Raw genomic sequence first — 57,671 nt, forward strand, 5'->3', positions numbered from 1 at the left:
GTAATATCCCAATTAGTTGCAGGTATGTAAAATTGCGATAAAGTGCTCCCGCCACCTGTCCGGCTCATTCTTACCGAACTATATAGAATAGTATGATCTTCATTTGACAGGTCGCTGGCAGAGCGAATTGTTGAATAGTTCCAATAGCTCGTTCCCGTTTGCGTGCCGGTATACGGTGTAGTGAATCCGAATACAGGCAGCGAAGTTGGCTTTCCGCTCGACTTTCCGTTTGCCTGATATGTGTAATTGGTGACTATATTATTAGCAGCGTTTATTCCGCCAAAATCTGTAACCTGCTTTACCCTAACACCTCCACCCCGTACGGTGAGGTTTGAAGGAACATCCAGGTAATCATTCGGCTCGTATAATATGCTTGTATACCCCCCGTCTCCATAGATTATTTTATTAAGAGCGCCAACTGTGACATTAACAGGATCGACGATCTTATCATTTGCGCTTAAAGTATAAGTATAGTCTAACCCCACCGATGTTGAGGCTTTAATTACGTAACGTTGGTAAGACGTATTGACTGGATTTACAAACAGAGAGGGAACCGGATCGGTAAACCCATTAGCACTATAGTATCCCCAGAAATCTGTATGGAAAGATGAAGAATCTCCCAGCGCTATTGTGGAATTCCCCAAAAATGGGTCCGGGGCACTAACGCCATTGTATTCAAAGGTATATTTTAAAGAGGAATTACATCCCTCCGCCTTGAAGCTCGTCAGGAAACTTCTGGAATAGCTGCTGGAGCTTTCAGTAGAAGTCACGCTGGTGTATCCAAGTTTATACGTTTTGCCTAATCCTGAAATTGACTCGATGCAAAACTGGCGTGTAGATGAATTGCTTGTTCCCGAAAATGACAGAATCTGGGTAAGCACACCATGATCATTTGTCTGAACAGATTGTAACTGTTGTGGTGTAACATCTAATAAAACAGCATATTGTCGTATTTTGGTAGTAGTAGTGCCTGTATTGCCTGCATAAAAAACAATGTCATCTTCACTGTGTTTTATTGCCTGACTTTGATAATTTAGAACTACCCCATTCCCATTGACGTCTGTGATGCTTTTTAAGCGCCAATCGGCATAATACTGTATCCCGTTCTTATACTGGTTGTACCTATTGGCAAAGTAAGTTGCCGTTCCGGTACCCAGCTTAAGCGTAGCTAAAGATGTAGTTTGATTAACACGTTCCGGTACTGAAAAAACATAGGTAATGCCCTGATCATTTACTATTGTAAAGCCGGTAATTGCTCCATAAAACTGATCGGTAGTTGTAGTATTGTAGGTAGCAGTAACAACGATATCCTGATAAGAAATGGGGTGGATTATATGATTTTCGTCAAAAACCAGTTGACATGACAGCCCCGGGGCATCTACCGTAAAGATATCGGGCTCGGTATCTGACAGATCAGCAAAGTTGGAATTGATATAATTTATATCCGCAGCCTCGTTGGTACAGTTTAAGGTACTCGTATTAGCTATATTGAAATTGGATATCTTGGTTCCGTTTGAATTGTAAAGCCACCCTAATCTTGCGTTTCCCGCAAAATCCTTTTTACAATCATCTGGCAAACCATTTACCTGCCTGGAAATTTTTCCACCAACCTGTACATCCCAACTCATACCTGCCGAGCCCTCAATATCAGTCGGCTTTAAGCCAGAATAACCGTAAACCAAACTCACTGGTAAATTCACAGTTCCCCTTGTTATATTGTATATTGGAATTACCGCTGTAGCGGATCCGGTTACTTGATTTACACCGAAGACATTTTGTTGGGCGTACCCCGATATTTTTATTAAAAAAAATAAAAAAAATAAGGTTGTTTTTTTCATGTTATGTTATAATAGTCTTTTTTTACCCCAGGTGAAACCGTTTTACTTACCTAAGATTTGAGGATGAATTTCGTTTAAGAGCTTTGTTGCTGATTCAAGCTGATTTTTAAACCCGTTCATTTGTTGTGTATTTTTTTGATTAACTGCCTCCAGTTCTTTTATCTGTTTATCCTTCTCAATCAAATACAAAGTCAGCTCTTCCACCTTTTTCACCAGCAGCTTATTCATCTCGCCCAGGTTAAGGCCATTTTTTGCAACCTCCGCTTCAGACGGCATATCCGGTAAATGCTGGTTTTGATCGATGTAGTTTTTTACATCGGTTAAGGATGGGAGTTGGTAATCTTTTTTGAAAACGTAGTCGGGCCAGTTGGCGTAAAGCTTCACCGTCATGGAGGTTGCTATTACGTTCCCGTTTACTGCAAGCTTATAGCCTTTGGGGTCAGTAGTGCCTATTGCTACGTTTCCTTGAACTATGCTCATATAAGCATTTCCCGAAGTCCCCCATGACTGAACATCCTGACTGGGGTCTCTTTCCCACCATGTTCTGGTATTCGTTTGGGGATTTGAAAATGAATTATCTACCGTTATTCCATCATGCAACCTCGTGGTATACCAGTCACTACCGGGCGAATTTCGAACTAACCAAATGTTGTTTTGTAAACTGTTACCGGTTCCGCATAGCCCTGCCACTGAACTCAAAAGCGAAGCATTTTTAATTGTGCTACCAAGTGGGGTTGATTGAAAAACATTGAATTTAGCTGCCAGGGAAGTTGTTCCTATTCCAACATTGCCAGCAAAATAACCCTGCCCATCAGCTCTTACACTGAAGTTAAGCGTGCCATTTGTTATACCATCGTAGTAATAGTTTGCAGCATTATTATTATTGTCTGTTATTGCCCGGAAAATCCCCGCCGGATAATAATAACCTGTGCCTAACTGATGTCCTGTAAAAAATGTTTGCCCATTTGAGGTTTGGGCTACTATTTTGGTATTACTATTTAATATATCATTAGTAGCATCAACCGTAACGTTTTTGGTTTGTGCATCAGCAAAATGTATACTGGCTAAACCAGCCAGCATCAGCAGTAAAACTTTTTTCATATATCTATTTAATTTGTTTTTTTAAATCTTGTACTTGTTTTTTTAATTCGTTGATCTCTTCTTTCGCTTCTATCATATACAGCGTCATTTCTTCCATCTTTTTTACCAGCAGCTTATTGATCTCGCCCAGGTTAAGGCCATTTTTGGCAACTTCCGCTTCAGATGGCATATCCGGTAAATGCTGATTTTGGTCGATGTAGGTTTTTACATCGGTTAAGGATGGGAGTTGGTAATCTTTTTTGAAAACGTAGTCGGGCCAGTTGGCGTAAAGCTTCACGGTCATGGAGGTAGCTATTACGTTGCCGTTTACAGCAAGCTTGTAGCCTTTGGTATCAGAAGTCCCGATTCCTACATTTCCTGCTGTAATGGTCATTCTCAAATAGCTGGCGAGATTAGCATTAGAAATATTGTAATTAGAGCCGCCTGTTGAGTTCCCGTTGTAAAAATTAATGGCACCAAGATTCCCACCGCTGTTGTCCATCCTAATCGCCGCCCAGTAATTGCTTCCACCGTCGCCAAGCGCGGTAAAAGTTCCGTTTAAATTGTCCTTGATCGCGCCGCCCAAAAATAGGTTTGTAAATCCGTTGGCTACCCCCCTGGCAGATGATATATTTCCGAATGTTTGCATGGATATTGCTCCGTTCACGTCCAAAGTGGTGTTTGGGCTGGTCGTGCCGATACCGACGTTTCCGGCATTGTCAATTCTCATTTGTTCTGTAAAATTATCATTGGTCAGCTGATATTTCCCCAGGCTTATGTGATTTGGAGCAGATGAAATTCCAAATATCCTAAACTCTGCATTTGCTTGTCCAAAGCCACTTGCTTCGGTGCCGGCATCGTATATGAATAGTTTTTTATTACTGACGGATGGTCCGAGAGATAATGATGAAGCTGGACTTGTAGTACCAATACCCACGGTATTAGTCGTAGAAGTTACCGTTCCGCTGGTTGTAAATTGTGCATGTAAGAATTGCGAAACTGATAAAATAATAATAAGGGTTAAGGATAATTTTTTCATGATGGGTAATAGTTTATTTGGGGGATAAAAAAATTGTAATTAGAACTTTGTTCCGCTCAAAAAAATTAACATAACAGGCATAACAGCCATTTTATGGCTATGCTGAATGAGTTAAAATCAGGAATTGTGTGGGTTGTATCTTAAGAGTACTGGTGAGATATTTTCATGTTATTGTGATAGGGGTTAAGGTGGTAAAATAGGTTGTAGGTAAAAAGGTATTTATAAAATATATTATAGTTTTATTTGGTGATAAAAATAATATATTTTATTTAATATAAAATGTGCCTTTAACATTTTTTCTTTAAAATTTAGGTGATATGTTTAACTCAAAATTTTGTGATGGGCTCCTCACACTCGGGATACATACAAAGTTACGCAGCCAATGCCATACCCATGGTGACACTACTTTGTCAGTAGATGATTATTCCTCATTTGGCGTGGGGATACAACGCAGGTCAAAAGCCGGGTGTACCCGTAACTATCAGTTTAATATGTTTGTTTTCACCCATCGGATGGCATGGTACCCCAAAGGTGCTTTTAAGGGAAGGTTTAAGTGAACCAAAAGGACAAGAACGCGGCGCCGGGGAGGCAGGCAACGGTAAAAATCCGGTTTAAAAAAGCACATATAATATTTCTATATTTTTCTCGATTTTTTTGAATAATTCTATTCTTTAATGCCAATTATTGTCCATTTTTTTGAACTTAACTAAACATATCTTGGGGACCTATTAATTTTGTTCATTAAGGCAAGACTTGCTCATCGTACTTAATTTTTTTGTTGCGAAAGAAAAGTGATAAGGGAGGCAAACTCATCATATGATAACGCATTGGCAAGACCGGTAGGCATCATGGATGTTTTTAATTCTTTACGGCTAATTACGTCGGCAGTTTTAATCGTAAAAATTTCGCCGATAATATTTCGCATCACTATTTTTTGGGCCGATTCCGCGGTAATAAACCCCATATAACTTTTGTTCCCTTTTGCGGATATCATGACCGTGGCGAAGCCTTGAGAAATTGACGCATTAGGTTTAAGAACCGACTCTGCAATTTGCTGCCGTGTCATGATGGAGCCAATTTGCCCCATAAACGGCCCTTTGGGTTTTTCACTCCTGGTAAGGTTATGACAGGCTATGCAGCCCTGGCGGGCAAAAAGAGCTTTTCCCTTTAAGGGGTCGCCCTTTATTTTTGCAATCATCAGCATCACATCCTCTATGGACGTTTTTCCTATTTGCCCTTTCCTGTTCCTGATCTTTGCCAGGTCTATCTTAACTTCTTTCGAGGCAACACTTTTCTCCTCACCGCCAAACATCGTAATACCCATTTGATGGCGGGCATTTAAATCGGCAAAAAGTTGTTTCCTGTTGGGTGCTGATTTTGCCCATTCAGTTTTTAAAAACTTCTCAATTCGCGACGAGCCTTCCCACGTAACGCCTTTGTAAATCGGTCCGTGCGAATCGGGCCTCGTGCCCCACCACCATGAAGCATCATAAGCGTCTTCTTTTTTGTAAAGCCGGGATAGCGTTACCAGTATTTGCTTTTTGATTTTTTCATCCTTAACTTTTGAATAGGACTCAATTAAACCATCAACAGCTTTAGTATCATACATATATCTTAAAGCCCATAGTGCAAGGGGCGAATTCCCTGTTCCGATTGCGTTAACGCAATCACTAACAGCATGCATACTTACGAGGGCTTTTACCGCCAGGTGTGCCGGTATAATTGCAGAATTAGGTTTGGCATGAGGGCCCTCCTCATTTTTGCCCGGCGCCGCAAAGGTAGCCGGAACGCGGGTTGCTAATAATTGTGGCGCTGCAGCTATTTTGCCGAGGCGGCCCAAGCCTACAATAGCTGCGGCCTGAACCCGTTCGGAAGGATCCTTTAAGCCGGCTAAAAACGGCTCGATGGGTAAGTTTTGGATGCCGGACTTTCTGTCGGCCAGCGCCCTTAAGGCAAATTCCTTTAACTCTTCGTTTTTAGAAAGCTGTACTAACGCAGGTATCCCGTTTTCACGGGCCGCCTGGGCATAGGTGTAAATACCCGCTACCCGGGCATATAAGGGCAGGCTTCCATCATTTGCAATTGCAAGCGACAGTCTGCTGCTCTCTTCAACAGGCCGGGTAATGAGTTTCTGAGACGCGCTTAACCTAGTTACAGCGCTTGCCGATTTAAGTAAGTTTGCCAGATCGCCTGATGAAGCAGCATTAAGATCGGGGAAAGCTTTATAGGTCCAGTTTTTGGGCACAGCCCTCACAACATAGCCTTTAGCCGGATCGCCAGAATAACCAGCGCCATCCCATGCAGAAAGGTAAAGTCTTCCAGACCCATCTACATCAAGATCTGTAATTTGCGGCAATTGAATAAACTCTTCTTCTTTTTGCTGAAAGCTGGCGCCATCGGGTTTTATACGGTTAATATAAAGTTCGCTTCTTCCCCAGTCGGCTGTCATTGGTACACGGTTATATTTTTCCGGCCAGGTGGGCTCGTCCATAAACAAAGAGCCTGTGCCCGATCCTCCCCCTAAATCTACAAGGGCCGGTAAAATCTCATCCGTAAAGTGCTGAAACAATAAGGGGTACCCATATTCGCCCGATTGTATGTGGTGAGAAAAACGGATGTTCCATCCACCGCCATCATTGGTATTGTCCCTTGTGAAAATGTTCATGTAGGGGTCAATGGCAACGTCATAAATGTTCCTGGTTCCATGCGTGTAAATCTCCATCTCCGTTCCATCTGGCCGCACTCTAACTATACCACCACCCAGCATGGTTAGTTTTTGGCCGCTGCGGTCAACAGCATCATGAAATCCAAAGTCACCAACAGCAATATATATCCAGCCGTCAATGCCCATACGTATTCCATTAGTAGCGTGGTCTGTACCTCTTTCAGCCAGCATGTGCGCATTGCTTATGTGCTCAATAAGCGGTTTTGCAGTTCCGTCAGCAATGCCGTTCTGGTCGTTGTCTGTAAAAACTTCCAGGTTCATCCCACTTGCCTTACCCGTTTCTTTAGAGAATACGGTGTGCATTACAAAAACCTGGTCGCCCATAACGAGGATACCCCGGGGATCATCAACCTCGGCAAATTCTGTATGCTTGTCTATTTTACCGTCATTATCACTGTCTACAAGTCTGATAATTTTTCCTTTTCCAGGGGTTTTGCCTAACGAACCCATCATATCAACACCAACAAATACTTCACCAGTTGGCGCTGTCGCAATGCAGGCGGGGCTTGGCGTAAGCCCGGGGCCTGCAAATGTAGTAACAGTTAATCCATCCGGCCACCGCAAAGAATCTTTGTGCGCAGTACCTAAGGCTTGCCTTTGAATTAACAAAGAAGGTTTGGTTTGAGATTGACTTTCTTGAAAAAAAGCACCTGTAAGGTACCTGAACATACCTAAAATGACTATGACAAAAAACAGCGTGAAGGAAAATTTTAGCATAAGTGGTTTGAGTTTATGGATAATTATTACACTATCAAACGGCTAAATTTATGTGTTTCATTTAATGATAGTTGCATTTATTTCAATCTTTATCATTTAATCCCCTACTTTTTGACAATATACCCCCATCGGGTCAGTTCGCAAAAAAATAACTTAGTTGCCCAAATCAATTTTAACCCTTAGTTTAAAGATCTCTCAATAAATACATAAGGGCCGGATTTAAATTAGTGGTACACCCTACTCGCAGAATATTACAGGTGTAGGTGGTGCCGACAGCCGCTTTTGGGGTTATTAAACTTCTTCGATAACGGGAGCAACTATGCTTTAGCGGAATCTTTCAAGCCACGATCTCTTATTACGGTCTGGGATACTCTTTCGAAGTTGTAAACTTCGAATAACGGCTTTGAGCAAATCACCACAGCAATGTCAAGCTGCCCGATAATATGCTGCAGCTGGTGCTTAAATTAATAATGTAATAATACACGCCTGTAGGTAATTGTTTCCCGTTCATAGTGCCGTTAAAGGGGTGCATATAACCCTTTGATTCAAATACTTTTTGCCCATAGCGGTTAAAAACTTGAACAAGGGAAGCGGGATAATTGTCGATACCGGGGATATTCCAGTAATCGTTAACGCCATCATTGTTTGGGGTGAATGTATTAGGGATGTCGGTTTTTGCAATACCTACACCGATCTGGACTGGGGTACGGTCGCTTTCGCAGGTGCCCGAAAACTGGCTCACATAAACTGTTGTGTTAGCTTGCACACTCAGCTTGAAAATTCCTGTCGACCGGGTATCCACCGGCACAGCGCTTGTTGAAGAGGAATATAGAGGAATATAAATGATAACTGTAAATGGTTTGGGGGTTACCAACTTTTACCAGCACGTCGCCGGGACTGCATAGCTGCATGTTATTAACAACAGGCAATGGAATATCATTTCCTTGATTTTGCACATGGTAAGTTGACGAAACCGGCCCGTTGCAATTGCGGGAGTCGTTAACCAGCAGGGTATAGTCGCCGACATTAGCGGCGGTAAGATCAGCGGATGTGGAAACAATATTATTGCTGGCGTCCGTCCACTGGTAAGTATAAGGCGGTACACCACCGGTCACCTGGATGTTTTTGATGCTCCCTGTTTTTAGCGTGCATTGGTCATCGGTAATTTCTTCCGAACCGTTAACCAGTTGCAGTTGCGGCACACCCGCCACTACGTAATCTTTATAAAGAGTTTCACAGCCGTTTTGGTCAGTAAGGTAAAGCTGGTAGCTGCCAGCCGGCAGGTTGCTCGCCTGGTTACCGGTGGTTACCGTTTGCCCCTGACCGTTCACCCATCGTGCAGCCTTAACTACCGCATCGAATGATACCGAAACGGAGCCATTATTTTGCCCGGAACATGGGTTTTGTATAGCAACATTGTAGGATGGGTAAATGGTTAGCGGCAACAAATCAATATGGTAAGTTTTACTGGTTTTACTGCAGCCGAATGTATTTGAAGCCGTAAGGGTATAGTCGCCCGGAGGTGCAGCAAGTAAGTTAGCAGCAGTGGCGACTACTTTATTATCAGCGTCAATCCATTGATATTGTGTTGCGCCGCTTACCTGTATACCTGTTACCGTTCCGTTGTTATTGCTGCATGTGGCTGCGGTTGTTTGTACTTTACTTTCATCAAGGGTTATACCGTTGATTTCCGTTATCTGGACAACTGTGGAATACACAGCGCCGCACTGGGTATTATCGGTAACCTGCAAAGTGTATTGCCCTGCCGGCTGGCCGGTTAAATCGGCCGTATTGCCAACTTGTTGCTGCGAGGCGTTCTTCCAGCTGTACACCAGCGTGCCGTTGCCGGATGCGGTTATCCCTGTGATGGAACCGATAGATTGGCCGCAGTTGGTAGCCTGAACAACGGATTTCGATTGGTCAATATTGAGACTCGTGGTGTTTTTAAGCACAACCGGGCCGTAGTTGATAGTACAGCCATCTGAGGTTTTAACGGTTAAAAAGTATCTTCCGGCTGATAAATTTTCAATGTCGGTGCCGGTACCGACAACCTTTCCGCTTTCGTCTGTCCACGTTTCGCTAATGATTTCGAATAATGGATCATAGATAAACAACCCTTTGATCGCTCCGGTGTTCGCCCCGCAACTGATGTCGATTTTTGTTAACCCGTTATCATAGACTGCGACCCTGTCATCATTAAGCTGAAAAGGGGCACTGATGATGCAACCGTTTCCTAACACCAACTGATAGGTTCCCGGTGTTCCGGTCCTTAAATCTAAGTCCCTCGATACCACATTTCCTTTATCATCTATCCAATAATAAGGAAGACCGGCCGGCACTTGCAACCCTGTGACAGAAGCTTGGGTGTTACACCGCAAATTAGTTATAACCATATTTTGGGTGTTAATTTCAAACGTCTTGAATGCAGATGTTCTTTTGTTTATGGAGGCAGACGCATAAAAGATCCCTGAAAAATTTAATGGGCTGCTACGCCAATTTCCTGTATTGTCTGCTGGTGTTGTTTCAACATACGTCCTGATACTGCATTTTGCAAAATCGCACGATTCGGATGAATAAATATCAATCGTAGCGCCCGGATCAGCGGTGCCGGATATCGTTGTTTGTGTATTGTTGGTGGCAACCTTGTTTATCGTCAGCGCCGGTAGCGGTTTGCTATTGTAAGAATTATATACGTTGCTTGAAATACATTCATAATCGTTATTCCTGATGAATATATTAGAGGCATTCTCAGTCACAATTGCAGAAACACAATTCGCAAGGAAATTTTTTTTCGTTGGGTCATCGCCGCCGACTGTTATTTGGGCTGTGCAATAGTGAAATGCAATTGGAGCGCCATCATTGGGATGCGAATTGAGCTCCAGGTTTGTCGAGCCGTCTTTCGAGATACCTAAATAGTTATTGTAGAAATTGATCGCACCGCCAACCGTATTTAAAATAAATGCATTGCCGAAACTACCGGCAACATTATTTTCTATATCCATATTCACGGTTGCCAGCACGCTGCTATCAAAGTCTGCGGGACCTGTGTAAGCGACATTTTCTGTCGATAAATTGATAAGTGTGCCTTCCTGGAACATAAAACTAATGGTTTTGCCATCCTGGAATACCCCGAACAAATTTGACTTTACAGCAATATTATTACCGGTTGTTTTTTGAGCAAAAACTAAGTTTACAGCGGTAAAAAAAAGGTTCCCCTCATTTGCATTCCCGCCTATGGTAATATTATTGCATTTATAAAGAGTAACAGGAGGGGTGTAGTCATATTCACTATTGGTTTCATCGTCGTTAAAATCATTGTTTTTTCCTATTCCGATTACACTGTTTTGTAGCGTTACAAAGTTGACATTGCTTAAATTTAGGGAGCTTATGTTAAAACCCCGGATCATATTACCTTTCCCTGCACTTCCAATGATGATATTGGACGATTGCGAGATATTGATGCCTGGCCGTGCTTGCAGGTCAGGGCGGGATTCGTAATCGCCGGTGTAGTCATAGATGTACAGCCCGTAAAATTCAACATCGTTCAAGCCGGTACCCTTGAAGGTTGTAATGGCGATGTAATTATGGGGCGTTGCAATCTTAATAAAGACGTTACTTTTGCCAAACGGCGTTCCGGCTTGCGTTGTGCCATCAATTACCAAATTTGATGACAGATCAGGCAGTTGACTGACCAATGTTATAGTCCTTCCTGCTTCTGTTAAATCCGGCAAATTAAATACGATCAAATCTTTTACGGCGCTTCCGTTGGTCGTAGCCTGCGTCATTGCATCTCGAAGCGTTCCGGGGCCAGCGTCGCCATTACTGGTCACTGTGAATACTGCGCCACGAGCCTTTAAACTCAAAAACAAAAGCAGGAAGAAAAGTAATTGTGTTCTTAATCTCATGGATAAGGCAAAGCGCGCTAAAATTAATTATTTATCCGGAATTTTTAATCTTGATGGTGTATTTCATTATGGCCGTTTGCACCTGCCTCCACTCAAAAAAAAAACCGCGCTACGCACATAAACGGTTTTCGCAGCCCCAAGGAATGTTTCCCGAAGCCTATTCTTTCAAATTTAATGTTGTCGCTCTTCTAAAATTCGGTTCGGCCGGCCTAAAGTAATTCTTTAAAATCTCCCCCATTGTTAGTCGAAATTGAGATAGACACATGATCTCGGGAGGTTAAGCAGTTCGCTTTTACCAATCCATGGGCTGGACCGCATTTATTCGCCTTGCTCAATTGCATGCTTTACCCATTGTAAATACCGTGAAAACACGGGAATTGCAAATTTCGACCTATGTAATATCTTCGTTATTTTAAATTATTGCTAGTAACCAACCAAATCACGATTGATTAATGAAAAGAATAACACTTATCACTGTTGTATCTATATTATGCCTTTGGGTATTCCATACAATCGTTGCAAAACACTGCGCCAAGTTCTAAAACCTTGTACCTTTATAAACATAACGAGTTGCAGGAAGAGACAGGGCTTTATGATTATGGCGCGAGGTTCTATGATCGGTGATTGGGGGGTGAACAACGCCCGATCCTCTTGCAGAAAAGTTTGAGCAGGTAACTGCTTACAATTATGGATTAAATAATCCGATTACGATGATAGATAGGGCAGTATGTTGTTTCAGTTCATTACGAAATGACCTATGCAAAACTAAGAGAATTAGGTTGTTAAAAAAAAGAAGCTGATTTGATTGCTCATTATGCAAGTACTTATTCAGGATCATCCGTCTTTTAATTAAGATGTTTAAGAATTGAACATCTTGATATACAGTTGTTTATAACGATTTCGGCGCAAAAATAATCCATGAAACGGGCGCTTATGGCATAAAAAAAGCGCCTAAATCATTGATTTAAGCGCTCTCGATGGGTTTTGATACCCTTTTAGCGGAATGGACGGGATTCGAACCCGCGACCCCATGCGTGACAGGCATGTATTCTAACCAGCTGAACTACCACTCCGTTTGGGTGTGCAAATATACGCACCATTTTGTATTACACAAGTCCTTTTTTCAAAAAAATTGGATTTGTATGTTTTGCCTTACAGTTTATGGCTTCAAAATGGTATTTGATTATTTTTCTTCATCTATATAAGGTGCTCTATATCAAAACAAAAATGGCCTGATTTACAACCGGGGTTACTTTTAAACTATCCATTTTTTTATTTTACTTCAAAGCTAAAATATTGGCTTCCGGCGTTGCCATTATCGTTTATCCCCTGTATTGAGCCCACATATTTACCTTTTTGATCGGATGTATAAAATGATACAACGCCTTTGCCAGCCGGGCTTGTATAAACATCGGGCGACCAAAACAGCAGATTCCTAAAATCCGGGACCCGGCTTTTTTCTGCTTTTTCGGTGTCATAAACAGGAGCGTAAAACTCCCGCTTCAATTGCATTCCTTCGTAATCAAGTACTACAGCATGTGGGTCCATTTCAACGCCGCCAAGATCACCTTTGTAGGTTGTAAAGCTAAATACACCTTCGTTTACTGATGGGCCATAAAAATAGCGATCTCTTATAACCTCAAGCTTTCTAACCTTTAACGGATCAATAGCCATTACTTTATCTATATTAAATACCGGTACATCGTCCAGTAAAACAAGGGGATCACCGTCTAAAAATCCATTTTCATTTAAAACTTTTATATGATATCTGCCCCTGGAGCGTACAATATTGTCTTCTCTTACATATTCGCGCAATACTTCTTCCATGGTGGTAAAGCGGGTATAATTATCTAAAAGGTATGTTTTGTGAGGCTGAGCATAAAAACCAGCACTATCAACCCCCGGATCATAAAAGCGTTTTATTTTACTTCCTGCATATACATTTTGTACCTGCATGGCCAGGCTATGTTCTTCTAATGCTTTTTTCATGCCCGGTAGTAAGCTATACTTTGGCCAGCCATATTTGCTATACTGTTCAGAGAAAGGGCTTAAAACATCTATCCGGAACGTAGAATCCCTCTCAGAATTTGTTTGAGCTACAACTTCACCCGGGCCAAATAATTGTTTTGTATTGAATACCAACCTGCCTGATGAGTCGCTTTTTGAAACATATAACTGTACTCTTTTGCCCGGCACACTTAAATAAGTCACTACATCTTTTGCGGGATTGCCTGTTATAGTACTTGTTATTTTGGCGGTTATAAGGTGATCATTATACTCCGGTAAAAAAGTAAACGCAGGGCGAGTATTGTTTAATATATTGCTCCATTGAAACCTGCGCCAGCCTTGTGAAAGCATCAGGTTGTCTATAGCCGCGTCGGCTTCGCTATTGGTGTTTTTAAAATAATAACCGGGCGTTTCAATGTTTCCCCGAAGATCTGACCGCAACCACAGGTAGCTAAATATATCATCCGTATCCAAGTGCTGTAATGAATCGATACGGTAAACAGACAGCGACAAGTTTGCCGGAATTGCAGCACCTCTTGTACTTTTTGCTTCTATATTAATACTTACTTTTTTACGGGTGGAGTATAGGGGCTGATCGGTAGTGGCGTTTATCAGTAGCTGTTGTTTTGGACGCTTAAAATACAGCCTTTCACAAACGGGTTGTTTAGCACTGTTAAAAATAGTAATATGCGATACCCCATCGGCCAATTTATTTTTATCAATGCTAAAACTGGCCACTCCGGAATTAAGTGAGGCACTTTCTGCCACTTTCACAAATTGCCTTGTATGTGCAAATAGGAATACCTCATTACCGCCGGCATTACTATTTACAGTGACATCTAAAGTTGATCCATTATCTTTTAATTGCATTACATACCCCCGGCTGTTAACCTCGGGCAATTCTTTAATAACAGAAATACCCGAGCTGGTTTTAATTACTCCCTTATATGTATTATTGGCAACAGGCGTAAACATAAAGCTGCCTATACCAAATTTTAATGGCTGGAAGCGGCACACCGTATCATTATGCTGATTGATAACAGCTCCCCGGTATACAGCAAGACCGTCTCCCCTGGGTGTGGTAACTTTAAAAGCTACTTTGCTGGCTATGCCGGCTACGAGGTTGCCGCCTTCCGGAAAAAATTGAACATCGTAAACAGCGACAGTTTCCTTAGCCGGGGCATCAGGTGATTTTAGTGGGTTTACTATTGTGATGTTTTTTTCAAAATAATAATCGGGACTAAAGTTTTTCATCCAGTTGGTGTAGGCCCTCAATTTGTAATTACCATTGCTTACAGACACCGGGATATATAATGATCCGTTACCTGTGCCATTTTTTATGGCAATTTTAGCCTGTATAATAGCGTTGTGGCCATTATCTATCACATCAACGTAAACTACCTTGCTCAGATTAAAGAGCTTGTGGAAGGCTGCATCAACAGCATAAATCTTAAACCAGATAATTTCCCCTGGCAGGTAGACACTTTTATCAGTATGTGCAAAAACTTTTTCCTGTATTGTTGATTGCTGATATTGGTTAAAGCTGTTCCTGATCTCATCAATTGCCTGTGCAAGGCAAGTTGTTTGCCAATACAGCAGCACCCCAATTGATAAAACTATAATTTTAGCAGCTCTTTTAATTTTTTTCATAGCCAAAGCCTGGTTTCTTAATATTTTAATGCAGGATGTATTTATCATACGCCACCGTTGTTTCTTTTTAATGCCTGTATTATGGTTTCCAGAACGGCGGCGGCAGAGATTGTCCCCTTATTCTGCAATCGGTGCATTCTACTGATGAATATATATACCCTATAATAGTATTCATTTGTACAATTGGCGAAATGGGTATACCTCCCCCGTCTATTATAAAACTTTGCACCTCATGCTGCATGTTTTTGGGGTTGTAAAGCAAGGCACTATCGGCAGAGCAATTATAAGGATACACGGGATACCATTCTATAGGTAACTGGTTGTTATTAATATATATTCTTTTTTGCTGCACATTGGTAATGCTTATGTAACCTATAACAGGTTCTTTAGGATCGGTTACACAATGGATATTTCCCTGCAGCTGTGAGGGCTGCGCATCAAAAATACTACCCAGCTGCTCGGTGTTTTTTTTAATATTTTCCCAAAAACCATACGCCTCCTTTGTTAAGGCATATTGTTTTAATAAAATAGAATACCGCACAGATATTTTCTCGGCAGTAGATGGAATGGTTGTTATTGGCGCCTGGAATACTACATCAGATACCAACTTAGCAGTTGAGCCAATTAGGATGTTACTTGAAGCATCGCCCGTAAAACAATAATATGATGCTTCAGCTTCCTTCCTGTTCCGGATTGCTTTAGTATCTGGATCAACAATAAGACCAGATTCATACCTTGCATGAAACCTCCATGTTTCCTCAAAGTCCCAGCGGTAATAACGGGTATTGTTGCCGGCATCATGCGTGTTAACATAAAGATTAAGGTTGCTGCCTTTAGGTACAAACCCAATGCTATCAATAGCGGGCGTATTTTTTACTGCGATATAATCAGACTCGTATACTTTCTGGGTGTTAGCTATATGCAGACGGTATTTTTTTGATGGATCAAGATTTACTGCGCCGGTTGAAGAATATTTACCGTTATTTAATGGCGAATGTAGTTCTGCAACCGGGTTGCCGGCCTCATCCTGTATGGTAACAGTATAACCAACCTGCGGTGAGCTTTGTACACTCTCGCCTACGTTAACCGTTTGGCTAATGCTGATAACAGTAGGATCGCTGCCTGTATTTATTACTCCTTCTACAACAAGGTAATGATTAGGACTGCTAACAATAGTGGGGTTATATGGCTTCTTGCAGCCGGTAATTGCACCACCTATCATTATCAAATACCATATATATCTAAGCTTCATCATTTTCATAAAATTACTTCCCAAAAGGATGGGGTCTCTACTCTACTTATTATTATTGCCAAAAATCGGGGACATTTACTGTTCCTTTTAATCTACAGTCGGTACATTCAACGGTCGATGCCTCATAAGCCACGATTTTCCCGGTAAAAGGGCTTATTATGGAGGCAATTGGAATAAGGCCTCCTTTAATAATAAAAAGGTCTACATCGTTTTCACCGTCATTATCTAACCGGTATGCACTTTTTTCACACTTACCATCATCGGGCACATACCATGTATTCGGAAAAAGGTTGTTGTCAATAAAAATCCTCTTGGTTTGCACGGTTGATACACTCACATAACCAATAACCGTTTCGGTTGGGTTGGTAATACCGTGAATATTTCCTTTTAATTGTGATGGCTGCGCATCGAAGATGCTGCCAAGCTGTTCGGTATTTTTCCTGATGTTTTCCCAAAACTCATAAGCTTCCTTTGTAAGGGCATATTGCTTTAATAGTATGCTATATTTTATAACCAGTTTTTCTGACGAAGGCGGAATCAGTATAATCGGATGATCAAATATTACATCCTGTGTTAGTTTTTCTGATGATGCCAAAACTATATTGCTCGATTTATCGCCCCTGTAGCAATAGTAAATCATCTCATCTTCCCTTCTCGGTACTATTTCGCCGTTCTTAACTACCAGGCCAGAATTATAGTGGGCATGAAATTTCCAGGCTTCTTCATAGGCCCATCGGTAATATCGCGTAACGTTGGCAGCGTCATGAGCATTTACATTAATCTGCAATCCTTTGCCGGTTATTTTATAAGTAACGCTGTCGATAGGAGGAGTGGGCTTTACAGCAACATAATCAGATGCGTATTCATTAATGCCTGCTGTTTTAATATACAGCCGGTATTTTTTGGTTTTATCAAGATTCAGGGCAACGGCCAGGTAGTGCCCGGCTTTAAATTCCTGCAATGGATAGTTGATGCCGCCTTCACTTTCTACTGCTACCCGCGCATTTGTTTCAAAGGCTAATGAAGCGTTATCTGCTATGTTTACCGTTTTGCTTAAAGTTATAATCGTTGAATCGGAACCGCTGTTAATAACCCCTTCAACTACCAGGTAGCTGTTGAGTGCTATTATAGGTTTGGGGGCATAAGGTTTACGGCAGGCCGCTGTTGCGGTAAGCAATGCTAAACAAACCATATAACTAACCCTCATGCCCATACTATTAAAACCTGATATTGTAATTAATAAACGGAATTGGTTTGGCAAATATGGATAGTTTATAACCGCTTATTACACCACTTTGTGCGGTGAAATAGGTTGAGTAGGCATTTGCCCTGCCGGTAAGGTTATAAACGCCTATGGTGAACGAATTATGGGTTAACTGATGAACCTTATGGTTACCCTCAATGTTCATAGAAAAATCTGACCGGAAATAATCTGGTATGCGATATAGGTTCCTGTCAGAATAATAAACACGCTCCGACCCACCATATACATACTTAGCTATCGGCAATGTTATTGGTCTGCCGGTGCTATAGGTTACATTTAATGATACACTAAACCTGTGCGAAAACCGGTAATTGCCTATAAAATTAAAATCGTGCGGTTTATCAAAATTTGCCGGATAGTATGTGCCGCCATTAATCAGTTCACCTTCATTAGGGTTGGTTTGCCTTAAGAATGTGCGCGAGTAAGTATAACTTATCCAGCCGTTAGCTTTACCCGTAGTTTTCTTGAGTAAAAACTCAATGCCATATGCTTTGCCTTCGGTGGCCAGAACATCGTTTTCAATATGATGGTTTAAAACCAGGTTGGCCCCGCTGCGGTAATCAAGGTAATCTCTCAGGCGTTTGTAGTACACCTCTACAGAAGTTTCAATGGTATTTGATTTCATGTTGTGGTATAATCCCAGCGATACCTGGTCGCCGTATTGCGGTTTAATGTTTGGATCGCTCAATTGCCATACATCTGTTGGCGCAATGGCGGTAGTATTGGATAATAAATGTATGTATTGCCTTAAAGTATTGTAACCGCCTTTTAAAGATGTATTATCGCCTAATTGATACCGCGCCGAAAGCCTGATCTCGGGGCCGGAATATGTTTTTATAAATTTACCACTGGCGTAATTTGTACTATCTAACAAATTTGAACTTGTTTTAGGCAGGTTTGGCGCATAGTTATATACTGTTTGCGGCCCCAGGAAACTATATAAAGAATAGCGTACCCCGCCACTTACCGACAAATCTTCGGTAAAATCATATTTATCGCCAAGATATAATGCGCTCTCCAATGCGCGCTGGGTTGGGATTACATCCGGCGCCACCAATGATTTTGGATTATTGGGTTGGTAATTGCCGGGGTGTAGTTTATAAAAAATAGAGCTTAACCCGAAATTGACAGTGTTTTTGCGATTGAGGTAATAAGTAAAATCGGTTTTAAAATTGGTTTGATTGATATCAAAATTAAGTTTGTAAGCATTTACCGGGTTATCATAGCTGGCAATATTGTATTGATATCTGTCGATACCTGCACCTATAACGCTAAACAGTTTATCGTTAAAGTTATGCTTCCATTTAATATTGGCGTTCCTGTTGCTGTAACCGTATGAAGTATCGCTGTTCAGTTTAAATTTATCCTTGCTTAAATAGGTTGATACATAAATGTTGTTCTTATCATTTACCTGGTGGCTTATATCAAGGTTTAAATCATAAAATGAAGCCTGGCTGTGCTTATATGCTTCTGGTAATAGTTTTAGCAGCCAATCGGAGTAAGTGGTACGGCCGCCAAATGAAAAGGAGGTTTTATCTTTAAAAATAGGACCCTCAACGTTAAGCCTGCTGGTAATTAAACCAATCCCTGCCGATCCGGTAAACTTCTTTTTATTACCCTCGCGGTTGGTAACATCCAGCACAGATGATAAACGCCCGCCAAATTTTTCGGGAATGCTGCTTTTATAGAGCTCTATATCTTTTACAATATCAGGGTTAAATGACGAGAAAAACCCAAAGAAATGTGAGGGGTTATAAATGGTGGCATCATTCATTAAAATAAGGTTCTGATCTGCCGAACCGCCGCGTACGTTGAAGCCTGTAGTTGCTTCGCCCACCGACTGAACGCCTGGCAGCGTTAATACCACCCTTAAAACATCGGCTTCGCCAAAAACGGTTGGCACCTGTTTAATGCTCTTGATATCAAGGCGGTTTACACCTAATTGTACATTACGCACATTGGCTACCTTCTCGGCCGATATTTTCACCTCTTTTAAGCTGGTTACCTGTTCCTTCATTTCAATGATCAGTTTCCCATCTGTGTAAAGCACAATCTGGCGGCGGGTGTCGCGCATGCCTAAGCCCCTGACGCTTAAAATTTGCCTTCCTTTTGGCAGCGTGAGCGTAAAATAACCAAACTGATCTGTGGCTACCCCCGTTTTGGTATTGGTAACGTAAATACTGGCGCCTACCACAGCTTCGCCCGATTTGCTATCACGTACATAGCCCGATAGCGTGGCGCTCCCGGTGCCGATGGTATTTGTTTTGATCCCGATTTCATACAACTTATTTTCTGTAGTAGCTTCAGGAATTATCTTGTCTTTGGTATCGGCAAAATTTGTTGCCGGTATAGTAATGTTATTTTTTATGGTTTCAGGTGCGGCCTTAATGCCAAAGAAACCGGCGGCAAGCGAGGGTTGTATCTCGCGCCCTTTTGTAAGAAATACTTCGCCATCGGCAGTAATTGCATAATGAAAATCAGTGTTTTTAAAAGCAGTGTCAAGCACTGTTTCCACAGGTTTATTATCTAACTGCACAGTTACCTTTAAGCTATCAAACATTGCCGGCTCGTAGTAAAAATGGTAGCCCGTTTTTGCCTCAAGCGTGGTAACAAACGGTTCAATAGTAACCTGTTGAAAGTTTACGCTTATTAACCGCACAGGTGCTTGCTGGCAATACCCAGCTTTTAACATAATCAAAAAGCAAAAACTTAAAAAGTAGATTTTTTTCATCGGTATATTTTAATTTTCACATTATACTATACCTGTTAAGGTTTTATACATGGAATACCTGGTTATAAAAGCAATTACAGTATGCTGATTACACTTTGTTTACAGGAGCGCTTTATTTTGATAATTGATCGTACTCGGCCGCTATCATACGCATAGCCTTTTCGGGATTATCCTTAAACTTAATTTTATTAGCCTTAATATATTGCTGCAGTTCTTTTTTCTTATCCTTTAATACTTTCAGTAAAGCGCTTTGTCCGCTTATCCTGTAGTAGTTATTGTTTTTTTTAAGGAAAAAATCTTTGGACGCTGCAGTAAAAAAAGTTTCGAGTGTTGTTTGCGTAGAAGTGTTTTGAATACTTTTTGACCATTTAACTAAAGCCTGCAGGTGCCCACCGTATAGCTCATCATAAAATCCGGTATTTATTGAAGCCGCAGTATTCAATGAATCGGCGGTCAGATACACGAAATGATGTTCAAGCAGATCGAAACTCTGCACCCTTGATTTCAGTAAGCTATATTTAGAAAATCCGTTGTATAACAAAACAACAACATCATCTTTGTTAATATCATACATCATGGGTACGTTTGAGTAAAATATACCATCGTAGGTAACTGTGCCCTGTCTGAATGCATCTATATCTAAAAAAAAGGCATTGCCTTTTATCAAAGGGCTGTAAGGCTGGTATTCGGGGCCATTATACAGGCGAGACATTTGGCCTATGGAAGAATTATACGCATCAACTACCCGGCCTATGGCATTTTTTTGCATAAGGCTGTCAGTTACCGTTTGGCCACGGGCACGGTCACTTAAAAAAATACATGCGATAAAAAAGCACAGGAGTGGTTTGCTTATCATTTAGGTTTTATAAAAAGGGAATGTACATTACTTTTAATTAATAATCAAACCAGCGGTTTAAAAAGGCCTGCTTATACCAATAATGTATTGATTATGTTACAATTGCATGCCCCAGGTATATTATGCAGGAATATTCATCTTTACAAAATAGCCCGGGTTTGTTCGTTTGCGGAAACTATGGATGATGCCGCAGGTTGTACCCGATAGGACGTTCCAGGTTTCTTTATCAAATAATAATAATAATAATAACGCTTTGCCAAAACTTTGTTCATGGCGGTAGTTGCAATCGGGCTTGTGCTGATTTAGCATACGGTAGTTTTGGGTTAGTAAGATTGAAGTTTTTTTGGTTGGCCAAAAGTATGCACCAATACTTATGGACACAAATAATAATATGGAACGTTTGTTAAACAATAGGGGGCCATTTGTTAAAAAGCGAGGTATTTGGGCTTTACGTTCCCCGGCGGGCACATTCGGGCGCGACCGTCTCATCTGCTTCCTGTTCGCCGGGCCAAAGGTTGGCCGCGGATTCATCCTGGTTCGCGGTGACCATCGATACAATTGCCCTGGTCTAACGTTTCCCGCCACCAAAAATCATTCGGATTTTATTCTTTGTTTGAACCCATACCGGGCGCACAAATAAAAAGGGCCAATCTTCAACAGATCGGCCCTTGTATTTTTAGTAAGCTGATGTTGTTACAATTTCCGCTTAACTTCTACATTCTCGTAAGCTTCAACAATGTCGCCTACTTCAATATTATTAAAGTTTTGGATATTTAAACCGCACTCGTAACCGGTTAATACTTCCTTCACATCATCTTTAAAGCGTTTCAGTGAAGCAAGCTCGCCAGTGTAAATTACAACACCATCACGTACTATGCGGATTTTGCTGTTACGGTTAATTTTACCATCGAGCACCATACAACCTGCAATGGTACCCACCTTGCTGATCTTGAAGGTTTCGCGAATCTCAACGTTAGCCACAATCTTCTCTTCAAAGGTTGGTGCAAGCATACCTTCCATCGCAGCTTTTATCTCATTGATAGCATCATAGATGATAGAGTAAAGCCTGATATCTATCTGCTCGGCCTCGGCCAGTTTACGGGCACTTCCTGACGGACGAACCTGGAAACCGATGATGATGGCATCAGATGCAGAAGCCAGCAATACGTCTGATTCGGAGATCTGACCTACTGCTTTTGATATGATATTAACCTGTATCTGCTCGGTAGATAGTTTCAGCAATGAATCTGACAACGCTTCAATTGATCCATCCACGTCACCCTTAACAATAATGTTAAGTTCCTTAAAGTTACCAACTGCCAAACGACGGCCGATTTCATCAAGTGTAATATGTTTCTGTGTGCGTAAGCCTTGTTCGCGTTGTAATTGCAGGCGCTTGTTGGCAATTTCACGTGCTTCCACTTCGCTTTCCAATACGTTGAACTTATCACCGGCTGTTGGCGCACCCTGCATACCCAATACCTGTACAGGTGTTGATGGCCCTGCAGATTCAACCCTTTGGCCACGCTCGTTGGTTAACGCCTTAACACGGCCACTGTAGCAGCCTGCTAAAATCGGGTCACCTACTTTTAAACGTCCTGATTGTACCAGGATAGTGGTAACAATACCGCGGCCTTTATCCAAAGCAGCTTCAATAACCGTACCTACGGCACGTTTATTAGGATTGGCTTTAAGCTCTAATATTTCGGCCTCCAGCAATACTTTTTCTAATAGCAAGTCGACATTTAAACCGGTTTTAGCCGATATTTCCTGTGACTGGTATTTACCACCCCACTCTTCAACCAAAATGTTCATAGCCGATAGTTGCTCACGGATCTTATCCGCATTGGCGCCCGGCCTGTCAATTTTATTGAAAGCGAAGATAATTGGTGCACCTGCAGCCTGCGCGTGGTTTATGGCCTCGCGGGTTTGCGGCATCACGCTATCATCAGCGGCAATTACTATTATTACAATATCTGTAACCTGTGCACCCCTTGCACGCATGGCGGTAAACGCCTCGTGACCCGGAGTATCCAGGAATGTTATTTTTCCTTTATTATCGGGCAATGTTACTTCATAGGCGCCAATGTGCTGGGTAATACCCCCTGCTTCGCCACCTATAACGTTTGTTTTACGGATAAAATCAAGCAATGATGTTTTACCATGATCCACGTGACCCATAATGGTAACAATAGGTGCACGTGCAACCAGGTCGGCCGGATCATCAATCTGATCAAGGTTAGCCTCTTCATCCTGTGGTTTCACAAACTCAACCTGGTAACCAAATTCATCGGCCACAATAGTTAAAGTTTCTGCATCAAGCCTTTGGTTGATAGATACGAACATACCCAGGCTCATACATGTTGAAATAATCTGGGTTACAGATACATCCATCATGCTGGCCAACTCATTCGCTGTAACAAACTCGGTAACCTTTAGTACTTTTGATTGCAGTTCCTGCTCCATTGCCAGTTCTTCGGCAGTAGCGGCAACATCATCACGTTTTTGACGACGGAATTTAGCCCGTTGTGCAAATTTTCCTGATTTTCCGGCACCACTTAAACGGGCAAGTGTTGCTTTAATCTGGTCTTGTATATCTTTTTCAGATGGTTCTTCCTTAGGACCTGTGTTTTGAGGGGCATTACGGCTGTTCCTGAAATCGGGACGATTACCGCCACCCTGGCTTGGTCCGCCATTTCCTGGGGCACCATTAGTTCTGTTCCTAAAATCAGGACGGTTTGGATTAATGGTTCCACCACCAGATGGTGTATGTGGAGGATGGCTACCGCCGCCGCCTTGCTGGCCATGCGGATGATTGCCGCCACCGCCGCCACCTTGCTGCGGATTTCCCTGGCTATCTTTACGTTTCCTTTTGCGTTTATGATCAGCTGCGCTGTTGGCGTTTGATGATGATGCTATAGGATTACGTTTTGGCGCGTTAACGGGTAACTGTATTTTACCAATAATGTTAGGACCGGTAAGTCTTTCGGCCTTGGCTCTTATAACTTCATCATCAGATTCAGCTGCAGGAGTTTCGGCAGGTTTTTCGGCAACCGGAACCTGTATAACAGGGGCTTGCTCAACCGGTACAACCGGAGCTTGCTCAGCCACAACTTTCGGCTCTTCGGCTTTTGGCGTTTCGGGAACAACCGGTTTGGGAGCTTCTGCTTTAGGCGCCTCTGGTACTATCTCTTTTGGTGTCTCAACTTTTGGTTCCGGTTCCGGTTTTGGTTCTGGAACTACTACTGCTTCCGGCTTTGGCTCCTCTGCTTTAGGCTCAACAACCGCTGGCTTTTCGGCAACGGGTTGTGGTTTTGCATTTAAGTTATTGAGGTCAATTTTACCAACTACCTTAACACCAGGCAATACATCGCCGCGATCCTCGACTTTTTCGGGAGCAACAGGTTCAGCCGGTTTTGGTTTTTCTACCGTGGGTGAAGTATACTGACCAGTATTTTTGATCAGGATCTCTTCGTTCTCAAAATCCCTTGAACGGCGGTTTTCCACAGGCTTTTCAGGAAACGGCGCAAGATCTTCTTTCCGTATCTTTCCGATACTGATCTGCTTGGCTTCCTCTTTGATGCTTTTATCAACAGCAAACTCCTTCAACAATGCGTTGTACATGTCGCCATTTAGCTGGGCCATCGGTTGCTTGTCAACCTTATAACCTTTCGTAGCCAAAAAATCGACAATGGTACCCATACCAATGTTGAGTTCTTTTACTGCCTTAATTAATTTTATTGATTTGTCTTCTGACATTTATTATATTTTCTCTGCTAATTATCGCAAAAATACGATTTTAATTTTGGTTATTATGCTTATTCAAACTCAGCATTCAATATTGATAGCACTTCTTTTACCGTTTCCTCTTCCAGATCGGTACGTTTTACCAATTCGCCAACAGTTAAAGCCAATACCGATTTTGCTGTATCTAAACCAATTCGTTTAAATTCATCAATTATCCAGCTATCAATTTCATCTGTGAATTCTTCGATATCCACATCCTCGTCATGCTCATCTGCCTCACGGTAAACATCTATCTCATAGCCTGTTAACTTGCCTGCAAGTTTAATATTATGCCCGCCGCGACCGATCGCTAAAGATACCTGGTCGGGTTTTAAGTATACAGCCGCTGTTTTTTTCTCATCATCTAATTTAATAGATGTGATTTTGGCAGGCGACAATGCACGCTGAATATAAAGCTGAATATTGTTGGTGAAGTTAATCACGTCGATATTCTCATTTTTTAATTCCCGAACGATGCCGTGTATACGTGAACCTTTCATACCCACGCAGGCGCCAACCGGATCTATACGGTCATCATATGATTCAACCGCCACTTTGGCTCTTTCGCCCGGCTCACGCACAATTTTTTTAATGGTGATCAGTCCGTCGAAAATTTCGGGTACTTCAAGCTCAAACAAACGCTGTAAAAACTCAGGTGCGGTACGCGAAATAATGATCTTAGGGTTGCTGTTCAGCATATCTACCTTATAAACAACAGCTTTTACACTATCGCCTTTTTTAAAGTAGTCGGCCGGGATCTGCTCCGTTTTTGGAAGCAACAATTCGTTACCTTCATCATCAAGCACCAGGGTTTCTTTTTTCCAAACCTGGTAAACCTCTCCGGTAACAATTTCGCCAACGCGATCTTTGTATTTTTTAAAGATCTCGTCTTTTTCCAGTTCTAAAATTTTTGAAACCAGTGTTTGGCGTGCCGCCAAAATAGCACGGCGGCCAAAGCTTTCCAGGGTGATCTGCTCAATTTGCTCGTCGCCCACTTCCAGGTCCGCATCAAACAATTTTGCCTCTGCCAGTTCAACTTCCAGGTCATCATCTTCACTAAACCCATCTTCCATAACCTTACGGGTTCGCCAGATCTCTAAGTCACCATTATCGGTGTTCACAATTACGTCGCAATTTTCATCGGTGCCGTATTTTTTCCTGATCATGCTTCTGAAAACGTCTTCCAAAACGCTCATCATGGTTGGGCGGTCAATGTTCTTGAAATCTTTAAATTCCTGAAAAGAATCAATTAAATTAATATTGCTCATTTTCTACTTGAATGATATTAAAACTTTTGTTTCTGTTATTTGATTAATAGGGATAACGCTTTCAACAGTTTCGGCCTTTTTCCCTTTTTCTTTTATTTTTTCTTCAATTATGATGGCATCCTCGGTTAATGCCGATAAAATACCTTCACGTTTAGCGCCATCGGTCATCTTAATGCCTAAAGTACGCCCAATGTTTTTGGCATATTGCCTTGGCGATGATAGTGGAAAATCAATCCCCGGCGATGATACTTCCAGGTTATATGCAGTTTCTATCACATTCTCTTCCTCTAAATGGAAGCCCACATGCCTGCTTACTGCCACACAATCATCAATACCTACACCATTGTCGCCATCCAACAAAACGATAAGCTTTCCGTTCGAATGCATTTTAACATCCACTAAAAACAAATTCGGCTTATCGGCTATCTTTTCTTCTACGAGTTCCCGTACCCTTTTTTCAATGTTCATTACCCGCCTTTTTGATTGATAATTTTTAATTGATAAAATAAAAGAGGGGGCTATAATTGCCCCCTCTTTTATTCATTGAGTGCAAATATAATCAAAATTATTAATTTTTCAAGCACATAGGATAGTTTATTGCTTAAAAATCAAATCTGTATAGGGTAAATTCCCCAGTTTGTTGTGCCCCATGATATAATCTGAGGCGCTGGTATTCGCATCAAATTTATAGTAGCGTACAAAATAGGCTTGTTGTGCAGCAAATGGTGTATCCGGCGTAAACATAACCGCGCTGTCTTTTACCAAATACTTACCTGGTTGAACCGGTTGATAGTTTTTCATATCGGTATCGGCAGGCATTTTATAAACGGGCGCCAGGCTTTGCCAGTTACCACCCGATGAATCGCGGTTGATATCCTGCATTATAGCATAGTCAATACCGGTTATTTTGATGGAATGTTTATCGGGAGTGAGGTGTACTTGGACTTGATTGACGCTGGTTTTGTTGGAGGAGCATCCAAAGGAGAAAAGTATTAAAAACAGGAGTGTTTTAATACTGAACGCTAAATGACGCATTGTCATCCTGAACGCAGTGAAGGATCTGTTTGCAGACTGTACAGGGCGAAGAGGCATGGTGAATAATAGATGCTTCACTCCGTTCAGCATGACAAATGTTTTTTTTGCAAACTCGTCATGCTGAGTTGTAAAATTTGGCGAAAATCTGAAGGGGAAATGCCGTTTTAAAAGGTTTGTCATCCTGAACGTAGTGAAGGATCTGTTCGCAGACTGTACAGGGCGAAGAGGCATGGCGAATAATAGATGCTTCACTGCGTTCAGCATGACAAATGGCTTTTTTGCAAACACGTCATGCTGAACTTGTTTCAACATCCCACACGCTGAGTCAACACCTTGCATATCGATGACCTTGCATGTGGGATTCTGATCTGGCCAATTGACAGAAGGGATGACTTCTTTATTTATAAATCCTTTCATTTCTTCAGCGTTTGTTCAAACAACTTAAAAATCCGCTTGTACTCATCCGTCCAGCTGCTGGCTTGCTCAAAGCCGTGATCTTCTACCGGGTATGATGCCAGCTCCCAGTTTTCTTTGTGCAGCTCTATCAGCTTTTGGCTCAGGCGGATGATATCCTGGTAGTTCACATTCTGATCTATCATCCCGTGCAGCATCAGCAAATTGCCTTTTAATCCATTGGCAAAATATATGGGTGAACTTTTACGGTAAGCAGTTTCATCGGTAAATGGTTCATTTAAAATGTTGGATGTGTACTCGTGGTTATAATGCGCCCAATCGGTAACAGAACGGATTGCTCCACCGGCTGCGAAAACGTCCGGCTCGGTAAACATACCCATCAGGGTAATAAAACCGCCGTACGATCCGCCGTATAAACCAACATGCTTAGGATTTACGCCGTATTTATCAACCAGGTATTTTACACCATCAACCTGGTCTGTTAAATCTTTACCGCCCATATGGCGATAGATGCCGGTACGCCAGTCGCGGCCATAGCCGGCGCTTGCTGTATAATCAATATCAATCACGGTATAACCATTATCGGCCAGCATATTGTTGAACATAAACTCGCGGAAATAGTAGCTCCAGGAATAAGTTACCTCCTGCAAATAACCTGCACCATGCACAAATACAACAGCTGGTTTTGCCGCATCAGCTTGTTTGGGCAGGTAAAGCCGTGCATAAACATCGCTGCCATAGCGGTTTTTAAAGGTGATGACCTCCGGATCCCGCCATGGGTACGACCTATATTCGGCACTTACCGAATTAGTTGCCTGCATAGCTTTTGCACCTGGCTTATTAGCCTGCACATACAGATCCCATGGCTTATTGGAGTACGAATAGCGGATAGCCAGCCATTTTTCATCGGGCGATAGTGATACATCATTACCGCCTTTCATGCCGGTTATTTTAGTAGGAGTGCCGCCGTTAACCGGGATGCTGTAAAAGCTGGTTGCACCGGGATGATCAATATTGGCCGTAAAATAAAACTTCTTTTTGTCGTTGGCCAATTGCAGGGTTTGTACCTCCCATTTGCCACTGGTTAGTTGCTTTTTGGCAGCTGTGTTTACATCAACTATATATAGGTGTGAGTAGCCGCTGGCCTCGCTCTGGAAATAAAAGTGATTATTATCAATAAACCCCACATTACCCGTTGCTGAGTCGTCTATACCGGGCCCGCCAATCCACGCTTCATCCCGCTGGCGGTCCAACAGGGTTAGTTTGCCTGTTAAAGGGGCAAGGCGCATGATCCAGCGATCTTTATTATCCAGGGCAGAGATGATCACAACCGCATTTGCACCGTTATCACTCCAAAAAGGGCCTTCTATGGTTACCTGCCTGTCGGCATTTTGCTTTTTAAGTTCCTCAAGCTCTTTGGGGTAATCCTTTACATAATCGGGCAGGTCTTTTATACCGGGGATATCATTGGTGATAATACGGTAAACCGTATCGCGTTGCCTATCGAAAATATAAGTTTCGGAAGTTGATGATGGCCGCCCTACTTTGGAGCGGTTAGGAATATCCTCTGTAAAACCCGATTCGGTTACATAGTTAGGAACTATCGCGTTTTTAACATCCTCTGCGGGTTTGGTTAGCCTATAGGTTACAAACCGTTCATCCGGACTGGCCTTAACCCTGCCAACTCTTTTATCGCCAAAAACCAATTCCTTTAATTGTTTAGGCTCCATGGCAGCATTCTCTACAGAATCATATTTTTCTTGTTTTTCCTCGATTTTTATAATATCAAACAATTCAAATTGTTGTTTTTTAAGCCATTTTTCCTGTTCGTTAACCTCATCCTTGCTTTTTTTACCTTTTACTTTCACAAAGTTGGTTAGCTGTTCAAGCCCGGTACCGTTAAGTTTTAAGGCAAACAGGTTGTTGCTTTGCGAAAATATTACCCGGCTTTCATCGCCACTAAAAACCGGTGAGCTCTCGCGCTGTTCGGTGTGAATGAGCTGTATTGTTTTGCCCGATTTAAGATCTTCCAAAAACAGGTCGCCATTTTTTTCAAAAACCTTTTGGGTATGTATTTTATTCCAGCTACCATTACCGGGTAAGCTGCGCCGATCGGCAATACTCACTTTTTGTGGCGTAATGTTAGCTGGAGTGACGGCAAATAGCCCCTCGGTGCCTGCTTTATCAGGGTTCCAGGTAAAAAGAACCTTTTTGCTGTCATCGCTCCAGTGGATATTTGAGGGCGATACCCCAATCCATTTTGGGTCGCGCATAATCTTTTCTATCGTGAGCGTATCAAGCTTTTGGGCAAATGCAGCTGTAGTGTTTGCGATTAATAACAGCGTAAATATTTTTTTCATTTTCGGTCTTTATCCAGCGTAATAATTACGCGAATGCAATTTAACAGTTTAGGTTTGGTTTGCTAATTTTAACCATCTTATTGTTACAAAATGGAACTACACGGCCAGGGCTTTACATTACGGCAGTTACGCGAAGGAGATGCGGCATCACTGCAAAAACATGCAGATAATACCCATATCTCCGATTTTTTGTTTGATCGGTTTCCATCGCCTTATACTGTAGATGATGCTATCGCTTTCATCAAATTAAAAATGACCGAAGAGCCTCAAACTCATTTTGCTATAACTATTGACAATCAGGCTATTGGTGTGATTGGGCTCGATTTCAGGGGAGATATTTATAGCAAAGCGCCATTGATAGGGTACTGGATTGGCGAAGCGTATTGGGGCAGGGGTATTATGCTACAGGCATTAAAACTGGTAGTTGATTACGGGTTTAATAATTTAGATATTGTGAGGATGCAGGCCGGGGTACTTGGCAATAACCCAAAATCAATGCGGGTACTGGAAAAAGCCGGATTTGTTAAAGAAGGGATTTTGAGGAATGCTATTTTTAAGAATGGTGTTATTTTGGATGAGCATGTATATGGCATAGTGAAGGGCTAAAACACTCACAAAAACAAAGCTTTTCGGGCGTTTATTGTCGGGGTTAAAAAACGTAAGTTGTTGATAGTTAGCAATAAAGGTGTTCCGCCCGAGTTTTAAACAACAGCTAATGCATTGACAATCAGTATAAATAGTGTTCCACCCTGTTCCATGTGTACCAGGCGTTCCGGTGGAACGCTGAATTAGTAATGCAAAGCCTAAAACAACCTTAATTTACCAATCGCCCGGCCATGTCCACCGTTCGTGCAAATGGGTTTAAAAATTTATTTACCAATACAGCAAATTCCCGCCTGGTTACGGGGCGGTTCATGTCAAAATCAGCAGTGAATTTATATTGCGTTTTCCAGGTTTTGGCTGTACTTGTCTGCAATGTTTTAGGATCTGCAAGGGTTATCTCGCTGATGAGCGATAACAGATTACCAACTGTAAACCTTGCGGCAGGTTTCTCCCTGTTAAACCATAAAAAAGTACGGGAATAGATCTCATTCAAAACGGGCTCAATTTCGACAGTATTAACAGCCGAATCGGGCACGAAAAACATTCGTGTGCTGTTGCTGTTTTGCACTCCCTTTAACAAGCCCGTAGCCCCAACCTGTTGAACAGATCTGAAATATGGATCGTCTTGTTTGATATCGGCAAAAGGCATTAGGTATCCTTTAAAATCCAGCAGCTCGCCTTGTATAGCCCGCACATTTAATTTGCGGGTGGTGGTTTTGAAGAATGCGCAAAAGGCTGCAGTTGCACCGGCACCCTGCCCCAATGTAAGATAGTTGGGCAGGTATTGTATATTATCTTCGGGAATAAGCTTGGCGGTTATCAATAAATTGTCGGCGCTTTTTGCCACTATCGCGCTAAGCGGGATACAGTAAGCCGGCAACTGAGGATAATTGTTTTTGGAAAGCATGGTATCGCCACGCGTTCCCCCAAAATCATTACCGGCCGCAATGCTGGTACGGTATATTGTTGCCTCATAATTGCCGGCAACGGGCTCAAAAGCTTTAAAGTCTGGATTGAATTTCTGGGTGGCTATACCATCTTTAGTGGCATCTATGATCACTTTGGCTTTTATTAGCTGCGATGCGCCATCCTGGCTGATGGTTACCTGCCAGGCATCGCCATCTTTCTTAATGCCTGTAACAGGTGCATTTAGTTTTATGCTGAGGTTTTTTACGGTGTCGGCTATTTTTTTAAGGATAGCAGCCCCGGTATAGGGTTCAAAGCGGAGGGGGGCGTTATAGGTGGTATCGTATCCGGGTGTTGCTTTATAAAACGCCATTACTCTTTTACGAAATTCGCCCCAGATACCTGAGTGCAGATCCTGGCCGACGGTAATCGTTATCATAGTTTGAGAAACCATGGCGGGGCATAATTGAGGCCCCTGCTCAATAAGCAGGGTTTTTATTTTGCTTCGCGCTCCCTGAATTGCTGCCGCGGTACCGCCGGGGCCGCCCCCGATTACCAAAATATCGGTTTTAATGGTTTGAGCGTAGGTAAATGAACAATTTAATAGCAACAATACTAATAGCAGCTTTTTTATCATCGGTATAAATAACACGTACAGAACGCTAATTTAGACTAAAAGCTTGTGGTACTATAAAATTATAGCTAATTTAATTTTTTTTAAAGCTTATGACAGACGAACAAATGAAATACCCGATAGGGAAATTCGCTCCCCCGGCATCATACACCGATGAGAACATACGCGAGTGGATTGATGACCTGCGCACACTGCCCGGCAAATTGCGCAATGCCATAGCCGGTCTTAATTACCAGGAACTGGATACCCCATACCGCACAGGAGGCTGGACATTGAGGCAGGTGATCCATCACCTTGCCGATAGCCATATGAACTCTATTACCCGTTTTAAACTGGCACTTACCGAAAGCAACCCTATAATAAAACCCTACGAGGAAGCCGACTGGGCGTTATTACCAGATTATCGCCTGCCGGTTGAACCATCATTAAAAATACTGGAAGGAATCCACATTCATATGGTGGCCCTGTTTGAAAGTTTTACCGAAAACGAATGGGAACGCACCTTTGTACACCCGGCATCAGGCGATGTTGTTTCCCTTAAAAAAGGACTTGCACTTTATGCATGGCACAGTAATCATCATTTGGCGCATGTTACTGAAACGGTGAAGAAATTCGTTAAAGCTTAAAGCCAAAAGCTATGAATAAAAAGGCTTTTAGCTTTCTGCTTTAAGCCTTTGGCTTAGGCAGCTGGAAAGCTCAGGTAAAAAGAAGTTCCTATATTAATGGTAGTTTCAAACCATATCTTGCCATTGGCATTCTCGATTGAGTTTTTAACAAAGGCAAGCCCCAGCCCCGTACCCGAGCTTTTGGTGGTGAAGTTGGGCTCGAATATTTTTTCGCGCATGTTTTCGGGGATGCCGTTACCGTTATCCTTTATAGTAAGTAACACATTCTTACTGGTTACCAGGTAATTGATATCTATCAGCCCTTTTCTGTCGGGTGGTGTAGCTTCAATGGCATTCTTTAACAGGTTATTAAAGCAACGTAACAATTGATCGCGATCGGCATTAATGATAAATGGCGTTTCGGGTGGGTGAAAACTAATGTGAATATTATCCATCTGTTTAAAAATGGTAACTGCCTGGTTTAGCATATCAAAAATGTTAGTAGGCTCGATACGGGTATCGGGCATTTTAGCAAATGCCGAAAATTCGGATGCTATTGACGACAGGCTTTCTATCTGTTCAACAAATGATTTGCTAAAACGCTCAAATTTTTGATCAAATTTAGGGTCTTTATCCCGCCATGATTTATCAAGCAGTTGTAAGCCCAGCTTCAAAGGCGTTAAAGGGTTTTTAATTTCGTGGGCAACCTGTTTGGCCATTTCCCGCCAGGCACTTTCACGTTCGGACTGGGCCAACCTGTTGGCACTATTTTCCAACGCCGATATCATTTTATTATACTCCTTAACCAGGGCCCCTATCTCGTCGTTACGTTGCCATTTTATTGGCTCGTTCTTTTTACCATATATGGTTCTGCTCAGGGTATCCTGTATAAAGCTTAATGGCGTGGTAATTTGCCTTGCAATAATAATTGCAAACAAACCTATAGCTATAAAAACCAGCGCGTATACATTGATCATTACATTAAGTAACGAACTGATCCGTTCCTTGTAGTCGGCCTCGTTAGAAAAATAAGGCAATTGCACATAAGCAACTGTTTTGTTACCTGAAGTTACTATAGGGGCATAGGCCGCTTTATAACTTAGCTCACCTATACGCTCGTCATTCACAAACTCGGTTTTTTGCAACTTGCTTAAAAATATATAAGCCCTGGAGTTCATTTTTTTTGCTACCAGGCCATATTCATAAATTTTGGGCTGTGTTGTTACCAGCGGTACGCCATTCGTATCAAACAATATCAGGTCGGTTGAGTAGGTTTTGGCCAGGTCATTGAAGTCCACCTGGCTTTTTTCATTCACATTATAAATGTATTTGTTTAATATGCCTGTTTGGAATGCCTCGGTAATGCTGGTAATTTTATCCCGGATCTGTTTATCCTGCTGTTTTTGGTATTGGTTACCAATAGATATAAAAGTGATAAAACCTACAACTATAAGCGTAACCACTACCGCAAATATCATCACAAACTGGATGCGGGTTTTATAAAGTACCTTATCAAAATTTATCCTGAAAGTCCAGCGGATCTTATCATCTTTAATGCTTAGTATCCTGATACGTACCCAGGCCCCCCTTAAAATTATGATGACGGCGCTAAATATCAGCAAAGCCAAAAAAAAGAAGGTAATGGAAGTTACACCATAATATAATGGATTTACCTCCTTGCTCACCACTATTAAATTACGTTTAGTGGGTTTATATATCAGGTGCTCATACTTGGTGAAGGTATTGTACCATTCGGGATTATTACTTTTAGTTGTTTTTACAGTATACTTTTTAAGTGTCCCATTAAAATCGGTATTATTAAGGGAGTAAACATAATTCCCTTTTTGACTTTGCAGCTTATTATCGATATAGTACGCATATGAATAATCCTTAAGTTCATCTTCGCTTTTTAAATTACCATCTATCAATAACTCAGGAAAAGTTCCTACTAACGATTGCAGCGGTTTTGACTTAAACTCAACCACCAATGTCCCCAGTTTTTGGTGCCTGTAGCTTATAGGCAGTATAGCAAAGTAACTCTGAAATCCGAACAACTCGTTGATCCGGTAAAAATAAGCCGACACCTTAAACGAACTATAAACCACCTGGTCTTTAAATACGTTCAGCGAAAAATTATCATCGGACATTGGCTGGTCCATTGCATCATATTCATGTACTTTTAGCCCATATTTTGATAAGTAACCATCAAAATAAAGTTTTTGAAAACGAGTTTTAAGGTACTCGATATTATGCACATTTTCTTTAAAGTAGCGTATGATAGCCGTATCAGTAACAATCCTGCCTTCTACTATTTTAAAAGAGTTTTCGGCCGAACGGTCATCGGGTTCTTCCAGCTTGTGTATTACTCCCTTGCGAATATGTTCTTCTTTAATGCTCTCAAAATGATTAAGCCTAATGGCCGAAATAAGGGCGCATATTAAAAGGATGCCTAAAAAAGTACTTGTGGTAAGCCTGCTACCCTGGTATATAAAACCATACGCCCTGATCAAGACCAACAACATCCACAACAGGTAAAACACAGTAAACTCATGGTAGAAAGCAAAAACAATTGTAGTTATGATAATGCTTGCTACGAACAAAAATGCCTGGTGCGATCTTGGAACATCCAGCTTAAGGCACAGAAAAAGTACAACCTCGTCAATCAGGTAAAAAATAAGGAAACTAAAACAGAGCATTAAAACACCCAGAACACTGAATGAAGATAGGTTAAGTACGTTGTTTACATTAAAGTTGATGTCTGAGTTAACAACAAGATCATAAAACAACCTTAATAGTGATGTAGAAACAGCTATAAGCAGTAATATACAGCTTATTACCATAAAATAGCCGGCAACATTGCCAAATACAATAGTAAACAGGCGGCGCCGTTGCAGGTATACAAAAGCAACGAACCAAAAAACACACAATATATTGATGCAAAGATCGCCCAAAGAAGGATATAAAATACCGGAATGGTAAATTTTAGGGTCAAAGACCTTGAGCATTCCATTAAAATCGGGCAGGTGATAATGTAAGTTAACAAATCGGAGTAGTACAATAAACAGCGCCATAAACACTACGGATAACCAAGCATATCCATTTGCAGCTACATAGCAGCAAATATTATGAATTAAAATGCAAAGTGTTATGATTGTTAAAATCCAGATTGCTAACTCGTAATAAATAAAGGCATCGTTAACGGCCCCTGGCTTTTGCTTTACAGAAAACAGGTAATCATTATTAATGCTATGTATATTATAAACATCCTTGTCAATAAAATTGGCAATCTCAATATTGTCACTGGGAGTAAGGTCCCTTGCGAATGTATTTTGAAGGTATTGGTTAGTAAATGCATAGTTAATTTTTACCGGGATGAAAAAGATAACGGAGAAATCGCCCTCAGTTTTTTTAATCGCTTCGTAGTAACCATTAGGTTGCTTAATAAATGAATTCCCTTCTTTAATACCATCTAAGCTATCAGGCAAAACTTTAATGCCACTCCAAAAGTTTAACCGGTTTTTATAAGCAGTTACAAACCAAATGTTCTTTTGGGTAGTAAAATCATTAATGCTGTTAATGGCATCCTGGTCATTATCGGTAAGCGCTTTAAATTTATTAAACTGGACTTTATCGGTTATTTGTTTATTAACGTAAGCTTCTTTTTTATGTAAATTATCCTCAAGTGTTTGCGCGGTTTGCAACAGGTTATTTATTGGGGTATATGTTTTTTGGACAATAATGGCCGCAAACAATAAACCAATACCTATCAGGGTAAGCAACAAACGTATTTTTCCGGATGCGGTCAAATGATTATAAGATAAAATGATTTAAAAAACAAAAAGCACTATACAGTGCTTTTTAAAGTTATTGTGTTAGCTCGGCACTCTCAGTAACCATGGCCCTGTCAACTTTTTTTACAAGGCCTTGTAATACATTGCCCGGACCAACTTCGGTAAAGGAGGTTGCTCCATCTTCCATCATGTGTTTAACGGTTTGTGTCCATCTCACGGCTCCTGTAAGCTGGGCTATTAAATTTTGTTTTATAAGTGCAGGATCGGTATATGGTTTGGCGTCTATATTTTGGTAGATAGGGCAAATCGGCGATTTAATCTCGGTAGCAACAATAGCCGCTTCCAACTCAACCCGTGCAGACTCCATTAATGGAGAGTGGAAAGCGCCACCCACTTTAAGCTTTAAAGCCCTTTTTGCCCCGGCTGCAAGCAGTTTTTCGCAAGCCGCATCAACACCGGCAATGGTGCCGGATATTACCAGCTGACCAGGACAGTTGTAATTTGCTGTTACTACCACATCGCTCACCTGTTGGCAAACATCTTCAACAGTAAAATCATCCAGGCCCAAAATTGCAGCCATGGTAGATGGCTGCAGTTCGCATGCTTTTTGCATGGCATTGGCACGGGCAGCTACCAGACGCAAACCATCCTCAAATGATAAAGCGCCGGCTGCTACCAGGGCAGAAAACTCACCTAATGAATGACCTGCAACCATTTCGGGCTTAAAGTCATCCTCTAAAACGGTGGCTAAAATAACCGAGTGCAAAAATATAGCCGGTTGGGTTACGTTGGTTTGTACCAGGTCTTCGGCTGTACCGTCAAACATCACATCGGTAATGCGGAAACCCAGTATCTCATTGGCTTTTTCAAATAGTTCGCGGGCTTTTTCTGATTGATCAAAAAGATTTTTACCCATACCTACAAACTGGGCACCCTGTCCCGGAAAAATATATGCTTTCATGTGCCCCCTAACCCCCTAAAGGGGGAATTTTTATGTTTATAATAGTTATTATTTATCAACCCTTCGTATTCCCCCTTTAGAGGGCCGGAGGGCTTAACCCAACTTAGAACTTATCAAATTTAAAAATTCGGTTCGTGTTTTTTCTTTTAAAAATTCACCTGTAAATGCCGATGTGGTAGTTACGGAGTTTTGCTTTTGTACCCCCCGCATGCTCATACACAAGTGGCGGCATTCAATAACAACGCCAACACCAAAAGGGTTAAGCGTCTCCTGGATACAGTCACGAATCTCGTTGGTAAGTCGTTCCTGCACCTGCAGCCTGCGGGCAAAAACATCAACTATTCGGGGTATCTTACTCAGGCCTACAACATATCCGTTAGGGATATAGGCAATATGCGCCTTGCCAAAAAATGGCAGCATATGATGCTCGCACATAGAGTATACCTCAATATCCTTAACAATAACCATCTGGCTGTAATCCTCCTTGAACATAGCAGAGCTCATGATTGTTTTTGCATCCAGATCATATCCATGTGTAAGAAAAAGCATGGCTTTGGCAATGCGCTCGGGGGTTTTTAATAAACCTTCACGTTCGGGATTTTCGCCGATCTGTTTTAAAACGTTAAGATAATTGGCCGATAGGCTTTCAATCAGTTGAGGATTATATCTGTCTACCTTGGTATAACCGTCAATATCATCATCACGGTCGGGGATGTGGTTTTTGTCAATCATTTTATAAAGTTATCCGCCAAAATACTCGGCCGAATTATTTTCAGTTTCATACAATCTAACCGAGTGCAAAAATACACCCTCATAAGCCTCAATAGGCGCTTTAAGCTGGTTAAATATTTCTATACATAGCAACTCTGTTGATGCCATTTTACCCGCCATAAAATCAACATCTTTATTGATGTTTTTATGATCGAGCTTTTCAATAACAAATTCGTTAATGATAATCTTCAACTCTTTAAGGTCAATAAGATAACCAGTTGCGTGCGTAACTTCGCCCTTAACGGTTACAAACAAGTTGTAGTTATGACCATGCCAGTTAGGATTGGCGCATTTGCCAAATACCTCATTGTTTTTTTCAGCGCTCCATTCCTCACGGTACATCCGGTGAGCGGCATTAAAATGTTCCTTGCGCGTTATATGTATCATCATAATATATCGTGAGTGCAAATATACAAAACAAAAACAGGCGAGTTGTTTTATATTAGTACCCAAAAACTTCATCAAAACATTTAAAAACCATATGCTTATATTGGTAGTTGCCGCAACCGCCCCTGAGATAGAACCTCTTAACAAATACTTTGGCAATAAAATAGCTGTGCTTATAACCGGTGCAGGCATGGTGCCTACTGCTTTTGCGCTTGGCCATCATTTTACACTACCCAAATATGACCTGGTAATAAATCTGGGAATCGCCGGCAGCTTCGACAGTAATATTCAGCCGGGCGACGTGGTGGAGGTTACCGAAGATACCTTTGCAGAAACAGGCGCAGAAGATGATGAGCAATTTATACCCATGAATGTTTTGGGTTTTGGCGAAGTTACTTATAAGCCCACAACTACTCTTGAAGAAGTTGTAAGTAATTTTTCACTGAAAAAGGTGCGGGCCATCACTGTAAATACTGTTCATGGGAATGAGTTCTCTATTAAAAAAGCACAGGAACGTTTAGATCCGCAGTTGGAAAGCATGGAAGGGGCGGCTTTTTTTTACGCATGCCAACAGGTTAATGCGCCGTGTATGCAAATCAGGGCTGTGTCAAATTTTGTAGAAAAACGTAACCGCGATAGCTGGCAGATAGGACTCGCCATAAAAAATCTGAATACCTTTGCTATTGATCTGATTGACGCTGTTATTAAGCTTTAATCCGTTATATATACTACACTTTATATTATGAAATTAACTCTCGGCTTTTCGCCCTGCCCTAACGATACCTTTATTTTCGACGCACTGATACATCATAAAATTGATACCGAAGGACTGGAGTTTGAGGTTTTTTATGATGATGTGGAAACCCTTAATCAAAAAGCCTTTCGCGGTGAGTTGGATGTTACTAAACTAAGCTACCATGCCTTTGCCTATGTGGCCGATAAATATGTACTGCTTGATTCTGGCAGCGCATTAGGATTTGGAGTTGGGCCAATGCTGATATGTAAAGATGACCCTGAAAAACTGCTTGCGCAACTGGAAACCGGCAATCCGCAACCCCTAATAGGAATCCCTGGCAAGTATACCACTGCTAATTTTTTATTGGGCAATGCCTTCCCCAATGCTACTAACAAAATTGAGCTTGTTTTTTCGGATATTGAAAATGCTGTATTGGAGGGGCGGGCAGATATTGGCCTTATTATTCACGAAAACCGCTTTACTTACCAGGATAAGGGTTTAAAAAAGATCATCGATCTTGGCGATCATTGGGAAAAACAAACCGGCTGTGCTATTCCGCTTGGGGGCATAGTGGCAAGCCGTAGCCTGCCGGCGGCTATTCAGCACAAACTGAACCGGGTATTACGCAAATCGGTTGAGTTTGCTTTTGCCAATCCCAAATCGGGGCTGGAGTTTATCCGCTCACATGCACAGGAAATGAGTGAAGCGGTAATGTACAAGCACATAGAACTTTATGTAAACAAGTATTCTGTTGAACTGGGCGAAGATGGAAGAAAAGCAATTAAGCTGCTTTTTGATACTGCCCTTAAAAACAACTTTATACCGGCAATAAAGGAAAATTTGTTTCTAAGTTAAGCTAAGGAATACCTCTCACAAGCCTGCAACGGGTAAGGTCAAAACAAAATGGGCATTTGCAAAACAACTATAATTGACCATTCTTTGTTTTTTGAAGACGATTTTTCCATAACATCCACCAGGGGGTAGCGGGCGAATCGTGGTGTTCATAGTGATAGCCAAAAAAGTAGCAGCTAAAAAAAGCCAATACATGATTCTTAGCCTGGCTACGGGCAAAATATTTATTATCATGTTCACCTTTGTGCGGCTGGTAAGTGCCAAAGTAAAACAACTGTAAGGTGCTCAACAGCGAGGGAACTACCCAAAAAAGCAACAGGTTGACCTGCGGAATCCACATTTTTAAAATATTGAACAATACAGCCATCACCACAATTTGCCAGATAGATAAGTAATTGCGGATGAACGTCACATACCAGCTCCAGAAACCGCCGTCATGATAATCAGGATCCTGCGCAGTATGGACTTGGCTATGGTGTAAATGATGTTTTGCGTAAAGCTGCCGATACCAGAAAGATGCATATAGAAAAGTGCACAGATAGCCAATAAAGTTATTAATACCGCGATTGGGCGATATAGTGCCATGCATAGCATCGTGCGCGGTAATAAATAGCCCGGTATACAAATGCATTTGCACCAAAATAAATAGGTAAACCAGTGGATTTGTAAAGCTGAAACGCCACTGCATTAACTGGATGATGGATGCGGTCCAACAACCTATTACGACTATGGCAATCAGCAAACCAATATGTGAGGGCCTTTTTTGCATGTGATTGATGTAACAGCAAAAAGCGTGCTGTTAAAAATTTTCAATGGCGGCTTTTACCTGCTGCATCAGCCACATAGGAGTTGATGTGGCGCCGGCTATACCAACCGTGTCATTTGGCGAAAACATGGATAGTTCCAGTTCACTGGTTGACGAAATGAAATAGGTGTTGGGGTTATGTTTGCGACAAACCTCAAACAATACCTTTCCGTTTGATGATTTTTTGCCTGATACAAAAACGATCTTATCAAAGCGTGTAGCAAATTTTGGCAAATCCTTATCCCTGTTTGATACCTGGCGGCAGATGGTATCATTGGCCTTCAAATCATATCCCCTTGAAATCAACTCGTCTTTTACGCTATAGAACTTTTCCATACTCTTGGTGGTTTGGCTGTAAAGCGTAATGTTGTGGGGCAGCTCTATATTATCCAGCTCGGCAATATCCTGGAAAACCAGGGCTTCGTTATTGGTTTGCCCTTCAAGGCCTATTACCTCGGCGTGGCCGTGCTTACCAAATATGAGGATTTTCTCGTTTGAGTCGTAGGATGTTTTTATACGGTTTTGCAGCTTTAAAACTACAGGGCATGAGGCATCAATAAGGGTAATATTATTTTCTAAAGCGGTACGGTAAGTATCGGGGGCTTCGCCATGGGCACGAATAAGCACCTTTTCGTTATGCAAATCCTTTAGCTCAGCATGATCAATTATCCGTAGCCCCTGAGCTTTTAAGCGGTCAACTTCCTCATCATTATGTACAATATCGCCCAGGCAATACAGGTAGCCATCTTCGGCCAGTATTTCTTCGGCCATATCAATGGCGTAAACTACCCCAAAGCAAAAGCCCGAATCCTGATCGATAGTAACCTGTAAGTTGTACGCTCCCATTATGTTGCAAATATAACCTTGATTTAATGATTTTGTTGTATTTGTTGATTTTTTGACAGGATTTTTAAGGAATTAACAAAGTCTGTAACTGGTATTTGAATAATACATTTAAATCAATCCTAATATCATGAAGAACACAAACTGAATTATAAGCAATACCATAGCGGCTTTGTTTTGCGGTTTAAACCGGAACCTTTCAAAGATGAAAAGCATTCCAGTACTTAATAAAAACCAACAGAAATAATTTTTTAGCGGAATACTATTTCCAGTCCAATGCCAGTAGTCAAAGTGAATGGCGACAGGCTCTATAACCAGATCAAGGAGAACGAGTACCAGGGCTCCGGTTATAATCCGGAAGAAAACATTCCTGATACGGCTTCTTTGCATGAGCACACCTGCAGAGTAAATAAGGAGGAACCAATTTATCCCAATCATCAGGGGGATATTAAATAGTTTAATCCCAAGAGCTTCACCATAGCTATAATTGCCAAATAACAAACCGGTGTGTACACCAATAAGCTCGGCCGAAAAGCTTATAGTAAAAACAAGCAACACAAATAACAAGAATTTTGCGCTTGGTTGATTATGGCTGTAAACAATTACAACTGCCATCAGCATTAAATGCCAGGGTACCAATTTTAAGAAAAGTATTGTTAAAGACGGGATGATAAAACCGATCAATCCTACTACATGAAACAACACAATAATAATAATGGCGATGCGCTCTGTTTTTGTGCTGCCTGTTGATAACTGACTGTTCAAATCCTGCGCCCCTTCCATACGGTTGTTTTGGTGAGGTGTTTCTGGATAGATAGCACTGCAATAAGCAGCATATTAAATATTTGCACCGGATGCAGTACTACATTGTATAGCGCATTTTGCCCCGACTCCAATGAGATCATAATGCGGGTTAGGATAATAAGGCCACACATAAATAGTATCAATGGGAAATTCAGCGTCATAATAAGTATCATCGGGAAAATGATAACCAGCATTAAATAAATTAAAAAACCGATAACACTGTAATTAAACGCCGCCAAAAAATTCTTGCTGAAACCATTAATTGCTTCATTATAGTTTTTGTACATGCGGCAGCTTATCATGCCATTGGCCAGCAGAGCTTCGCCATTGTAGGCTTTGGTTTTTATTAACCTCATAATCTCCACATCCTCAACCACTTTATCTTTTACAGCTTTATGCCATTGTTCCTCATGGTAAATCATCGCATCAAACAACATAAATTGCCCGCTGGCCGCCGCTATTGATGGGTTTTTCACCAGGGAAATTAATCGTACCGGCAGCAGGTTTAACAATACAAAATGCATCAGGGGTACTACCAGCTTTTCGCCCATGGTCACCATTTCCTGGTTGGTGAAAAGGCTTAGCAGGCCCAGATTGTTCAGGTGCATCCGGTGTATGGCGCTATTGATGAGGCCTGGTTTTATCTGCTCGTCGGCATCTAAAAAAAGCAAATAGTTACCCCCGGCCTGTTGGGCCAGTTGGTGGCATGCGTAATTTTTACCTATCCAGCCTGCGGGCAGCCCGCCGCCCTTAATTACATTAAACTTTGGGTGTGTTTTATTGAAAACAGAGCAAACCGCAAAAGTATCATCAGTTGATCCATCATCCAGTATAATAACCTCATAATTTTGATAGTCTTGTTGATGGATGGATTTGAGCAAGGTTAAAATATTATCAGCCTCGTTTCGGACGGGGATCAGAATAGAAACCATATCACTGTATTGCTTGCCTACGCGGCGCAATTTAGGATCGGATATAAAATTGAACAGCGTTACCGAGAAACGCAGAATGATAAAAAAAAGGGTGATTAATATAATTATGGTCACTTTATATATCAAATTCGGTTTGAAGCAGCTTTGTGCTGCTGTAATGTTGCTGGTAAGCTGCTTTTAGCTCGGTTATATTTGTATACTTTTCGATATTGCTTTTTAAGTAAACGGTTGCAGTGGGCTTTTTATGCTTAAAATACTGAATAAATGTTGAAGCAAACACCAACTGGAAGTTTGCCTGCGCTTTTTGCATTATTCTGAACACCCCTTTATCAAACCGTACATCATCAACATAATTTGAAAATAGCTTACCCTGTGGAAAAATCAACACCAAATTTTGTGGATCGTTCAATAATTCTGCAGCATAGTTAAGCGACTCGATGACATCCCTGGATCTTTTGGTAATAGAAAAAGCCCCGGCAAATTTCAAATAATGGAGCATATGTACGGTCTCCTTTTCTACCATTACATGATATTTCTTTTTCAGAAGTTTATCATTTATGCAGTACAGGATCAAACCATCCCAAAAACTAAAATGGTTTGCTACAAGCAATATCGCCCGTTTTTTATCTGTTTCGATGATATCACAAAGTACTTCATGAAAATGTTTGCCAACAACCCACTTTATATAATAATGGATAAGCCGGCTAAAAAAAACATTTTTTTTATTGTAGATCATGAAGTGGAAAGGTAATAAATGTAGATAACAACATCAATTAATGTGGCATATTGGTCCCTTTTTTTCATTAAAAACAAAATTCCTATCTTTGCGGCATGGATATTCTCCCTATTGCTTTACAGGCATATTTAGATGACCATTGCGACCCGGAGCCGGAAGCTTTGCAGCAACTGAACCGCGAAACGCATTTAAAAGTGCTAAGGCCGCACATGCTATCGGGGCATTACCAGGGCAGATTGCTTAGTTTTTTGAGCAAAATGGTAGCGCCAAAATGCATACTTGAGGTGGGTACTTATACTGGTTACTCGGCAATTTGCCTGGCCGAAGGATTGGTTGAAGGCGGTATTTTGCATACCATTGAGGTGAACCGCGAAATGGAGGATATCATCAATTCACACTTTAAACTAACAAATGTTGAAAATAAAATAAAGCTGCATTTTGGAGCGGCAGAGGCCATTATTCCTGATTTGCAAGCAGAGGTTTTTGATTTGGTGTTTATTGATGCTGATAAAAAGAATAATTTTACCTACTTTCAATTGGTTTTTGACAAAGTCAGATCCGGAGGATTAATAATAATTGATAATGTTTTGTGGAAAGGAAAAGTATACGGACCTGAAAAAGATACCGATACTGAAAACATTCGCAAACTAAATGACCACGTAGCTGTTGACACCAGGATAGAAAAACTGATCCTGCCTGTACGCGATGGACTATTGGTTATCAGAAAAAAATAAATTATGAAGAAAATCTTACTGATTACAACCCTGTTGATCTCAACACTTGCCGCTTCAGCGCAAAAGAACACTTCACAATCTTACATCCAGAAGTTTAAAGATGATGCCGTTCGCATCATGCATGAAACAGGGATTCCCGCAAGTATAGTTTTAGGGGTAGCCATGCATGAATCGGGCTGCGGCAACAGTACAATTGCGCAAAACCTTAATAACCAGTTTGGAGTAAAAGGCGGAGGCAGTGTAGTTTTTATTAAACACAACAAAAAAATTCGGTCAGCATACAAAAAATACGATTCGGTTTTAGATTCATTCCAGGATTTTGCACGAATCATGACCGAGCGTAAGCAATTTAGCCACCTAACTGATGCACTTACCCATTATGACTATGCGGGTTGGGCACATGGTATTCAGCGCAGCGRTTACGCCAGCAGCCGCAAATGGGCTTCCCAGGTTTTAGGCATCATCAAAAAATATGATCTTCATGATCTGGACGAAAACCCGAGCGATCAGCCTAAAGAATTAGCAGAAACTAAACAATAAAATCTTATTTTGGCGAATTAATAATTGCCTCAAATAAGGTTTAACTGTATGCAAAGAATAAGTTTTGTACTTCTGATAGGTATTGTATGTTTTAGCTCCTGCTCCGCGCGTAAAAAAGCAACCATATCAAACCGGGATGTTCGCCGTAACAACAGCAATATCCAAAAGGCAAACAGCGCATCTATTGCCAATTACAAATCGCTCTCTTCGTTAGATTATATTGACAGGTTTAAAGCAATTGCTATACAGGAAATGAACCAGTACGGCATACCGGCCAGTATAACTTTGGCACAGGGTCTGTTTGAATCTGGTGCTGGTAACAGCGAACTGGCCCGTTTTGCCAACAACCATTTCGGCATAAAGTGTACCAGCGATTGGAGGGGCAAAAGCTATTACAAAGATGATGATAATGCCAACGACTGTTTCAGGGTATATGATAACCCCGAGGATTCCTTTCGTGATCATTCTACTTTTTTAAAACGGAAGAATTATGCTAAACTTTTCGAGTTGGATAAAAACGATTATGAAGGTTGGGCCAGGGGATTAAAGGCGGCAGGTTATGCTACCAACCCCAAATACCCGCAATTACTTATCAACCTGATAATAAAATACAACCTTGATCAGTATGATCGTGCGGAAGGTGAAGTAGCCAAGATAAAACGCGAAGACCGGGTGTTATCCCAAATCAATGATAGCATTGGCAGGCCCAATACTGATACGCTCACCAAAACCAGGCCCGACGATAAGATCTATACCGTAAAACAGGGCGATACACTATATAATATTTCTAAACGTTTTGGAATAACTGTTGATGAACTAAAAGAGCTGAACAGTATCCCCGATAATAATATTCATATCGGGCAAAAACTGGTAGTTGTGAAGTAGAGTCAGGAGGAAGAGTCGGGAAATCAGAAAAAGCGCGTCATTGCTTCGTACCTTATAATGAAACAATAGAAAGAAGAAGATCCTCCCTCCTTGCTCCAAAATCTTTCCTCTTCCAAATAAGTTAATTGTTGTTAAATAAGATGGCTAAACACAGCCGAACGTTTATTTTTGGCGCCACAATGAAAGTATGGTTGTTTTTGATTTTAAGCACATTATGCATGCCGGTTTTTGCACAGCAAAAGCAGGTGGAAGGTATTGTGTTTGATAAAGAAAGTAAAGATCGTATTGCCAAAGTAAACGTACAAAATGCCACAACAGGCAAATCGGTTTATAATACGCTTAAAGGCGAATTTGCAATTGATGCCCAGCCGGGTGATGTCCTGATATTTACCAAAGCCGATCATTATAGCGACACTATAAAAGTGCAGAGTAGTAACGCACTTGCAGTTTATATGAAACGATCGGCCATTATGCTGAAAGAGGTGTACATCCGCGACTCGGTACTTACACCTGAAAAACAGTTTGAGGTCACCAAACGGGATTATACCAAAATTTATGGATCAGAATACAGCCAGAGTTTACTCTCGATATCACCCGGTCTGGGGGCAGGTATAGGCATAGACGCGCTGTACAACGCTTTTAGCCGCAGCGGGCGTAATGCCGAAAAACTACGCGAAACAATTGAAAAAGATTTCCATCAAAGAGAGATAGATTTTAGGTTTAACCGTGTATTTGTTGCCAGCGTAACCCACCTTAAAGACCAACAGCTTACCGACTTTATGCAACGCTATCGCCCCGGCTACTTCCTGGTAAAAACAGCTACCGATTACGAATTTATTACCACTATTAAATCCAACCTGCGGCGGTTTTTACGCTCGTCGAAAACATCGTATACTTTAGCACCATTGGTTACACCAAAAGTAGGAGCGAATTAGAACAATGGTTAATTTATAAAATTTATCTAATCAAGAACCATTGTGAGTGTTATCTATTCAGGTTTGGCTTTTCTGAGGGAATTACCGCATTTCTTTATCATTCAGTTTTCCATAATCTTTAAGTATGATGTTATTATACTTTTCGAGTAAACTGATATATTTTTCCATCCAATAGTGTACCGCGTTTGAATCCTCTTCATCCAAAATTAAACTTTGTTTGATAGCTTTTTCCTCAAACGCTTGTTTCATTTTATCAAATCCTGGAATATCCTTAGAAAAATCATACCCGGTAACGTTCCCGATTTTGTATATAATTTCAAGGTCAAGATTTTTCATTCCGAACCAGTTGTAAACTGTACGGCGGCTGACGTTTAAATTTTTGGCAATTTCTGAAATACACATGCATTCCCGATGAAGCACTTTTTCCAAAATAAGTCCAAGGTCAGGTTGGCCGAGGGTTAAATTTTCGTTACCAATATCATTATCAATCGAAGAAATATTCATGGCATTAATTCCCTTTAGTACAACACAAATAGTTATATAATTATAGGAAGTTAATTATTTAAGCGAAGGTGGCTTGCTTTACCGGGATTGAAACCATTTTGCCCGCGTAATGTAAATTTCACCTTGGTAATACAAATTTAATTTATCTAATATAATAAAACTTTACCTAACATAACAAATTATGCAATAATTGAGCCAATTGTAAATGGGCCGATAAACGCGAAAAAGATGCTGATTAAAAATGAGGCAAATTTGCGGCATGTGCTGGTATTGGCAGATCTCCGGAACCCTTGTGCTTAACTGGTATTTTCATTCCTTATATATCAGTCGACAAAAGGAATGGTTTACGTCCTTTGGACTAAGGTAAATAAAAAAAGCCTCTCAGATTTCTCTAAGAGGCTTTCGAGGTAGCGGGAGCAGGACTCGAACCTACGACCTTCGGGTTATGAGCCCGACGAGCTACCAACTGCTCCATCCCGCACTATTTTGTTGTTTATTGCTTTTCGGCATAACCTCGAAAAGCTCTTTCCAATTGTCAAAATGCAATTTGCACTCCGTTTTAATTGGACTGCAAAGATATAATTCGTTTCTTTGCAGTCCAAATATATTTTTAATTATTTTTATATGAGTCACCAGGCAGGTTTTGTAAGTATAATTGGTAAGCCCAATGCAGGGAAATCAACCCTTATGAACGCCCTCGTTGGCGAAAAAATGTCAATCATCACCCCCAAAGCGCAAACCACAAGGCACCGTATTTTGGGAATTGTTAATGATGAGAGCTACCAGATTGTGTTTTCTGATACACCCGGAGTAATCAAACCTCATTATGCGTTGCACGAAAGTATGATGCACCAGGTAGATGGCTCCATTGTTGATGCCGACCTGATTTTGCTGGTTACCGATATTTACGAGGAATACGACGAAACCGACGTATTAAAAAAACTGGAAGGGTCACTGGCCCCCGTTGCCGTACTGATCAACAAGATTGACCAAAGCGACGAGGAAACCGTAAAAAAGAAGGTGGAGTTTTGGCAGGAGAAATTAAACCCTAAAGCCATTTTCGCCATATCGGCATTATTGGGCCACAACATTAAAGCCATTATGGATTTTGTGATAGGCAACCTGCCCGAGCACCCTGCCTATTATGAAAAAGATCAGCTGACGGACAGGAACGACCGCTTCTTTGCATCAGAAATGATCCGCGCGCAGCTGCTTAAACAATACAAAAAGGAAATCCCTTACAGCGCCGAGGTAATTGTAACCGCGTTTGTTGAAGGCGAAAAGCTGCATCGCATCAGTGCCGAAATTATTGTGGAGCGCGATTCGCAAAAAAACATCATCATTGGCCAGGGGGGCAGCATGCTTAAAATAGTAGGGACCTATGCCCGCCGCGATATGGAAGAATTTTTCCAGAAGAAAATTTTCCTGGAGATGTTTGTAAAAGTGATCCCGGATTGGCGCAGCAAAAAAAATTACCTTAAAAAATTCGGATACGAATAAATAGATATGAGAATTGAGATGTGAGATTTGAGAAAAATCTGGCATCCGGTTAGCAAAAGAATTAATTTTGATGTAATTTTTAAGATTAGGCAGTAAGTAAAGCTTCTGTCTCATATCTCAAATCTCACATCTCAAATCTAAACAAAAGCATGAGTAACATAGTAGCCATAGTTGGCCGCCCTAACGTAGGCAAATCAACTTTATATAACCGCTTAACCGAAACACGTAAAGCCATTGTCGACGATTTTAGCGGCGTAACCCGCGACAGGCACTACGGTGTATCTGAGTGGACCAATCACCAGTTTACTGTAATTGATACCGGGGGCTATGTAGCCAACTCTGTTGATGTTTTTGAGGCCGCCATTCGCGAGCAGGTTGAAATTGCCATTGAAGAAGCTTCTGTTATCCTGTTTATGGTTGATGTTACCACCGGCATTACCGACCTTGATGATGAAATTGCCACACTGTTGCGCCGCAGTAAGAAGCCCGTTTTTGTGGTAGTTAATAAATTAGATAATAACGCTTTATTAGCTGATGCCACTGAATTTTATAGCTTAGGCCTGGGCGAGATCTATAGCATCTCATCCATGACCGGCTCTGGCACGGGCGAATTGCTTGACGAGGTTGTTAAGGAATTTGATGACGAAGTACTGGAAGAAAACACCCGCCCAAAATACGCCATTGTAGGCAGGCCAAATGTGGGCAAATCATCTATTATCAACTCGCTTATTGGTAAAGAACGTAACATTGTTACCCCAATAGCCGGTACCACCCGCGATTCTATCCATATCCACTATAACCAGTACGGTCATGATTTTATGCTGATTGACACGGCCGGGATGCGTAAAAAAACCAAGGTTAAAGAAAATATTGAGTTTTACTCGGTAATGCGCACCATTAAGGCCCTTGAAGAGGCCGACGTTATTATCCTGATGATAGATGCAGTTGAAGGTATCGAATCGCAGGATATCAACATCTTCCACCTGGCCGAAAAGAATAAGAAAGGCATCATGGTGGTAGTTAACAAATGGGATTTGATTGAAAAGAACAACAAAACTGTTAAGGTTTTTGAAGAGATGATCCGCGAGAAGATTGCACCGTTTACCGATGTACCTATCGTATTCACCTCTGTTACCGAAAAACAACGTGTGCTAAAAGTAATTGACGTGGCCAACCAGGTTTACCAGAACCGCGCTCGTAAAATAGCTACTTCAAAACTCAATGAGGTGATGCTCCCTATTATCGAAAACTATCCGCCGCCATCCATCAAAGGCAAATACGTAAAAATAAAATACATCACCCAAATTGCAGGTACATCGCCCATGTTTGCGTTCTTCTGCAATTTACCGCAATATGTAAAGGAACCTTACTATCGCTTTATTGAGAATAAGCTAAGAGAAAATTTTGATTTCAGCGGCGCACCTATACAAGTTTGGTTCAGGCAGAAATAAAACTGCAGATGTGCAGATTTCAAATGTGCAGATATGCAGATGATTTTTTGATTGGTTCTGAATGGTTTTCTGAAACGGAATCCATTAACATGTCATATAGATTGAAAAGGAAGGTTTTGTAAGCTTTATACATTGCTTTTTCATCTGCACACTTGCACATCTGAAATCTACACATTTAACTATTGCTCCAGCGCTTTTTTAAACGCCACATCGTTATCGTTCATCACTTCCTGGAAAGCGTTATCGCCCCATTTAAATCTTACCGCGCTGGCTTTTAAAATGCTTTTGATGTAATTTTTTGATAGCAGCAACTCGCGCGAATCCATTTCCTTTAAGGTTTGAGAAGCGTATAGGATAAAGTTATGGAGCTCATCATCACCTACCGAGTAACGTTTAATAAAGTCGTCGCCGGTTGTGTATTTATCCAGTGTTGGCAGCATCTTATCTATCACGTAGGCCGAAAACAACTGCTGTTCGCTTAGGTTTTGCAATACCTGGGTGTTTTGTGTGGTATCGGCAGATACAAAAATATCGGGCATAATGCCGCCGCCGCTGTAAACTTTACGGCCACCTGTGGTATGGTATGATGATCCTTTAAAAATGGTATCGTTCCGGTTACTTTGTTCAGAAAACAACTCGCCTTTTCGCATACGCTGAGCAAGCTCGTTGCGGTAACTAGCTAACCCCCCTTTGTATGATTTTTGTATTGACCGGCCGGATGGAGTATAGTAACGCGCTACGGTTAAATTAACAGCCGAGCCATCGCCGAACGGGAATTGCTGTTGTACCAGCCCCTTGCCAAACGACCTGCGACCAACAATAGTTGCCCTGTCCAGGTCCTGCAATGCGCCTGCCAGTATCTCACTTGCCGATGCCGAGTATTCATCTATCAATACAGTAACCTTACCCTGCTGAAAAGCGCCCGAATCTGTAGCAAAATAATCTGTGCGCGGTTCATGGATGCCTTTGGTGTATACTATTAGTTTGCCTTTGCCCAAAAATTCATCGGCCAATGATGTGGCCGCACTTAAATAGCCTCCACCATTACCGCGCAGGTCGAGCACCAGTTTGCTCATGCCATCAGCCTTGAGCTTTTTAAGCGCGTTGCGGAAATCAATATCGGTAGTGGCGGCAAACTTGCTAATTTTGATATAGCCTGTATTTGCGTTGGCCATATAAGCGGCGTTTATACTGCTGATATCAACCCGGCCACGCTTCATAATATAGGGCCTGGTACCTTTGCCGTTTGTATTGGCTACATCCATAACTAAGGTAGCATTCTTTTCGCCCCTGAAAGCTTCATTAACCCTATCGGCAGTAAGTTTAGTGCCCGAGAATTTTTTATGGTCAACATTAATAACTTTGCTGCCCACTAATAAGCCAGCTTTGGCCGCAGGGCCGCCGGCATAAACCTGTGTAATTATCAGCGTATCGCGCAGCAGCTGGTATTCAATACCAATACCATTAAAACCTCCTTCTAAACGCTCGTTGATACTTTGCGCCTGCTGCGGTGGCAGGTAAAGCGAATGAGGATCCAGGTTTTGAAGCAATTCATTAATAGATGCTCCTTCAATGCTGTCAACGTTTACGCTGTCAACATAGTTCTGGCCAACCAGGTTTAAAACCTGCGAAAGCTTATCACTCCCGGAAAATGAAAAACCAAGGCCACGGTCGACATTATTCCTACTGATCCACAATCCAATAGTAACACCCATCAACAACAGAATCAGCGTCCTGAAAATTATCCCCGCAGTCTTTTTCATATTCAACAAACAAAGTTAATCAATGCTTAACCAATAATTTTTATCGGCAGCCTTTCATTTGATGTTTTTTACCGAATTTTGTTATAAATTATTTGATATTAATGGAAACCATCACCGAAAGGGAGTCGCATTATAATAACCTGGAGCTGCAATCAGTAAGAGAAATCCTTGAAAACATTAACAAGGAAGATCAAACTGTGCCGCGGGCGGTTGCCCAATCATTGCCGCAAATTGAGAAACTGGCAACTGTAACAGCTGCGCGAATGAAAGAAGGTGGCCGTTTATTTTACATAGGTGCAGGCACCAGCGGCCGCTTAGGGGTTGTTGATGCTTCGGAGTGTCCGCCTACGTTTGGCGTTCCGTTTGATATGGTGGTGGGGATTATCGCAGGAGGGGACTATGCCATACGTAAAGCGGTTGAATTTGCCGAAGATAATACGGAACAGGCATGGAAAGACCTTTTGGAATTTAATATAAACGATAAGGATGTTTTAGTTGGTATAGCGGCATCCGGCACTACGCCTTATGTAATTGGCGGGCTAAAAATGGCCCGGCAACATCATATTGTTACCGGTTGTATAGTTTGCAATAGCGGTAGCCCGGTTGCAGCAGCTGCTCAATATCCGGTTGAGGTAGTTACAGGTCCCGAGTTTTTAACGGGATCAACCAGGATGAAAGCCGGTACTGCCCAAAAGCTGGTTTTAAATATGCTGAGCACCAGTGTAATGATACAGCTGGGCCGCGTTAAGGGAAATAAAATGGTTGATATGCAGTTAAGCAATGATAAGCTTATTAACCGGGGCACACACATGGTTATGGACGAAACCGGGCTTAATGAAGAAGAGGCTGCTGTTTTACTAAAAAAATACGGAAGCGTGAGAAGTGCGGTTGAGCACTATAACAATGATTAATTAATTTGCAGCTATGCAAATTTTAGATGTGCAAATGAATTTGACTTGCATATTCTACAATCTGTATATCTGCATATTTGAAATCTGAAATTGGAAAAATGCACGAGATAGAACCATATTATCGCTGGAGAGACGATTACATCGCATCAGAAGATGAGTATTCGCCTTTTTATGCTACAGAATATAGCGAGTTTGAATTTGATAAACAGGTGTACAATTACCTGCTGCATCCGCAATGGGATTCCTTTGGCTCTAACACACTTTACATGAAAGTGCTTTTTGCCGACTATGAAAAGGGTTATACCATTATAGAATTTATTGGCGAATGGAACGATGCCATCAATAACGACATCATGATGCTTAAGCGCGAGATACTGGAGCTGATGATAGACAATGGCATTAATCGTTTTATCCTGATAGGCGAAAACATATTGAACTTTCACTCATCTGATGATTGTTATTACGAAGAATGGTTCCAGGATGTTGAAGATGGCTGGATAGCCGGCATCAATTTCCGCGAACATGTGATTGACGAATTTAAACGTAACAATATCGATTACTACATCAACTTTGGAGGTCAGCTTGATGACCTCGGCTGGCGCAGCTTAAAACCTATACAGGTATTTAAAAAGGTGGAAGAACAGATGGTGAAGAGGCTGAATTAGAACAGCTCCATCCTACCGGTAGGTAGGGCTAAAAAATAAACCAACAAAAGGCTCCCTAACGGGGGGAGATTTAGAGGGGACTCTTCAATAGGTCTCATGTATCCAGGTCATCACCCTCACCATTTCATTTCTGATCTCCCTTGTTGGCCGGGTAAAATTGTTGTTCATAAACGAAAAAGCCAGCCGCTTTCCTTTCCTGGTTACCAGGTAACCACTTTGGTTATAATTATTGGAGAGTGAACCTGTTTTAGCCCAAACAAATGCCTTTCCGCTATCTGTTTTATAGGCGTTTTTGATTGTCCCGGTTAATCCTCCTGCGGGCATCAGGCTATGCAAAAGCGAATCGTTTTTTACTTCATCATCAATTTTACAAAGCAGCTTTACAATGCTTCGTGGAGTAAACAGGTTATAACGCGAAAGGCCCGATCCATCAACCCATTGCGGTACATCTGGCAGATCTTTCAGGAAATTAGCCTTAGCATAATTAATAACAGAGTCTTTATTCAGTGTATTAAACTTTACCGATGAGCAAACCAGCAGCAATTGTTCGGCAATAAAATTATCGCTGGGCTGCAGCATGCGGCGGTATACCGAATCGGCGTTAGTATTATAAATAATTTTTGAATTAGTACTTATGGGCAGCTGGACCAGGTAAACCGGCTTTTTCAAAGTATCCTCCAATAAAGCTTTAGTCAGCATATCACTCGTTTTCCACGGAACCTGTTGCTCAAATTTTGCAGGGATAGCCGTCTCGGGATAAACAAAATTATTGCTTAAAAAGTCTCTGTTTACTTTAAAACCTGCTGGGTGGTAATCTGCACCCCGGTTCAGGTACCTTTTAAAATAGTCGGGTTTCACCTGCATATTTCCGTCACTATCGGCATACAACAGGGCTTCATTATCTTCAATTGGCAATGCCGTAATTTCTGCCTGGTTAGCATCATTATAATCATCCCACCCCCATCCCGGGCCCCAAAAATCACCGGTGTAGCCGATTGTTGAAAAGTATAGTTTTTTATTACTGTTTTGTAAAAACTTCAGCCCGTTAATTCCTTTCAGGTCACTATGCAGGAATGACGGATCTCCAGTTCCCCAAAACACCAGCGAATCATTGCGCACTTCGTACTTAAGTGCCGGGATCGAATCGCCCAGCATTTTAAGGCAGGTATAAAAAGTAAACAATTTAGCATTTGATGCCGGGGTAAAATATTTGTCGGAATTTAGCTCAAACACCATCTTTTTTTTGTCCAGGTCGTATAAAGCAAAACCTGTAAAATGATCATTGGAGATCTGCGATTGCGCAAACTGCTTTTTTATGCTTCGTTTATTTATTGAACGGCTTTGAATACTGCAACTCCCCAATAATAAAACGGAAATCATTAGCAGAAATGTAAATGTTGTGCTCCGCATAAATATTTATCTATTTAACCAATTAATGTTGTAAATTTAATATTACCAATTATACCAAATTGTTACTTAAGCTATTTCATAAATTAAAGCATTTTCGGGCACTGTGGCTAATGTGTTTATTTACATTTTGTTTCACATCGGTCTGTGCACAATACTTTGATCTTGAAACGCGTAAAAAAAAGGTGACCATCCCTTTTAAACTTGTGCGTAACCTTTTGGTAATAAAATTAAGTATTAATAATAAAGGCCCCTTTAATTTTATATTAGATACCGGCGTGGGGCTTATGATCATAACCGACCCCAAATTAGTTGATTCTATTAGTATCCCCAATAAACGTACCTTGAAAATTCCGGGCCTTGGCGAAGGTGCTGATGCCGAAGCTTATGTTACCTCGGCTTTAGATATCCAAATACCTGGTTTGGTAAGCTATGATGTAGCCGCAGCTATATTAAAAAAAGATCTTTTTAGCTTATCGGGCTATGCCGGAATGCCTATACATGGCCTTATCGGGTACGAGTTTTTTAATAACCTGGCCGTCAAGATCGATTTCCAGGATAGTACCGTTACTGTTTGCCGGCCCAAAGATCTCAAGGTTTTCAGGAAAGGTACACAGATACCTATTACTGTTGAAGACAGGAAACCTTACGTAACCGGGAAGGTTATAATACATGGAGGGAAAGAAATTAATAGTAAGCTGGTTATTGACCTTGGTGCCGGACACCCGGTATCGTTAGAAAAGTTTATACCGTTATATGGCCTGCCGCAGAAATTTATTTCGTCGGCCAACCTGGGGATAGGTTTAAACGGGCCTATAACCGGCTTTATTGCGCGTTTAGACGCACTTGAAATAGGCAAGTTTAAAATAAAGGGAATCATATCATCTTTCCCCGATACTGACAATAACCAGGCCCTTCTTTCGGTGCCCAGGGATGGCAACCTGGGGATTGGCGTGCTTAAACGCTTCTCTGTTATATTGGATTATACCGGCAATTCGATGTATTTAAAGCCCAACAGCAATTTTAAAGAGCCCTTTGAACATGATATGAGCGGTATTGAATATTATGCGGCAGGTAAAAACCTGGAACGGATAATTATAAACCGAATTGAGCCTGGTTCTGCCGGTGACGAGATTGGGCTTGAAAGAGATGACGAGATAGTGGCCATCAATTTTAAGCCGGTATCAAAAATGAGTCTTGAAGAAATTGATGAGTTATTTAAATCAAGAAACGACAGGAGCCTGTTGCTCGATATTTATCATGATAAAAAGCTCGACAAAGTGGTGCTCACACTAAAACGCCGTATTTGATTTTTTCTCTTTTTGTGTAATTAAACAATTACGGTTATTAAAAAGGGCAAACTTTTGTATAAGTTTACGTTTAAACTATAGTAATTAAATGAAGAAAAAACCATTGGCAGGTCAATATATACGTGGCGCTGCATTTATGTTAGCTGTTTTAGTGGCTTCCTGCGTCACTAAAAAACAAGCCGCAAACCAAACCTTAACTCTTAAAACCACCGCCGGTCCTGGTGGAACCACAACTACTGCCACTGTTAGCGGTGCTCCCAAAAAAGAAGGCATTAAGAAATTTAGCGACCTGATTACCGGTAAAATAAAAGCAGATAGCGGTCTTTTCAATACTTACAAGGTTGATGGCAAGTACTACTATGAAATCCCGGATTCATTATTAAACCGCGAAATGCTGGTGGTAACCCGTTACATACAAACACCAACCGGCCTAAAAACATTTGGTCAGCAATATGGCGGAGAGGAGCTAAACAACCAGGTATGGAAATGGGAGCGTCACGATAAGCAGGTATTTATTCGCGTTCCCAGTTTTTCTGTAAGGGCAGATAGTACATCGGATATGTACCAATCGGTTAAAAACTCAAACCTTGACGCTGTTTTGGCCTCTTTTGATATCAAAGCCTTTAATAAAGATACCACCGGTGTTTTGATTGATGTATCTGATTTCTACAATGGCGATATTGCGGCAATCGGTTTATCTGATGATGTAAAAAAGGCATATAAAATTTCGGGGGTTGATGCAACACGGTCATATATTGATACCATTAAAAGCT

The 57,671-nt window shown here is 41.4% G+C and carries 45 protein-coding genes and 2 tRNA genes (2 of these 47 cut by a window edge); 15 read left to right on the plus strand and 32 right to left on the minus strand.

The window, feature by feature from the left end; translation table 11 throughout:
- From AC1DQW_RS01240 to AC1DQW_RS01250, 3 genes are all read right to left on the minus strand, one after another.
- Window positions 1–1,700 carry the start of a PKD domain-containing protein gene (locus tag AC1DQW_RS01240; RefSeq protein ID WP_477452464.1) on the minus strand. The gene continues 2,098 nt to the left of window position 1, outside the view, so 1,700 of the gene's 3,798 nt are visible here — the first part of the coding sequence; the start codon lies at window positions 1,698–1,700; its stop codon lies off the left edge, out of view.
- A 180-nt stretch (window positions 1,701–1,880) separates the two neighbouring features.
- Entirely contained in the window at window positions 1,881–2,939 is a 1,059-nt protein-coding gene (locus AC1DQW_RS01245) for a hypothetical protein (RefSeq protein WP_477452465.1), read from the minus strand.
- A 4-nt stretch (window positions 2,940–2,943) separates the two neighbouring features.
- Complete coding sequence (locus tag AC1DQW_RS01250; protein WP_477452466.1) at window positions 2,944–3,957, minus strand: hypothetical protein; 1,014 nt, start codon at window positions 3,955–3,957, stop codon at window positions 2,944–2,946.
- A 417-nt stretch (window positions 3,958–4,374) separates the two neighbouring features.
- Between AC1DQW_RS01250 and AC1DQW_RS01255 the strand changes: the two genes are divergently transcribed.
- Window positions 4,375–4,572, plus strand: a complete 198-nt coding sequence (locus tag AC1DQW_RS01255) for a hypothetical protein (RefSeq protein WP_477452467.1) — start codon at window positions 4,375–4,377, stop codon at window positions 4,570–4,572.
- Window positions 4,573–4,723: 151 nt separating this feature from the next.
- Here AC1DQW_RS01255 and AC1DQW_RS01260 read toward each other — a convergent pair whose 3' ends face one another.
- The 15 genes from AC1DQW_RS01260 to AC1DQW_RS01330 all read right to left on the minus strand — a co-directional run bounded on the left by AC1DQW_RS01260 (window position 4,724) and on the right by AC1DQW_RS01330 (window position 29,927).
- Entirely contained in the window at window positions 4,724–7,399 is a 2,676-nt protein-coding gene (locus AC1DQW_RS01260) for a DUF7133 domain-containing protein (protein ID WP_477452468.1), read from the minus strand.
- Window positions 7,400–7,811: 412 nt separating this feature from the next.
- A complete protein-coding gene (locus tag AC1DQW_RS01265) occupies window positions 7,812–8,165 on the minus strand; it encodes a gliding motility-associated C-terminal domain-containing protein (RefSeq protein WP_477452469.1) in 354 nt (117 codons plus the stop codon).
- A complete protein-coding gene (locus tag AC1DQW_RS01270; RefSeq protein WP_477452470.1) occupies window positions 8,155–11,304 on the minus strand; it encodes a hypothetical protein in 3,150 nt (1,049 codons plus the stop codon). The genes AC1DQW_RS01265 and AC1DQW_RS01270 overlap by 11 nt, the downstream gene beginning before the upstream one ends.
- A 999-nt stretch (window positions 11,305–12,303) precedes the next feature.
- Window positions 12,304–12,377 (minus strand) — tRNA-Asp (locus tag AC1DQW_RS01275).
- 199 nt (window positions 12,378–12,576) lie between these two features.
- Window positions 12,577–14,961, minus strand: coding sequence for a hypothetical protein (locus AC1DQW_RS01280; RefSeq protein WP_477452471.1), 2,385 nt, complete (start codon window positions 14,959–14,961; stop codon window positions 12,577–12,579).
- 79 nt (window positions 14,962–15,040) lie between these two features.
- The gene (locus AC1DQW_RS01285; RefSeq protein ID WP_477452472.1) at window positions 15,041–16,216 is read right to left on the minus strand and encodes a DUF4249 domain-containing protein; all 1,176 of its coding nucleotides are present in this window, start codon (window positions 16,214–16,216) and stop codon (window positions 15,041–15,043) included.
- 49 nt (window positions 16,217–16,265) lie between these two features.
- On the minus strand, window positions 16,266–17,420 hold the full coding sequence (locus AC1DQW_RS01290) for a DUF4249 domain-containing protein (RefSeq protein ID WP_477452473.1): 1,155 nt from the start codon (window positions 17,418–17,420) through the stop codon (window positions 16,266–16,268).
- A 10-nt stretch (window positions 17,421–17,430) separates the two neighbouring features.
- A complete protein-coding gene (locus AC1DQW_RS01295; protein WP_477452474.1) occupies window positions 17,431–20,208 on the minus strand; it encodes a TonB-dependent receptor domain-containing protein in 2,778 nt (925 codons plus the stop codon).
- A gap of 112 nt (window positions 20,209–20,320) precedes the next feature.
- Window positions 20,321–21,064 carry a hypothetical protein gene (locus tag AC1DQW_RS01300; protein ID WP_477452475.1) on the minus strand — a complete coding sequence of 248 codons (744 nt, stop codon included), beginning with the start codon at window positions 21,062–21,064 and terminating at the stop codon, window positions 20,321–20,323.
- Between the two features lie 120 nt (window positions 21,065–21,184).
- Complete coding sequence (locus tag AC1DQW_RS01305; protein ID WP_477452476.1) at window positions 21,185–21,373, minus strand: hypothetical protein; 189 nt, start codon at window positions 21,371–21,373, stop codon at window positions 21,185–21,187.
- Between the two features lie 384 nt (window positions 21,374–21,757).
- Entirely contained in the window at window positions 21,758–24,823 is a 3,066-nt protein-coding gene (infB, locus tag AC1DQW_RS01310) for a translation initiation factor IF-2 (RefSeq protein ID WP_477452477.1), read from the minus strand.
- Between the two features lie 59 nt (window positions 24,824–24,882).
- Entirely contained in the window at window positions 24,883–26,118 is a 1,236-nt protein-coding gene (nusA, locus tag AC1DQW_RS01315) for a transcription termination factor NusA (RefSeq protein ID WP_477417610.1), read from the minus strand.
- Between the two features lie 3 nt (window positions 26,119–26,121).
- Window positions 26,122–26,586, minus strand: coding sequence for a ribosome assembly cofactor RimP (rimP, locus tag AC1DQW_RS01320; RefSeq protein ID WP_477452478.1), 465 nt, complete (start codon window positions 26,584–26,586; stop codon window positions 26,122–26,124).
- 126 nt (window positions 26,587–26,712) lie between these two features.
- Complete coding sequence (locus AC1DQW_RS01325) at window positions 26,713–27,570, minus strand: hypothetical protein (protein WP_477452479.1); 858 nt, start codon at window positions 27,568–27,570, stop codon at window positions 26,713–26,715.
- The gene (locus AC1DQW_RS01330) at window positions 27,567–29,927 is read right to left on the minus strand and encodes a S9 family peptidase (protein WP_477452480.1); all 2,361 of its coding nucleotides are present in this window, start codon (window positions 29,925–29,927) and stop codon (window positions 27,567–27,569) included. Before AC1DQW_RS01330 ends, AC1DQW_RS01325 begins: the two co-directional genes overlap by 4 nt.
- 90 nt (window positions 29,928–30,017) lie before the next feature.
- On the opposite strand from AC1DQW_RS01330, the gene AC1DQW_RS01335 reads away from it, so the two are divergent.
- Window positions 30,018–30,533, plus strand: a complete 516-nt coding sequence (locus AC1DQW_RS01335) for a GNAT family N-acetyltransferase (RefSeq protein ID WP_477452481.1) — start codon at window positions 30,018–30,020, stop codon at window positions 30,531–30,533.
- Window positions 30,534–30,741: 208 nt separating this feature from the next.
- Here AC1DQW_RS01335 and AC1DQW_RS01340 read toward each other — a convergent pair whose 3' ends face one another.
- The gene (locus AC1DQW_RS01340) at window positions 30,742–32,073 is read right to left on the minus strand and encodes an FAD-dependent oxidoreductase (RefSeq protein WP_477452482.1); all 1,332 of its coding nucleotides are present in this window, start codon (window positions 32,071–32,073) and stop codon (window positions 30,742–30,744) included.
- 89 nt (window positions 32,074–32,162) lie between these two features.
- Here AC1DQW_RS01340 and AC1DQW_RS01345 point away from each other — a divergent pair, with 89 nt between their 5' ends.
- Entirely contained in the window at window positions 32,163–32,696 is a 534-nt protein-coding gene (locus AC1DQW_RS01345; protein WP_477400531.1) for a YfiT family bacillithiol transferase, read from the plus strand.
- Between the two features lie 53 nt (window positions 32,697–32,749).
- Here AC1DQW_RS01345 and AC1DQW_RS01350 read toward each other — a convergent pair whose 3' ends face one another.
- The 4 genes from AC1DQW_RS01350 to AC1DQW_RS01365 all read right to left on the minus strand — a co-directional run bounded on the left by AC1DQW_RS01350 (window position 32,750) and on the right by AC1DQW_RS01365 (window position 38,585).
- Window positions 32,750–36,481 carry an ATP-binding protein gene (locus tag AC1DQW_RS01350; RefSeq protein WP_477452483.1) on the minus strand — a complete coding sequence of 1,244 codons (3,732 nt, stop codon included), beginning with the start codon at window positions 36,479–36,481 and terminating at the stop codon, window positions 32,750–32,752.
- Between the two features lie 58 nt (window positions 36,482–36,539).
- Complete coding sequence (gene fabD / locus AC1DQW_RS01355) at window positions 36,540–37,427, minus strand: ACP S-malonyltransferase (RefSeq protein WP_477452484.1); 888 nt, start codon at window positions 37,425–37,427, stop codon at window positions 36,540–36,542.
- Between the two features lie 93 nt (window positions 37,428–37,520).
- Entirely contained in the window at window positions 37,521–38,159 is a 639-nt protein-coding gene (gene folE, locus AC1DQW_RS01360; RefSeq protein ID WP_477400536.1) for a GTP cyclohydrolase I FolE, read from the minus strand.
- Between the two features lie 9 nt (window positions 38,160–38,168).
- Complete coding sequence (locus AC1DQW_RS01365; protein ID WP_477452572.1) at window positions 38,169–38,585, minus strand: 6-pyruvoyl trahydropterin synthase family protein; 417 nt, start codon at window positions 38,583–38,585, stop codon at window positions 38,169–38,171.
- Between the two features lie 94 nt (window positions 38,586–38,679).
- Between AC1DQW_RS01365 and mqnB the strand changes: the two genes are divergently transcribed.
- Both mqnB and AC1DQW_RS01375 read left to right on the plus strand, forming a co-directional pair.
- Window positions 38,680–39,300 carry a futalosine hydrolase gene (mqnB, locus tag AC1DQW_RS01370; protein WP_477452485.1) on the plus strand — a complete coding sequence of 207 codons (621 nt, stop codon included), beginning with the start codon at window positions 38,680–38,682 and terminating at the stop codon, window positions 39,298–39,300.
- 27 nt (window positions 39,301–39,327) lie between these two features.
- On the plus strand, window positions 39,328–40,176 hold the full coding sequence (locus tag AC1DQW_RS01375; protein ID WP_477452486.1) for a menaquinone biosynthesis family protein: 849 nt from the start codon (window positions 39,328–39,330) through the stop codon (window positions 40,174–40,176).
- A gap of 67 nt (window positions 40,177–40,243) precedes the next feature.
- Here AC1DQW_RS01375 and AC1DQW_RS01380 read toward each other — a convergent pair whose 3' ends face one another.
- The 5 genes from AC1DQW_RS01380 to AC1DQW_RS01400 form a co-directional block, all read right to left on the minus strand.
- Window positions 40,244–40,942, minus strand: a complete 699-nt coding sequence (locus tag AC1DQW_RS01380; RefSeq protein ID WP_477452487.1) for a fatty acid desaturase — start codon at window positions 40,940–40,942, stop codon at window positions 40,244–40,246.
- A gap of 30 nt (window positions 40,943–40,972) precedes the next feature.
- Window positions 40,973–41,824, minus strand: coding sequence for a 4-hydroxy-3-methylbut-2-enyl diphosphate reductase (locus AC1DQW_RS01385; RefSeq protein WP_477452488.1), 852 nt, complete (start codon window positions 41,822–41,824; stop codon window positions 40,973–40,975).
- Window positions 41,825–41,932: 108 nt separating this feature from the next.
- Complete coding sequence (locus AC1DQW_RS01390; protein WP_477452489.1) at window positions 41,933–42,604, minus strand: carotenoid biosynthesis protein; 672 nt, start codon at window positions 42,602–42,604, stop codon at window positions 41,933–41,935.
- Window positions 42,583–43,671 carry a glycosyltransferase family 2 protein gene (locus AC1DQW_RS01395; protein WP_477452490.1) on the minus strand — a complete coding sequence of 363 codons (1,089 nt, stop codon included), beginning with the start codon at window positions 43,669–43,671 and terminating at the stop codon, window positions 42,583–42,585. The genes AC1DQW_RS01390 and AC1DQW_RS01395 overlap by 22 nt, the downstream gene beginning before the upstream one ends.
- Window position 43,672: 1 nt before the next feature.
- Window positions 43,673–44,293, minus strand: coding sequence for a 1-acyl-sn-glycerol-3-phosphate acyltransferase (locus AC1DQW_RS01400; protein WP_477452491.1), 621 nt, complete (start codon window positions 44,291–44,293; stop codon window positions 43,673–43,675).
- Between the two features lie 95 nt (window positions 44,294–44,388).
- Here AC1DQW_RS01400 and AC1DQW_RS01405 point away from each other — a divergent pair, with 95 nt between their 5' ends.
- The 4 genes from AC1DQW_RS01405 to AC1DQW_RS01420 all read left to right on the plus strand — a co-directional run bounded on the left by AC1DQW_RS01405 (window position 44,389) and on the right by AC1DQW_RS01420 (window position 47,387).
- Complete coding sequence (locus AC1DQW_RS01405; RefSeq protein WP_477452492.1) at window positions 44,389–45,027, plus strand: O-methyltransferase; 639 nt, start codon at window positions 44,389–44,391, stop codon at window positions 45,025–45,027.
- 3 nt (window positions 45,028–45,030) lie between these two features.
- On the plus strand, window positions 45,031–45,567 hold the full coding sequence (locus AC1DQW_RS01410) for a glucosaminidase domain-containing protein (protein WP_477452493.1): 537 nt from the start codon (window positions 45,031–45,033) through the stop codon (window positions 45,565–45,567).
- A 48-nt stretch (window positions 45,568–45,615) separates the two neighbouring features.
- Window positions 45,616–46,452 carry a glucosaminidase domain-containing protein gene (locus AC1DQW_RS01415; RefSeq protein ID WP_477452494.1) on the plus strand — a complete coding sequence of 279 codons (837 nt, stop codon included), beginning with the start codon at window positions 45,616–45,618 and terminating at the stop codon, window positions 46,450–46,452.
- A gap of 140 nt (window positions 46,453–46,592) precedes the next feature.
- Window positions 46,593–47,387, plus strand: coding sequence for a hypothetical protein (locus tag AC1DQW_RS01420; protein WP_477417573.1), 795 nt, complete (start codon window positions 46,593–46,595; stop codon window positions 47,385–47,387).
- An 81-nt stretch (window positions 47,388–47,468) separates the two neighbouring features.
- Here the strand turns inward: AC1DQW_RS01420 and AC1DQW_RS01425 are convergent, their stop codons facing one another.
- Together AC1DQW_RS01425 and AC1DQW_RS01430 are read right to left on the minus strand one after the other, a co-directional pair.
- The gene (locus tag AC1DQW_RS01425) at window positions 47,469–47,891 is read right to left on the minus strand and encodes a helix-turn-helix domain-containing protein (protein ID WP_477408260.1); all 423 of its coding nucleotides are present in this window, start codon (window positions 47,889–47,891) and stop codon (window positions 47,469–47,471) included.
- 408 nt (window positions 47,892–48,299) lie between these two features.
- Window positions 48,300–48,372: transfer RNA gene (locus tag AC1DQW_RS01430), tRNA-Met, on the minus strand.
- A gap of 143 nt (window positions 48,373–48,515) precedes the next feature.
- Here AC1DQW_RS01430 and era point away from each other — a divergent pair.
- Together era and der are read left to right on the plus strand one after the other, a co-directional pair.
- Window positions 48,516–49,391, plus strand: coding sequence for a GTPase Era (gene era / locus AC1DQW_RS01435; RefSeq protein ID WP_477452495.1), 876 nt, complete (start codon window positions 48,516–48,518; stop codon window positions 49,389–49,391).
- Between the two features lie 149 nt (window positions 49,392–49,540).
- Complete coding sequence (gene der / locus AC1DQW_RS01440; protein WP_477417567.1) at window positions 49,541–50,842, plus strand: ribosome biogenesis GTPase Der; 1,302 nt, start codon at window positions 49,541–49,543, stop codon at window positions 50,840–50,842.
- Window positions 50,843–51,021: 179 nt separating this feature from the next.
- On the opposite strand, the gene AC1DQW_RS01445 is transcribed toward der, so the two are convergent.
- On the minus strand, window positions 51,022–52,605 hold the full coding sequence (locus AC1DQW_RS01445; protein WP_477452496.1) for a S41 family peptidase: 1,584 nt from the start codon (window positions 52,603–52,605) through the stop codon (window positions 51,022–51,024).
- A 101-nt stretch (window positions 52,606–52,706) separates the two neighbouring features.
- Here AC1DQW_RS01445 and murQ point away from each other — a divergent pair, with 101 nt between their 5' ends.
- On the plus strand, window positions 52,707–53,516 hold the full coding sequence (murQ, locus tag AC1DQW_RS01450) for an N-acetylmuramic acid 6-phosphate etherase (RefSeq protein ID WP_477402189.1): 810 nt from the start codon (window positions 52,707–52,709) through the stop codon (window positions 53,514–53,516).
- 98 nt (window positions 53,517–53,614) lie between these two features.
- Entirely contained in the window at window positions 53,615–54,181 is a 567-nt protein-coding gene (locus AC1DQW_RS01455; protein ID WP_477402190.1) for a hypothetical protein, read from the plus strand.
- Window positions 54,182–54,265: 84 nt separating this feature from the next.
- On the opposite strand, the gene AC1DQW_RS01460 is transcribed toward AC1DQW_RS01455, so the two are convergent.
- Window positions 54,266–55,561, minus strand: coding sequence for a D-alanyl-D-alanine carboxypeptidase/D-alanyl-D-alanine-endopeptidase (locus AC1DQW_RS01460; protein ID WP_477452497.1), 1,296 nt, complete (start codon window positions 55,559–55,561; stop codon window positions 54,266–54,268).
- Between the two features lie 233 nt (window positions 55,562–55,794).
- Here AC1DQW_RS01460 and AC1DQW_RS01465 point away from each other — a divergent pair, with 233 nt between their 5' ends.
- Window positions 55,795–56,898 carry an aspartyl protease family protein gene (locus tag AC1DQW_RS01465; protein ID WP_477452498.1) on the plus strand — a complete coding sequence of 368 codons (1,104 nt, stop codon included), beginning with the start codon at window positions 55,795–55,797 and terminating at the stop codon, window positions 56,896–56,898.
- Between the two features lie 88 nt (window positions 56,899–56,986).
- Window positions 56,987–57,671, plus strand: partial view of a zinc-dependent metalloprotease gene (locus AC1DQW_RS01470; RefSeq protein ID WP_477452499.1) — the 5' end (the start) only. 1,961 nt of this gene lie beyond the right edge of the window; only the first 685 of its 2,646 coding nucleotides appear in the window; it begins with the start codon at window positions 56,987–56,989; its stop codon lies off the right edge, out of view.

The sequence above is a fragment of the Mucilaginibacter sp. P5_A4 genome, from assembly GCF_056400605.1.

What these genes read in the sequence shown, in the direction of transcription:
- AC1DQW_RS01245 (WP_477452465.1), bottom strand. Translation starts at nt 2,939, where the DNA reads ATGAAAAAAGTTTTACTGCTGATGCTGGCTGGTTTAGCCAGTATACAT.
- AC1DQW_RS01250 (WP_477452466.1), bottom strand. Translation starts at nt 3,957, where the DNA reads ATGAAAAAATTATCCTTAACCCTTATTATTATTTTATCAGTTTCGCAA.
- AC1DQW_RS01255 (WP_477452467.1), top strand. Translation starts at nt 4,375, where the DNA reads ATGATTATTCCTCATTTGGCGTGGGGATACAACGCAGGTCAAAAGCCG.
- AC1DQW_RS01260 (WP_477452468.1), bottom strand. Translation starts at nt 7,399, where the DNA reads ATGCTAAAATTTTCCTTCACGCTGTTTTTTGTCATAGTCATTTTAGGT.
- AC1DQW_RS01270 (WP_477452470.1), bottom strand. Translation starts at nt 11,304, where the DNA reads ATGAGATTAAGAACACAATTACTTTTCTTCCTGCTTTTGTTTTTGAGT.
- AC1DQW_RS01280 (WP_477452471.1), bottom strand. Translation starts at nt 14,961, where the DNA reads ATGAAAAAAATTAAAAGAGCTGCTAAAATTATAGTTTTATCAATTGGG.
- AC1DQW_RS01285 (WP_477452472.1), bottom strand. Translation starts at nt 16,216, where the DNA reads ATGATGAAGCTTAGATATATATGGTATTTGATAATGATAGGTGGTGCA.
- AC1DQW_RS01290 (WP_477452473.1), bottom strand. Translation starts at nt 17,420, where the DNA reads ATGAGGGTTAGTTATATGGTTTGTTTAGCATTGCTTACCGCAACAGCG.
- AC1DQW_RS01295 (WP_477452474.1), bottom strand. Translation starts at nt 20,208, where the DNA reads ATGAAAAAAATCTACTTTTTAAGTTTTTGCTTTTTGATTATGTTAAAA.
- AC1DQW_RS01300 (WP_477452475.1), bottom strand. Translation starts at nt 21,064, where the DNA reads ATGATAAGCAAACCACTCCTGTGCTTTTTTATCGCATGTATTTTTTTA.
- AC1DQW_RS01305 (WP_477452476.1), bottom strand. Translation starts at nt 21,373, where the DNA reads ATGCTAAATCAGCACAAGCCCGATTGCAACTACCGCCATGAACAAAGT.
- infB (WP_477452477.1), bottom strand. Translation starts at nt 24,823, where the DNA reads ATGTCAGAAGACAAATCAATAAAATTAATTAAGGCAGTAAAAGAACTC.
- nusA (WP_477417610.1), bottom strand. Translation starts at nt 26,118, where the DNA reads ATGAGCAATATTAATTTAATTGATTCTTTTCAGGAATTTAAAGATTTC.
- rimP (WP_477452478.1), bottom strand. Translation starts at nt 26,586, where the DNA reads ATGAACATTGAAAAAAGGGTACGGGAACTCGTAGAAGAAAAGATAGCC.
- AC1DQW_RS01325 (WP_477452479.1), bottom strand. Translation starts at nt 27,570, where the DNA reads ATGAAAGGATTTATAAATAAAGAAGTCATCCCTTCTGTCAATTGGCCA.
- AC1DQW_RS01330 (WP_477452480.1), bottom strand. Translation starts at nt 29,927, where the DNA reads ATGAAAAAAATATTTACGCTGTTATTAATCGCAAACACTACAGCTGCA.
- AC1DQW_RS01335 (WP_477452481.1), top strand. Translation starts at nt 30,018, where the DNA reads ATGGAACTACACGGCCAGGGCTTTACATTACGGCAGTTACGCGAAGGA.
- AC1DQW_RS01340 (WP_477452482.1), bottom strand. Translation starts at nt 32,073, where the DNA reads ATGATAAAAAAGCTGCTATTAGTATTGTTGCTATTAAATTGTTCATTT.
- AC1DQW_RS01345 (WP_477400531.1), top strand. Translation starts at nt 32,163, where the DNA reads ATGACAGACGAACAAATGAAATACCCGATAGGGAAATTCGCTCCCCCG.
- fabD (WP_477452484.1), bottom strand. Translation starts at nt 37,427, where the DNA reads ATGAAAGCATATATTTTTCCGGGACAGGGTGCCCAGTTTGTAGGTATG.
- folE (WP_477400536.1), bottom strand. Translation starts at nt 38,159, where the DNA reads ATGATTGACAAAAACCACATCCCCGACCGTGATGATGATATTGACGGT.
- AC1DQW_RS01365 (WP_477452572.1), bottom strand. Translation starts at nt 38,585, where the DNA reads ATGATACATATAACGCGCAAGGAACATTTTAATGCCGCTCACCGGATG.
- mqnB (WP_477452485.1), top strand. Translation starts at nt 38,680, where the DNA reads ATGCTTATATTGGTAGTTGCCGCAACCGCCCCTGAGATAGAACCTCTT.
- AC1DQW_RS01375 (WP_477452486.1), top strand. Translation starts at nt 39,328, where the DNA reads ATGAAATTAACTCTCGGCTTTTCGCCCTGCCCTAACGATACCTTTATT.
- AC1DQW_RS01380 (WP_477452487.1), bottom strand. Translation starts at nt 40,942, where the DNA reads ATGCAAAAAAGGCCCTCACATATTGGTTTGCTGATTGCCATAGTCGTA.
- AC1DQW_RS01385 (WP_477452488.1), bottom strand. Translation starts at nt 41,824, where the DNA reads ATGGGAGCGTACAACTTACAGGTTACTATCGATCAGGATTCGGGCTTT.
- AC1DQW_RS01390 (WP_477452489.1), bottom strand. Translation starts at nt 42,604, where the DNA reads ATGGAAGGGGCGCAGGATTTGAACAGTCAGTTATCAACAGGCAGCACA.
- AC1DQW_RS01400 (WP_477452491.1), bottom strand. Translation starts at nt 44,293, where the DNA reads ATGATCTACAATAAAAAAAATGTTTTTTTTAGCCGGCTTATCCATTAT.
- AC1DQW_RS01405 (WP_477452492.1), top strand. Translation starts at nt 44,389, where the DNA reads ATGGATATTCTCCCTATTGCTTTACAGGCATATTTAGATGACCATTGC.
- AC1DQW_RS01415 (WP_477452494.1), top strand. Translation starts at nt 45,616, where the DNA reads ATGCAAAGAATAAGTTTTGTACTTCTGATAGGTATTGTATGTTTTAGC.
- AC1DQW_RS01420 (WP_477417573.1), top strand. Translation starts at nt 46,593, where the DNA reads ATGGCTAAACACAGCCGAACGTTTATTTTTGGCGCCACAATGAAAGTA.
- AC1DQW_RS01425 (WP_477408260.1), bottom strand. Translation starts at nt 47,891, where the DNA reads ATGAATATTTCTTCGATTGATAATGATATTGGTAACGAAAATTTAACC.
- era (WP_477452495.1), top strand. Translation starts at nt 48,516, where the DNA reads ATGAGTCACCAGGCAGGTTTTGTAAGTATAATTGGTAAGCCCAATGCA.
- der (WP_477417567.1), top strand. Translation starts at nt 49,541, where the DNA reads ATGAGTAACATAGTAGCCATAGTTGGCCGCCCTAACGTAGGCAAATCA.
- AC1DQW_RS01445 (WP_477452496.1), bottom strand. Translation starts at nt 52,605, where the DNA reads ATGAAAAAGACTGCGGGGATAATTTTCAGGACGCTGATTCTGTTGTTG.
- murQ (WP_477402189.1), top strand. Translation starts at nt 52,707, where the DNA reads ATGGAAACCATCACCGAAAGGGAGTCGCATTATAATAACCTGGAGCTG.
- AC1DQW_RS01455 (WP_477402190.1), top strand. Translation starts at nt 53,615, where the DNA reads ATGCACGAGATAGAACCATATTATCGCTGGAGAGACGATTACATCGCA.
- AC1DQW_RS01460 (WP_477452497.1), bottom strand. Translation starts at nt 55,561, where the DNA reads ATGATTTCCGTTTTATTATTGGGGAGTTGCAGTATTCAAAGCCGTTCA.